Below are 45692 nucleotides of genomic sequence, written 5' to 3'. Positions count from 1 at the left end.
TCAGGCCTGCAAGTCGGCTTCGTGATTCGAAACCATCCGGTAGCCCAGAGTGAGCACCGGATTAAATAGATGTCCCCTACAGGGCAGCATTATTCGTTTGGCTATTTCACAGAGTAGTAGAAAATTTATCTAACTATTTGTTAAATAATCATTTTTTAGCAGTGAATCGTGGCTGGATTTTTTCTTTTCAAAAAAATGAAAGTCGGATTCCTGTTGATCTATGCAATAGCGGACATAATCTGCCGTGCTATAGTCGCCCAATTCTAACCCTTATTATTGCTGGAAAATCTATGCGACGTATCACTCGTGAGGATTGCCCGCCGGATACCCTTCATCGTCTTCTGGCTGGTGTAACTTTTTACAAAGAACTGATCAGTACCGATCAAACGCAATTCGAACTGCTGATGTCTCAGACCCAATTCGGTTTTGCCGAACAGGGAGAACTCATTCTGCACAAGGATGCCCCTGCCAATATTCTTTATTTTCTCTTGCGTGGCGAGCTGGAAGTGATGGCAGATGACAACAGTGAGACCATCAATATTATCAGCGCAGGGGAATTGCTTGGCGTAATGGCCATGGTGCTCGATGATCGTCGTTCGGCTTCGTTACGTGTTAAAACCCGCAATGCCATCCTCGCCGGTGTCGACTATGAGCATTTTCGTGATATTACCGATTTCTCGACGTTTTCCCTCGCCACCAAGCTGAGTTTTTTCCGCATGCTCACGGCGAATATCCGCTGGAACATCGAGAAAAACCGTTTTGCCAATCCATCCCACCCGCTGGTATCCCGGCTGCGTACCATCCCACTGTTCTCTGGCTCACGAGATACACCGGAAGAACTGGAAGCACTGCATGTACAGGCCCACGTACTGGCGGAATTGTTATGTGACTGGAATGCCACTCCGGCCGATACAACCCCGGCCACTTAAGTCCGCGCCCAAGAGGAAATGACTTGGATGTTGTTTCCACAGACTGACACCCGCCCGCACGACACTTTCTCGCCATCTTACCCCGCAGCCCTTCAAAAGTGACGACTTTGTACGCCTGAAGGCTTGATTTTCGTACGATTATCAACACCAAAGTATTGCAATGTTCGTTAATTAACTACTATTTCACGAATGTTTTCTGCTCTAGAATAGCCGCCTTACTATTTTATTGGAGATGGATACTTCTTCCCTCTCAATACGGCTACCGTGATGTCTGGTGAACGAAGTCTTTCATCGATTCGGAGCCCGCATGACAGATATACTGCAATACCTGCTGATAGGCTTGGCCGTTCTTGGCCTGCTATCCGTTGTCCTCGAAGAAATCATCCATATCAACAAAGCACAATCGGTGCTCTTCTTTGGCGCTCTTGCCTGGGTCTTGCTGTTTGTATTCAGTAGCAGCAACCCTGATCCCGCCGAGCATCAGCGTGTGATTGATGGTCTGGAAGAAAATATTGGCGAAATCGCCAGCCTCTGGCTGTTTTTGTTGGCCGCCATGACTTTTGTGGTGTATCTGAACAAAAAAGGCATGATCGAAAGCCTGATTTACAAGGTACTGCCCAGCCAGATATCCGAACGCAAATTGTTATTTCTGACTGGCCTGTTCTCGTTTGTGTTTTCTTCGTTAGCCGATAACATCACCGCCACCCTGATTTCCATCGCCCTGATTCTGTCGCTGAACCTGCCGACCCCCAAAACCCTGCGTTTTGCCACTCTGGTGGTATTCGCCGTCAACTCTGGCGGGGTCGCCATGATTACCGGTGATGTCACCACCCTGATGATTTTCCTTGAAGGCAAGGTCTCGATCACCAACCTGCTGTTGCTGTCGATGCCCTCGCTGCTGGCTGTTTTGTTACTCGCCACCATACTGTCCGCTCCACTCACCGATACTGCCATCATTCAGCACAAGACCCATGTCCTGCAAAGGGTCGACTCCGCCATTGCGATTATTTTCCTGTTTACCATTCTCTCCACCATTGCCGGTAATGTGCTGTTTGATATTCCGCCGGTACTGAGCTTTCTGACGGGTCTGGCAGTGATGTTTCTGGTAGCGCATCTGTACGGTGAAGATACGGTCAATGATCCGATTCTGGATTACGTTCGCCAGATCGAATTCGATACCTTGTTGTTTTTCCTTGGCATTCTGTTGCTGGTCGGCGCGTTGAAAGAGATCCACGCCCTCGATACCTTCGTCAAGCTGTACGAGCACCTGCCCGCCTGGTCGGCCAACTACCTGATGGGGTTGTTGTCATCCTTGATTGATAACGTGCCATTAACCGCCGCCTTGCTGAAAGCCGACGTCAGCATGAACCTGGCCGAATGGCTGTCGTTAACTTACGCCGTGGGTGTGGGTGGTTCGTTGCTGATCATTGGTTCGGCGGCCGGGATTGTCGCCATGAGCAAAATTGAAGCACTGACATTCGGTACTTACCTGCGCTATAGCCTGGCATTGCTGCTGGCTTATAGCGTGGGTTATATCGCCGTATTGGGGTTGGGAATGGCTATTTCCTGAGCCGGTAGATACCGCTGGATTTATGCTTGCCGGGGAGGCTTTGCCTCCCTGTGTTTTCGCCTATCGCCTATCGCCAATTTCCTTCTGCCTGCTCCAGCTTGTTGGCCTGCTCCAGCGTGTTATTGGCGGGCAGCGTTCAAGGTAAACGAAAACGTAACTCAACTTCAGCGCCGGTAATATTTTCCCGCATTGGTTTGGTCTCCGCCTCTTCCGATTCATCCCAGTACAGTTTGCCCGACATATCCAGCACCGATGCAGGTTGCTGTGTATTAAATACATTGGGCAGCAGCGCCGGGTTGGTACTGAAATTGTACGGCTCTTGTTCAAGGCTATCGGGTAATCGCAGGTTTAATGGCGGGTTTTCTGACTGCAGCATATCCTCTTCCAGCGCTTGTTGCTGCTCGGTCGGTGGTTGCCACTCCGCCACATTTTCCTGGATTTTGACAGCGGTATTCTTGTTCTTTGGTTGTTCCAGAGACGGTTCCCGAGACTGTACCGGCGATGGTTTTGAGGTGGTTTCCTGCTGCTTCGGGTCTGCTGCTGCGGAGGACACCGCCTTGATGGCGTTATGATCCGCTGACTGGCTCGCGCCGGTCTGGTCATGTCTCTGATCCGTATTCGCGGACGAATCAGACTCGGTCAGCGGGTCAGTGCCCGCTATCGCTGCCGAAGGCAAGGTTGCAGTCGCACCCACACCGGCCTCATCTGCACCGGCCTCATCTGCACCGGCCTCATCTGCACCGGCCTCATCTGCACCGGCCTCATCTGCACCGGCCTGAATAGCAGGTATCTGTTGGCCAGTCAGAGATAACGACGGCTCCACCGAATTTATTCCCAAGTGCTCACGTATTTCAGGGAAAAATGTCGGCCAATGTGGCTCCCTAACCTGCCAATATCCTGCGACCGCTACACCTGTGATCAATATCACCAATCCTGTGGTCAGACCTTGTTGCATGTATCCTCGTTGTTTCTGTCTATGTTGGCTGCCAGCGATCCGTCCGCTGACTTGACGCTACACGTCAACCCAACCGGCTCTCTGGCCAGCAGGTCATCGGGCAGACCGTCGAACGACGTTAAGGGGTAGAGTCTGGAAATAACCACCGGTTCCGCCGCTAGTCGCCGGAGCACAGCACTCCAGACTGCCATAGCAGCGTACAGCCACCCTGGTCAGCGTCCGCTGCCACTGCCTGGTCGCAGGCAACTCCCACCACCGCCACCAGCGTTTTCTGCTGCAGTAACAGCGGCCAATGCGGCCGTAACCAAGGGGGAATACCGGCTTCTTGCCAGAGTTGTTTCAATGATTTGGAAGGACGCCCTGGCGGTCGTAATCTTGGCGTGTTCGACCCCTGAGTATGCGCCTGAAACGATACCTGAATCTGTAACAGATTCGTCAACTGATACTCCCCTGGCCTGATAATGCCCGCAGGTGTAGCACGATTGGCCTCTGCCAGCACCAGCTCACCAACCGACCAGAACAACAAGCGGGTGGTCGTCACCGGCACACCCGGATCGGTTAATACCAGGGTAGTGGCCGGGGTTATGGGCCAGTCACGCTCAGTCTGTACCAGATGCAAACGTCCCCGGAAGCGCCGCACCTGCACATCTCCCAGTTCTATCAGCACCTGTGCATCGGCAGCGGCATATAACGCCTGTTTGACCAGCGAACCCAGCCGGGCTTCACTGGCGACATCAACACCGGCTTGCTGTAACCAGGCAAACAGTAATGGCTCGTGTAATACCGCCGCTTGCCCTTGCCAGGCCTGAATATCCAGACAGGGGCCGACACTGCCGGGCCATTGATCGGCAGCCACACATTCCGCCAGTACTGGTGCCAACAGATGGTCAAAGGCGGATTTATCCGCTGCCAGACGCCGTACCGTACGCTTGAGTGAGTGCTCACGGCCAGGAAACCGCTGCGACAATTGCGGTAACAGATGTTGCCGCCACCAGTTCCGTTCCAGCCGGGTATCCTGATTGGAGGGGTCTTCTATCCAGTTGAGTTGGTGTGTCTGGGCGTACTGACGCAATTGTTGCCGGGAGCAAGCCAGTAACGGCCGTAACAACCGGGGAGCATGGCCTTTGCCGTCTGACGACAAATAGCGCACTTGAGGCATCCCCAGGCCGCCCAAGCCACTGCCCCGGGTCAGGCGGCTGAACAGGGTTTCGACCTGATCGTCAGCATGGTGCCCTAACAGCAGCCAGTCGTGCTCTTGGCAATAATGCTGAAAAACCTCGTAACGCGCTTGCCGGGCCGCCTGTTCAAGGCCGTCTTGACGACCTCCTAACGTGACCCGTTCAACCACCAGTGGTATTCCCAGTTGCTGACACTGTTGCTGGCAAAAATCGACCCACTCATCGGCTTCGGCCATCAAGCCGTGGTGAACATGGATGGCGTGTAATCCGGCGCATAACGAAGCGCCACCTTGCTGTTGCCACCAATGCGCCAACAAATGCAGCAACACACATGAATCCATACCACCACTGAATCCGACCCAGATCCGACCGGCTGGCGTTATCCGCCGGGCCAGAACTTCTGCCAGTGACGTTGCCAGTAACCCGGACTCCACCTCAGGGGTGCTTGCCATCACTACGCTCTCCCCGTCATCGTGCTGCTGTCGACATCAGGCTAGCCGAACACCAGTTCGACCGCTTGCTCACCAAATTCATAGCGTAGTTGCAGCAGCTGTTCATCGGTTGGGTTAACCCGCCATTCTTCGCCGAGGCGAATATCACAACGGGCGGTCTCGTTACGATAGTCCAGCACCACCGGGCAGCCTCCTTCCAACGGCTGTAATAACTGCCCAAGTGACCGGCAAAAGGTATCATCCAATTGTTCACCATTCATGTGAATACGGATTGATTGGGCGAAATTCAAACGGGCCTGGGTGATTTCCATGGCGGAACGACCAATGGCTTTCAAACCACCAGAATACGAGTCGTTGCTGATCTGGGCTTCCACAATCAGCACCTTGTCTTTGGCAACCACTTCCCGTACCTGTTCATAAACATCTGAAAACAGCGCCACTTCCATCCGGCCAGAGCGATCATCCAGGGTGACAAAACACATGTTTTCACCGCGCTTGTTTTTCATCAAACGCATATCCACCACCAACCCGGCCAGTTTCTGCGGTTTTTTGCTGTCTTGCAGGTTGGCCAGTTTGGCAGGAGCCAGCTGCCGCACTTCCGCTTCGTATTCATCGAACGGGTGTCCTGTTACAAACAGGCCAAGGGTATCTTTTTCACCTTGCAGACGTTCTTTTAGCGTCCAGTCTCGCAGCTTGCGGAAACGTTCGTACGGATCGGCACCCACCGCTTCTTCGGCCTGTACCTCACCAAACAGATCCATCATGCCGGCGGCTTCGTTGGCAGCAGTCTGACCGGCGCTTTTCATCGCGTCCTCGATACTGGCCATCAGCACTGCCCGGGGGGCAGCAACCGGCAGGGCATCAAATGCGCCACAACGAACCAGGGCTTCGAGTACTCGTTTGTTGAGTTTTTTACCGTCTACACGCTGACAAAAATCAAACAGGTCCTGGAAGGGTTGACCGGCTTCGCGGGCGGCAATAATGGCCTCAATCGGCCCTTCACCTACGCCTTTCACGGCTCCCAATCCGTATACAATCGCACCGTCATCGTTAACGGTAAAACCGAAGTGTGACTGGTTCACATCGGGCAAGACCAGCTCCAGCCCCATTTCCCGACACTCTTCAAAGAAGATCACGACCTTGTCGGTGTTCTGCATGTCGGAGGTTAATACCGCCGCCATAAAAGGTGCCGGATAATGCTGTTTCAGCCACAATGTCTGGTACGACACCACAGCATAGGCGGCCGAGTGGGATTTGTTAAAACCGTAACCGGCAAACTTCTCCACCAGGTCAAAAATTTTCATCGCCAGATCAGGATCGACTCCGGTATCAATGGCACCGCTGCGGAAAATATCCCGCTGCTTGGCCATTTCTTCCGGTTTTTTCTTACCCATTGCCCGTCGCAGCATATCCGCGCCACCGAGGGTGTAGCCGGCCAGTACCTGGGCGATTTGCATCACCTGTTCCTGATAAACAATAACGCCGTAGGTGGGTTCGAGGACTTCTTTCAGGCTTTCGTGTTCAAAATCCGGGTGCGGATATGCCACCTTGGCACGGCCGTGTTTCCGGTTGATAAAGTCGTCCACCATGCCGGATTCCAGCGGGCCGGGACGAAACAGTGCCACCAGGGCGATCATGTCTTCAATGTTGTCAGGCTGCAGGCGGCGGATCAGGTCTTTCATGCCTCGGGATTCGAGCTGGAACACCGCAGTGGTCTGGGCTTTTTTAAGCAGGGTGTACGACGCTTCATCATCAAGCGGAATATGCTCAATCTCGACCGAGGGCAGATTTTCCTTGGCGCGCTTGCTGTTAATGGTTTTCAGCGCCCAATCGATAATGGTCAGGGTACGCAAACCCAAAAAGTCGAATTTCACCAGGCCGGCTTCTTCAACGTCATTCTTGTCGAACTGGGTCACCAGACCACTGCCGTCCGGCTCACAGGCGGTGGCGGAAAAGTCGGTCAGTTTGGTCGGCGCGATCACTACACCACCAGCGTGTTTACCGGTCTGGCGGGCGATACCTTCGAGCTTGAGCGCCATTTCCCAGATTTCCTGGGCTTCTTCGTCTTCTTCCAGAAATTCTTTTAGCGGAGCTTCGGCGTCGAGGGCTTTTTCCAGTGTCATACCAGGATCACCCGGAATCAGCTTCGACAAGCGATCGGCCAGACCAAATGGCTTGCCCTGGGCGCGGGCAACGTCACGTACCACCGCACGGGCGGCCATGGTGCCGAAGGTAACGATCTGGGAAACCGCCTGACGGCCGTAAGTGTCCGCCACGTAGGCGATCACTTTTTCGCGGTCTTCCATACAGAAGTCGATATCGAAGTCGGGCATCGATACCCGCTCCGGGTTCAGGAAGCGTTCGAACAGCAGGTCGTATTCCAGTGGGTCAAGGTCGGTAATTTTCTGGGCATAGGCCACCAGCGAACCGGCACCGGAACCCCGGCCAGGCCCGACGGGAATATCGTGCTGTTTGGCCCACTGAATAAAGTCCATCACGATCAGGAAGTAACCGGGGAATCCCATCTGGATAATAATATCCAGCTCGAAGATCAGCCGTTCATCATAGGGTTTACGCTTCTCACGGTATTCTTCGGAGTCTTTCGGAATACCGGCCAGAATCACCTCCAGACGTTCTTCCAGACCCACTTCGGATATCTTGCGGAAAAAATCCGCTTCACTCATACCTTCGGGGATCGGGTAATCCGGCAGGAAATATTTGCCCAGCAGGACTTCAACCGAACAACGCTTGGCAATTTCGACGGTGTTCTGGATTGCCGTCGGGGCATCCTGAAACAACTGGATCATTTCTTCAGCACTACGGAAATATTGCTGATTGCTGTATTCCCGGGGCCGGCGCTTGTCATCCAGCGCATAACCCTGGCCAATCGAGACCCGGGTTTCATGCGCTTCGTAATCGTCGGCGTAAATAAACCGCACATCGTTGGTGGCCACCACCGGCAACCGCAATTTGCCCGCCAGTACCAGGCTGGCTTTCACCAGCGCTTCATCACCGGTGCGGCCGGTACGCTGGATCTCGAGATAAAAACGATCACCAAAAACCCGCTGATATTCCAGCGCCAGTGCCTCGGCATCTTCCAGTTTGCCTTTTAATACCCGCTGGCCAATATCGCCTTCCCGAGCACCGGACAGCAGGATCAGGCCGTCGTTTTTTTCGATCAGCCATTCCCGCTTGACCACCGCCTTGTCGTGATACTGGTTCAGGTAGGCCTGGGAAATCAGCTCACGCAGACCAAGATACCCTGCCGGAGTCATACACAATGCCGTTACCCGAAACGGCGCATAGCTGTCTTCCGGGTTCTCAAGCCATAAATCGGCTCCCAGAATCGGCTTGATACCTTGACCCAGACAGCCTTTGTAGAACTTCACCAGCGCATACATATTGCTCTGATCGGTCAGGGCCACAGCAGGCATATCAGCCGCCACGGTGGCACCAATCAGCTTTTTCACCCGCACTGTACTGTCGTAGAGAGAATATTCAGAATGAACACGCAGGTGAACAAAAGCAGCAGGAGACGACATAACAAAGGCCTGTAGTAATACGTAATGATGCGCAGTAGTGCGTCGTGATAATGGATAATCGAACACGGGCAGGGAGTTTACCGCAGATCACACCATCGGATGCTGCAGTGGGCGGGATTCCTGCTCAGCCTTGCTTACGAACAGGACAAGGCTACCCGGACAGGAACCACTCCTCAGACAAGATAGCGACTCAAGGCGGCTACCGTGATGCCACTGACAATCGCCGGTAACGGTTTTTTGACCAGCAGCATAACGCCTGCGGTGGTTATCAAGGCCAGCCGGGCACCACTATCACCGTTAATCACCATCGGCGTCAGCAAGGCGACCAGCACAGAACCAGACATGGCCTGAATAAATTGTTTGACCCGGTAATTGATGGGTACAAACGCCATTACATAAACGCCACCCCAGCGAGTGGCCAATGTCACCAGCGCCATCACCAGCACCACCAGCAAAGCCCCGCCTCCGGCGGTTTCAATGTCCACTATCTTGCTCTCCACCCCAAACAGTACCCACGATGCCGCCTGCCAGGGCACCAACAATCACATGGCTGTTATCGGGTAAGTACCAATATGCCAGCGATGATGAAGCCGCAGCCACCACCCAGATAAACAACATGCGCACATCTTTTTCACCACCCACAATCAGGGCAAGGAAAAAACACCCCATCACCATATCCAGCCCAAAACTCTTGGGATCATTAATGGCATTACCAAAATGCATCCCCAGCCAGGTACCCAGTACCCAAAAGAGCCACAGGGCAATCCCTCCCCCAAACAGCAGGCCCAGACCGGGTTTGCCGCGACTGAACTCCTGCATCGACATGGCCCAATTGGCATCGGAGGCCACCAGCATCATGCCGTAACGTTTTAACGGAGGCTGGTGCCGTAACCAGGGATACAAGGTTGCTCCCATCAACAAATGCCGGGCATTAATGGCAAATACGGTGATGATCATCGTCAGCAGCGGTATCTGTGCGCCCCACAATTCCAACGCTGCAAACTGGGCGGCTCCGGCAAACACCAGGGCACTCATCATCATAATGGTTGAGTCATGCAGACCGGTCTGTGCCGCAGCCAGGCCAAAAGCCACGCCAAAGGCAGTGACCAGCACAGAAATCGGTGCCAGTTGCTTGAAGCCAGACCAGACCAGCGGTCTGCTGACATGGTGTAATTCGGTATGACGATGGGTCATTATCTAATCCTCTTGCGGCACAGGGTTATCGACACAGCGGCTATCACTCACAAAAACGGGCAATGGATAACAGTGAAGCCCACTCAAACAGAACGCCTGTGGCGGGTACAGACACACAACAACTCTTTTTGACCCGGACAGTAGCGGCAGGCAGAACAAGCGCCTACAGTGATCAAGGTAATACTTGCCAGCTATCTCCCGGCGCACATTCTGGCGGCAACTGCCATGGCCCGATACTGAGCCGGTGTAGTGCCAGTACAGGGTTCCGGAAACGGCCAAACATGCGTTTGATCTGGTGATAGCGACCTTCGGTCAGCGTGACCTGTACTTGCCGCTCAGCCATGATTTCCAGCAATGCCGGACGGGTGGTGATATTTTCATAAGGGAAATACATGCCGGCCGCAAACGCAGCAATACACTCCGTACTGACCGGGTGCGCCAGCGTGACACGATACACTTTGGCGACCTTGTGCTCCGGGGACATCAGCCGCCGCGACCAGTCACTGTCGTTGGTCAACAACAGCAATCCACTGGAAGCCCGATCCAGACGCCCGACAATATGCAACTGCTGCAGTTGTTCTGTCGCCAGCGGGCAACCTGGATGCTGGCACAACTGGTCGATCACGGTTGTATGTTCGTCATCGCGGGTCGCACTGACCACGCCTGCCGGCTTGTTCATCCCCAGATACACCGGCTGCTGCTGTTGCAGCACCGCAGCGTCCAGGGTTATCCGATGAAAAGGCCCAATCGGCTGGTTAATATCCCGCGCGACCACCCCGTCAACCGTGATACGTTGTTGCGCCAGCAGCAAACGTACATCACGACGTGAATACGTTGAATGCTGGGCAATAAACCGATCCAGGCGATAGCGACAACTGGCCATACACGCGTCGAAGCTCCGATGACGAAAAAGCCGGTCATGATAACAGTCGACCAGCGCAAATTGCAGCGACAATCACTCCTTCCTGCCGTTATCAGGACTGGATTCGCAACACGTTGACCAGTACGCTTTGCCGTCTCTGCTTGCAGTACGGGAAATACCATGTTTCGACACGGATGTTTTGCCCTGTCACTCCGCCGCCGATTCTGGTGCGGTGCCAAAAGCCATTGGCGATGCCGCTTGCTGCTGCCAGTCATCTGCGCCGGATTGCTGTCCTGCCCTCTGCTGCACGCAGGCGGTATCAACTGGCAAGGCGGGCTGACCTGGCAATACGCCCGCCTTTCGCTGGAAGAGAGTCACCGCCACTACCAACTCGACAATCATGGCCCTGCCGTTTCGGCAACAGCAACCTGGAATGAGCAATGGTTTATCGCTGGCAGCATGGATCGCCAGCAAGCCACCGATAACGGCCTGAATTACCAGAACCGGGGTGGATCAGTCTCTCTGGGCTATTTGTTTCAGGACGGCTGGCTACGGCTGGAAGGCTCTCGTTTCTACGAGGATTACGACGTTCAGTTCGGTGTGTTGGAGGATCGCCATACTGTGCGCCAAAGCCATAACGATCGCTCCCTGTCCGCTGCTGCCAGCCGGGATTTCTGGCTTGCTGACCAGTGGCTGCTTGGCAGCCATGTCCAACTGGGGCACACCCTGAGTCACTCGGAACGCCGGGAATCGGTCGCCATCGTGGTGCCCGGCTCAAGGGAGAGCGGGCGTCGTGTCATCAGCCTCCAGGCCGACGATACCCAGACAGGTGTTGATCTGGGTACGGGGCTGAGCCTGACCTGGTTACTGGAAGAACAACAGAGCCAGCGCTTGTGGGCTCCCGGCGTCGCGCTGGATTACCAACGTATCTTGAGTGGCGATCTGTTAACGCCCCCCGCCAGCGGCGGCCTCGCCTATCGCTGGCAGCAAACTGGCGCTCGGACAACAACCGTCAGGCAGCAATGGGCCAGTGCCAGTGTGTTTGTTGCCTTGCTGAATACGCACTGGCAACTCACCAGCCAGCTGGTCATGCCTTTGCAGACACCACACGACCAGCAGATTTCAATCGGTCTCGACTGGTTTTGGTAACCGTTAATAACGTTTTAAACGCAGTTGTTGCCGTATGGCATTACGCTGTTGTGGCGACAAGCTCTGAAAGCGCTGACGCAGTCGCAGCCGCTGCTCCGGCGTCGCCTGTTGATAGTTATGCAAGGCATCGAGAATTTGCTGGCGCTGCTCAGGGCTCATATCGCGCAAGGTGTGCAACCGATCCCGTAATATCTGTCGCTGACTTTCTGGCAAACTCTGCCAGCGGCTGAAGCGCTCACTGACGGCCTGCCGTTCACTGTCAGTCATCGACTGCCAGCGTTCAACCCCACGCAACAACGCTTGCTGCCGCTCGTCATCCAGACTGTCCCAACGCTCGGATATCCCCTCCAGTAACTGCTGGGTGCTGTCGGGCAAGCTTTGCCATTCCTGTGCCTGCACGGGTTTTGATAACAGTACCCATCCGCTCAACAGCGCCATCAGCATGAGTATTGTCAGACTGATTCGCCGCGGCCACTGCAGTAATACCTGGGGATGCTCACTCTTCATTGTCCACCTCCGACCGCGTCCCGGTTGGCTCGGTTGTGCCTGGAAAACCTGTGCTTGCTTGTGGCACAGGCGCCGGGCTGCTGACCTCGGTATCTTGCGGGGTCAGAGGCGACGCCCCCAGCAGCATCATCGGATCAATCCACTCGTCATCAATCTCGACCTGATCGGCCAGATAGAGCAACAGTCCAATATCTGGCGTACTGTCCGGCTCACGTTTCGGCGCACCCTCCGGTTCTGCCTGAACAGGCACCAACGGCAGCATCCAGCCCGCAGAAGATGACAGGGTTATTAGTGCCGCCATCTTAACCGGCCTTATCCAGGACTGGGGGATTGGCATTCGGTAACTCGCTTAGCCAATAGGCAAATTCCAATTGCTGCAGTATATCCCATTCATCGTCATCAAGCGCCGCCAACGCCATCATGTCATCCAGTTGCTGCTGTGCCTCGACCTGTGCCTCGACTTGTGCCAGAGCGACAGTATCATGGCCCGAAGGATGGGTGCCTGCTGGCGCCCCCTTCCCGCCTTGTATCAACCAGATCACACTGGCCAGTATCAAGCAGGCCGTCACTCCCACTGGCAATAGCGGCCTGGAGTACCAGGTAGCGGACGTGGAAGTTCGACGTGTATCGGTGTCAGCCATGGCTTGCCCGAAAGCAGCCGCCCGTCGTTGTGCCAGTTGATCGGTCAGGGATTCTGGCAACGCCTCTGCCTGCTCATCCAGCAGTGCCAGAAGCTGTTGCTCTGTTACGGTTACCGTCTCCGGTCCAGCCCTTGAGGTTTTATCCGCAGATTTCGTTATCATGATACTCAGCCCATCTCATTCAATTTTTGCCGTGCTCTGGACAAATGGGTTTTGACACTGCCCTCGGAAATATTCAGCGCATCTGCCGTCTCCCGTACGCTTAGCCCTTCCCAACAGCGTAACAAGAAACACTGCTGTTGCTGGAAAGGCAGGGTCTCAATGGCGTTGATCAGCGCTTGCTGTTGACGACTGCTGGCCAGGGCCTGATCCGGCTCGTCGCGGTAATCACCCAGATAGCCATCCATACCATCGGCACTGCCAGTGTCTGGAACATCCGTCTGACTGCCCGACCAGAACATCCAGCGGCGCTGCTTCCGTTGCTGACGCAAGCTGTCGGCGAGACAGTGCTGCAAGATGCGGAAAAACAGCGGCCGCCATTCCGCTTCCTCCCGGTCGCGATAGTGGCTGATCAGCCGGGTCATCGCTTCCTGCACTACATCCAGAGCATCTTCATCATTGGCAGCAGCAAGCCGCACCATCCGAAAGGCCCGACGCTCAACCGAGATCAGGAAATCATTCAACCTGGCGGTCATACCATGTCTGTCTCCAAGCCAGTCACCTCCGCTTCCTTTTCTGTCTTTCAGCCTTGTTTTACTGGGTGTAATCCGTAGTAGAGAAGGCTTTCAGCCAGTGTCATCTCCGACATGGAGGTAAAGCGGGTGTCGTGGCTACGGCGCTCGGTCACTGCTCCGTTCAGGGTGAATCCATGGCCGCTGCGGGCGCTAACCATACCGCTCACCACATCGCCACCGCGCCAGACGACGCTGGCACCGGTCAATATTTCTGTTGCGGTAAACGTACCGGTGTTATCAAGACTGCCGTAGCTCACAATCGGTGTCGCGTTATCCAGTGCCATAATCAAGGCCAGGCCGCCACTGCCGGTATAGGGAACCCCATCAATGTCATAACGCGTTGTTTCTGTCACAGCCACCACCAGATCGCCAAATTCGCCGCTGCGGTGCCGCATGGGGCGAATCGCCAGGGTAATCTCTGCAGTGTCAGTATCGGAATGGATCAACTGGCCACGAACACGATGCTCCTTGTCCGTATCGTCGCTGGCAACAACCATCAGGAAAGGTTCGACTTCAACAACAGCGGGATCACAGGAAAGTACTTCGTTGGAAGCCGCCAGATCCAGATCCAGTGTCAGAGCTGCCACGCTGTTACGGCCAACATTCAGTGCTCCCTCGCCAAAATCAACGGATACTTCCAGGGTACTGATGGTTTCGCCATGGGAATCTACCGCTGTCGCGTTATAAGACACACCAGTACGGTCCTGAACGACAATATCAGCGTCAGCATAATCAAGATTGACCAATACGCTACGGTAATAGCCAGCCGGTATGGACGCGACCATCAGCAGCTCACTTAACTGCTGATACTGAACAAAATCCACTGCCGTGGCGGCAGGAAGAACATCCACCTCGGTGCCATCGTCACGAACCAGAGTGATACCCAGTACCTCAACCTGATAAGTCAGAAAATCTTCTTCTGCATCGGTCAAGGCAATTTGAACCGTGCCGGTTTCACCAGCTGCCGAAGCGCTGGCGCTATCATCCCCCACACCACCGCAACCTGCCATCAGGCTGGCTGCAATTACCAGCCACCATGCCGTTGCTTTCATAGGCCACTCCTGAAACTGACACCTGCTTGCTGTTGGCATATCGCTATTATGTTGTTTCACGTATTCATATAACGGAGCAGGTTCGTTTCGGTTGACACAACAAAAAAACAAATCGAGAAAAACAGGGCAACAGGACAACCGCTTCCAACGGCGCGCCGCAAACAAGCGGGAGCCGTGTCAGTGTATCGGCCAGCAAGGCAGGCTCATGACCCGCATGTCCGTCATGGCAGCAAAGCCGCCCGGACGATTAAAGCAACGGATGACGCACTTCGATGGTGATGTGCTGTAATTGAGGATAATCGGCCAGATGCTGACGAATCCGGCTGGCGATCTCGTTCTCACTACTGGCTACCGACAACACCAACGCATAATGATCTGCCGATATTTTCCAGATATGGATATCGCGAATTTCTGCTCCAGCGGTCAGTATCCGGTCGATAATCTGTTGCCGGATTGGCGCTTCAATACTGCCATCCAGCAGAATGCGACTGGTATCTTTCAACAACCCCAAAGCCCATACCGAAATAATCGTCGCTCCCACTATACCCATCAGCGCATCCAGCCATAACCAGCCCAGCATCATGGCTGCCGTCAGGGCCACGATCGCCAGGATTGAGGTCAGGGCATCGGCCAGGACGTGCATATAGGCTGCCCGCAAATTATGGTCTTGCTCGTGATGCTCGTGATGCTCGTGATGCTCGTGATGCTCGTGATGCTCGTGATGCTCGTGATGCTCGTGATGATCGTGATGATCGTGATGTTCGTGATGTTCGTGATGTTCGCGATGTTCGTGATGTTCGTGATGTTCGTGATGTTCGTGATGTTCGTGATGTTCGTGATGTTCGTGGTGATTATGATGATGGGAGTGATGGTCTTTCAATAACCAGGCACTGGCCAAATTCACCAGCAAGCCAATGACTGCAACCGCAATCGACTCCGAAAAGCCGATTTCATGAGGCATAAACAAACGCTGAACCGATTCCAGCACCATCATCAGAGCCACCACACCCAGCGCAACCGCACTGGCAAATCCCCCCAATACCGACACCTTGCCGGTACCAAAACTGAAATCCGCATCCATCGCATGACGTCGAGCATAGCGGTAAGCAAACAGCGTGATGGTAAACGCCGCCACGTGCGTTCCCATATGCCAGCCATCCGCAAGCAACGCCATTGAGCCATATGCAGTACCGACAATAATTTCGGCCACCATGGTGAATAACGTCAACCACAGTACCCAAAGCGTGCGGGTTTCCCCGGATTGTCGATCCGCAATAAGGGTTGGCTGGTAACACAAACAATGATTGGATGAAGGCATAAGTCTGACTATTGGCTAATAAAAAAAAGAGTATAAATACCGGGGCATCACAGGCGCATGGATGGATTACGCTGATAATACAGCGGGCCTATCCATCGACTAACCCTACCTGTTGGCTCTACCTGTTCGCGCTATCTATTGGCCTATCGAGCAACAGCGTTGATCGACACGACCAGACACACACAAGGTGCCGCAGAATAACGCTCACACCGCAAAAAATCTGCCCTGATTTACTCAACAACAACAGAGAAGCAGTGACAGATGGTAACACTATTGGCAGACTCCACGGATCTTCAACGGATGCCTATCATGAGCCGACGCCCCCCTATCCAGCCCGCCCTGAGCATCGCTGGACACACGATCGAACCAGGTACTACCTGCCAATTGAACCTGCCATTGGGAAGCCTGTATACCAGCACCGATGTCACCATGCCGGTGTACGTTCGTCGCAGCAACAAGCCAGGGCCGACATTGTTTATCAGCGCAGCGATTCATGGCGATGAACTCAACGGGGTAGAAATCATCAATCGCCTGATTCACGGCTCCCGATTACGCAACCTGCGTGGCACCCTGATTGCGGTACCTATCGTCAACGCCTTCGGGGTTATCAACCAGAGCCGCTATTTGCCCGATCGCCGGGATCTCAACCGCTCGTTCCCAGGCTCCAGCCGTGGCACTCTGGCAGCTCGTATGGCCCATATGTTCCTTAACGAAGTGGTGGCCAAATGTGATTACGGTATCGACCTGCATACCGGTGCCATTCATCGCTCCAACCTGCCCCAGATTCGCGCTAACCTGGACGATGATACCACCCGGGAAATGGCGCTGGCCTTTGGTGTTCCGGTACTGCTGAATGCCAACCTGCGTGATGGCTCGTTACGGGAGTCAGCCAACGAAATGGGGGTCAAGATCTTGCTCTACGAAGCAGGGGAAGCCTTACGCTACGATGAACTCTGCATTCGGGCTGGTGAGCGGGGAATTCTGCGGGTAATGCGCCATCTCGGCATGCTGCCGGCCAGCCGTCAGAAAAAATTTCCGATTGAACCCCTGATTGCCCGTAACAGCGGCTGGATGCGAGCCACCGACAGCGGCTTTGTGCGTAATCTCAAGCACCTCGGCGACAAGGTCGAAAAAGACGACATCATGGCTATTATCTGCGATCCCTTTGGTACCCAGCTCGATAAGGTTATCGCCCACAAGGACGGCATTATTATTGGCTGTCAGAACATCCCGCTGGTCCATGAAGGAGATGCCATGTTTAACGTTGCTTATTTTTCCGCGCCGGACGATGTCATCGAAAGCATTGAAAACATGCACGACAGCCTGCTGCCAGACGACATTCTGCTGCAAAACTGACCCATAACCCCAATCAGACCCGTATTCCTCAACAGCGGCAGGTAATACGGGTCAAACAGCTGGAGTGACAGGCCGAATGCTTAAAATCCTTCTCGTAATTCTTGCGGTAGTAGGCTATGCCTATCTCAATCGTATAGTGATGGGCTTTATCGAAGATCAGGGGCACAAAAGAAAAGTCAGTCTGAGTCGCGTGTTTTATTTGCAAAAAGCGCTGCAGATCGCCCTGTTCACCTGCTTGCTACTGGTAATCGGGCTGGTGGTCGGGTTTGGCTATACCGAGCTGACGTTTGTACTGTCATCGGCGGTCGCCTTGCTTGGCGTTGCCCTGTTCGCACAATGGTCAGTGCTCAGTAACGTAACCGCCAGTGTGATTATCTTTTTCTTCTTTCCTTATCGTCCAGGCGACCGTATCCGCATTCTGGAAGAAGATTGCCCGGAAGCCGTGATTGAAGAAATCACTCTGTTTCATTTGCTCTTGCGTACCGACGATGGCTACGAATTGAGTATTCCAAACACCATGGTGTTTCAAAAGGCAGTGATCATGTCACAACGAGGGGAACGCTGGCTCTCGATTCGTCCAGCAGAAGACAAGCCACACAGTGCGGTCTTTCGGGAAGTTATTTCCGATCACCCTGACCACCAGCCAGTACCAACCGACCAGGACCAGCCCAGACAGTAACACGGCTTGCAGGCTTATCAGAGACAGAAATTATTCAGAACGGGGATGATTTCGCCGAGTAGCCGACGTCAGGCAGGTTGACCCTTCTTTTCCACCCTGCAATTCACCGAATAGCAGGCACAAAAAAACGGGCACCAGACCCGTTCTTTTATGTACTACTTAATTCACATCAGCGAATCAGATAGCAACGATGTTTTCAGCTTGTGGACCTTTCTGGCCAGGCTTAACAGTGAATTCAACACGTTGGCCTTCAGCCAAAGTTTTGAAGCCAGTGCTAGCAATAGCGCTGAAGTGAGCAAAAACGTCTGGGCCATTTTCTTGTTCAATAAAACCAAAGCCTTTTGCTTCGTTGAACCATTTTACTACGCCAGTTGTCTTAGACATTTTAATATTCCTGTATAAATAGAAGATAAGGCAGTGCGATTAATTCGCAAGCCAATCGCTGGAACTCAATTGGTGCTTATCTACTACAAACGAGGGAATATAAACTACTACTTCGAAGGGTACTAATAAATAAGGGCAATGCTTTCAAGCTGTGAACAAGTATACGCACAAATAGCTCCATGGCAACCATTATTTACCCTGCCGGAAAGTACCGACTCTCTCAACGTCTTCGACCTGCTTCACACCACCCCCAAAACAGCAGGCAACCACTTTTGCCGCAGAGCCAAACCCGCCACCAATCCGACTCAACCCGACCGATGGTATTCGGAACACCGCCCATCCTTGGCCTTATTCTCCACTCAGCTACTCTACAAAGAGAGCAAACAGCCTGTTTATCAACACAAACACTGCATTTTCATCCGTGTTGTAACAATAATTGATCAAGCTAGGGAACCAATAAAGAACTTGGTGCATACTAGACTCACAGTACCCAAATCACGTTAAACTTCAGGATAAAGCCCTATCAGGGCCGCTGCGTTTGCAGTGTGTATTCCAGAACCAGTTTAATAAGCTAAACTAGGCCGGAAACGCCTTTAAAATGCGGATTTTCGTATTCAGAAGCGCTTCTTGGGCTTTATATTGGGCATGCCGGCGACACCATGGTTGGCCTGTACCAGACAGCATGGTGTCGATTGACGATTCCTTACACGTTAGCCTGTCGACTCAAACATCTTACGCAACGGAGCACAACTAGATGAACAAAAAAAACTACCTTCTTTCAGCACTGACACTGGCCGTCATGGCTGGCTGCGCTAGCCAGCCATCCAGCGACACGGCGTCTGCTACGCTGGAAGATTTTCCGGAATACCAAAGCCTGAAAGAATCCCGTGACGAACTGGAGCAGGAGAACGCCAAGTTAAAGGCTGAAGTAGAAGAAACCAAGGCGATGGCCGCCGGACAGGTAGAGGACTCCCAATCCATGGAGTCCATGTCAATGACGCCAACGGCTGACTCTGTCATGCCACCCAATGCCGTACCTGGCCACTGTTACGCCCGTCTGGTTATTCCTGAAGAATACGAAACCCAGATGCAACAGGTCATGGTATCTCCTGAGTTGTCCAAACTTGAGGTAGAACCAGCCAAGTACGAAATGGTGTCTGAAGAAGTTCTGGTCAGCGAAGAGTGGGAAGAGCTGGTCGTTGTACCCGCCACCTACAAAACGGTTACTGAAGAGGTTCTGGTCAAGGAAGCATCAACCAAACTGGTTAAGCTGCCAGCAGAATACGAAACCGTCGAAGAAAAAATTGTTATCCGTCCAGCCTACTCCACCTGGAAAAAAGGTAACGGCCCGATTGAGAAAATTGACGAAGCCACTGGCGAAATCATGTGTCTGGTCGAAGTGCCAGAAGAATCAAAAATCGTGACCAAAACCATTCTGGTAAAACCGGAACGTACCGAAGAAGTCGTTATCCCTGCTGAATACAAAACAGTTGAAAAACAAGTTGTTGATGTACCAGCACACACCACCAGCATCATTCACCCAGCTGTCTACGAAACTGTAGAAATTGAAAAAATGGTAGAAGCACCAAAAGAAATTGCTGAAACCATTCCTGCGGTTTATGAAGAAATTCCACAAACCGTCAAAGTCAAAGACGCACAACTGGAATGGCGTGAAATCCTCTGTGAAACCAACACCACAGAAGATGTTGTTGCTGAACTGCAACGTGCCCTGGAAGAGAAAGACTACAACCCAGGCCCTATCGATGGTGTTTACGGCTGGCAAACCATGAATGCAGTGACTCGTTTCCAAAAAGACAACGATCTGCCTTCTGGTCAACTGACCATTCAAACACTGCGTCTGCTGGGCGTTGCAAGCTGGGAATAATCCACTTGCCGGTGTAGCCATTCAATTGGTGTAACCACAAAAAAGGGCTGGCCATTTATTTGGCCAGCCCTTTTTTATTGGTGTTATAAAAGCCTGATGGCTTGGTCGCTCTTACATATTCGGATAATTCGGCCCACCACTGCCTTCCGGTGTTATCCAATTGATATTCTGGGCCGGATCTTTAATATCACAGGTTTTACAGTGCAAACAGTTCTGACCGCTGATTTGCAGCTGGTTTTTACCATCCGTTTCAATCACTTCATACACCCCGGCCGGGCAATAACGTTGTGCCGGTTCTGCGTATTTCGGCCAGTTCGAAGCCATTGGCACACTGGCATCTTTCAAGGTCAGGTGGCATGGCTGGTTTTCTTCATGGAAGGTATTCGACAAAAACACCGAGGTCAGCTTGTCGAAACTGAGTACGCCATCCGGTTTCGGATATTCGATCTTGACGCACTCGGTGACGGGTTTCATTTGAGCATAATCAAGGTGATTGTCATGCAAGGTGAAAGGCAGCTTGCCGTTGAAGATATTCTGGTCGATAAAGTTGAAAGCACCGCCAATCAAAGTACCAAACTTGTGTAACGCCGGGCCGAAATTCCGGGTAGCGTACAGTTCTTCGTACACCCAGGAAGCCTCAAACCGCTCCGCATACCCCTGGAGATCCTTGCCGCCTTCGTCACCAGCAGCAACAGCGGCAAATATTTCCTCAGCCGCCAGCATGCCGGTTTTCATCGCCGTATGAACCCCCTTGATCTTGGCCGCATTCAGGGTGCCTGCATTACAGCCACTCAACAAACCGCCAGGGAAATGCATTTTTGGCAGGGCATTCAAGCCGCCCTTGGCAATGGCACGGGCGCCGTAAGAAACCCGTTTTCCGCCTTCCAGATAGTTCGCCAATACCGGGTGATGTTTGAGCGTCTGGAATTCATCATAGGGATTCAACCAGGGATTGCTGTAATTCAGATCCACGATCAGGCCAACCACTACTTGCTGGTTTTCTGCATGGTAGAGGAAGAAACCACCACCGGTACCGTCTTTACCGGCTCCGGTTAATGGCCAGCCCGCACCGTGGATCACCAGACCGGGTTGATGTTTGTCGGCCGGAATATCCCACAATTCTTTCAAGCCGATGCCATAGTGTTGGGCATCAACGTCTTTATCCAGTTCAAATCGTTGATATAACTCTTTACCCAGGCTACCCCGGCAACCTTCCGCAAAAATAGTGTATTTACCCAACAAATCCATACCGGGCGTATACATGCCGTCTTTCGGCTGACCTTGGGCATTCACCCCCATATCACCTGTTGATATTCCCGCAACCGACCCGTCATCGTTATACACAATGCCAGCCGCGGCAAAACCGGGATAGATTTCCACCCCCAGCGCTTCTGCTTGCTGGCCCAGCCAGCGACACAGGTTACCCAGGCTAACAACGTAATTGGTTGTGCTGCCCAGATGCGCATTGTGCATGGTTTTAGGGATCATCATACCGGGTAGCTTCACCGCTTTTTGCGGGTCTTTGAGCAAATACAGCTCGTCTTCGACTACCGGAGTATTCAAGGGTGCACCGAGTGCTTGCCAGTCCGGTAGCAGCTCATCCAGAGCACGGGTTTCTATCACCGCGCCGGAAAGAATATGCGCCCCGACTTCAGAGCCTTTTTCGACCACACAAATGGTCAGTTCCTGACCCTGCTCCTGCGCCAGTTGGGCCAGTCGTATCGAGGCACTGAGGCCAGATGGACCTGCGCCGACAATGACGACATCGTAGGCCATGGATTCACGTTGGGTCATAGCTATCTCTCACGGTTCACAGCAGCATTCAGGATGCTCGTTATTATTGATTCAGGACAAACATTGGATTATCCATAAAAAGACCTCTGACCAACCCGAGTTGGCCAGAGGAAAGCCGATAACCAAAAGCGCGTTACCGGCGAATTGTCGGAACAGGGTGAGCCCGACAATCCATGCTCATATCACCTTTGCTTCAAGCGATATATCCAGCCCCGGTCGATTTTGCATGTTCCGGGGTTGTTAAGGCAGAGCCGTTATCAGGGGCCTAGAACTGGTCGTTGGTCAGTCCCATGATGCTTTCGCTACCGGCCAGCAAGGCAGAAGCATGCGCCTGATGACGTGGCACCATGTGCTCGCAGAAGAAACGGGCAGTCACCAGCTTGGCTTGCAGGAATTCAGGATCTCCCTGACCTGCATCCAGCATGGCTTTGGCTTTTTCTGCACTTCTCGCCATCAGCCAGCCACCAGTGACATAACCCATTTGCATCATGAAGTTGACCGCAGCACTGCCCAGCAAATGAGCATCAGAGCGCGCATTGGCCAGAATAAAATCACGGCTTTGCTTGGCGGTTGCCAACGCCGCGTCAAGCTGATCCAGAGCACTGTCTGGCAATACCGCGGCAGCCCGGGCAGACGCTGCAGTCGCCTCCATTTCGGTCAACAGGCCGGTCAGTACTTCACCGCCGTTGGACAGGGTTTTACGGCCAATCAGATCCAGTGCCTGAATCGCTGTGGTGCCTTCATAAATCGGCAGAATCCGGGCATCACGATAGTGCTGGGCTGCACCGGCTTCTTCGATAAAGCCCGCTCCACCGTGAATCTGTACTGCTAGGGAAGTCAGCTCCACAGAGAGTTCGGTACACCAGCCTTTGACAATCGGGGTATACAGCTCGGCACGAGCCATATGTGCCGCGGCGTCATCACCACCCACCAGACGGGTGCGATCCAGCTCGGCCGATGCCATCAAGGCCAGTGCCCGCATCGCTTCCGTGGTGCTCTTGATGGTCATCAACATGCGACGGATATCCGGGTGCTCGATAATGGCAATACGGCTGCCGTCTCGCAGCGTGCCCTGGATACGGTCCTTGGAGTACTGGAGCGCCAGCTGATAAGCCCGTTCCGATACCGACAGTCCTTGTACACCCACACCCTGACGGGCATCGTTCATCATGGTGAACATGTACTTCAGGCCCTGGTGCGGTTCGCCGACCAGATAACCCAATGAGTTTTCAAATTCCATCACACAGGTCGGGCTGCCATGGATACCCAGCTTGTGTTCCAGCGACAGAGCGCTGGCAGTATTCAGTTCGGCAGTGGTTTGGCCGTTTTCATCCAGCAGGAATTTCGGAACGATAAACAGCGAGATACCTTTCACACCAGCCGGTGCATCTGGCAGACGAGCCAGCACCAGGTGAATGATGTTCTCGGTCATCTGGTGATCACCCCAGGTGATAAAGATCTTGGTACCACTGACGCGATAGGCATCGCCATCCGCAACGGCACGGGACTTGATCGCCGCCAGGTCAGACCCCGCATCAGGTTCGGTCAGGTTCATGGTGCCAGTCCACTCACCGGAAATCAGCTTCGGCAAGTAGGTGTTTTTCATCTCGTCGCTGCCGTGGTGCGACAGTGCTTCGATTGCCCCCTGGCTCAACAGTGGACACAGGGCAAATGCCATATTGGCAGAATGCCAGATTTCATTAACCGCGGTGCTCAGCACCTTCGGCAGACCCTGACCACCAAATTCTTCCGGTGCATTCAGCGATAACCAGCCACCTTCTGTCATCTGCGCATAGGCTTCCTTGAAGCCCGGTGTCTGATGAACACCTTGCGCGTCGATACTGGCCCCTTTTTCATCACCTTCACGGTTTAAGGGTGCCAGTACACCGGCACCCAGCTTGCCAGCTTCTTCGACTACCGTGTTGGCCAACTCCATGTTGATGCCTTCCAGGCCAGCGTCTTCACACAGAGAGTCAAAACCAACCAGTTGGTCCAGTACAAATTCTGCGTCACGGTAAGGATGCTGATAATCACTCATAAATTGATTTCCTTGTTAGCCGTACCGCTCGCCCGTTCAGCGAGCGGCATTGGTATTAATAAAATGGGTGTTGATACATAAAGCGTTTAATAAAAGGTGTTGCCATTGGCAACCATGGCCTTGATGCCATCAGTCAACTCGTACAACGGACCACATTCCGCATGGGTCTCAACCTGGGCAGCAAATACTGCGGCACCCAGGTTGTCGATATAGCGTAATGCACCACCCCGGAAACGTGGAAAACCCAGTCCCAGAATCAGGCCCATATCGGCTTCCGTTGCTGAAGCGACGATGCTTTCTTCCAGACACCGTGCGGTTTCCAGACACATCGGTATCATCATACGCTCGATAATTTCAGCATCCGTGATCTCAGTGCTACGAGTGACGCGTTGAGACAAAATCGTGGCCACTTTTTCAGAACGACGCTTGTAACGCTTGCCATGTTCATCCGTGCCGTATTCATAAAAACCGACACCATTCTTCTGACCCAGAGCGCCCTGCTCCAATAAGGTTTCGATAATCGGGCGATCGTCGTGACCCATACGCTCAGGAAAGCCGTCTTCCAGTACCTTGTCGGCATGCACCATGGTATCCAGACCAATCACATCGGCCAGATAGGCCGGACCCATTGGCCAGCCAAACTGCTCCATTACCTGGTCGATCCGCTCAAAATCCACCCCGTCCATCAGCAGCCGGTTAAAGCCGTTGAAATAGGGGAACAACACCCGATTCACCAGGAATCCGGGGCAGTCGTTTACCACAATCGGGGTTTTGCCCATTGAAGCGGCAAAGGCTACGGTCGTCGCGATTGTGTCATCGCTGGTCTGGCTGCCCCGAATCACTTCCACCAACTTCATGGCATGCACTGGATTAAAGAAGTGCATGCCGCAGAATTTATCCGGACGCTGCAGACTCTCGGCCAGTAAATCGATAGAAATCGTTGACGTATTCGTGGCGACAATGGTGTTCTCGGAAACCTTGTGCTCAACCTCAGCCAGCACAGCCCGTTTGACATCAACCCGCTCCACAACAGCCTCAACAACATAGTCGACGTCGGTAAAACCTTCATAAGTGAGTGTTGGGTGAATAGCTGCCAGGATGGCTTCTTTACCGGCCTCGGTCATGCGTCCTTTGCTGATACTGCGATCCAGAATGCTACCCGCATGACTGATACCCAGATCCAGCGCTTCCTGGTTAATGTCTTTCATCAGCATCGGCGTACCATTCAGGGCCGCTTGATAACCGATACCGCCACCCATGATCCCGGCGCCCAGAACGGCGGCCCTGCCGACCGGATGGGCCTGCTTGGCCCAGCGTTTGGTTTCGCGCTTGAGGTATTGATCATTAAGAAACAGTCCAACCAGGTTTTTGGCTTCCACACCACTGGCCAGCTCACCAAAGACCTGGGCTTCCATCGCCTGTGCCTTGTAGAAATCTTCGGTCATGGCTGCGGTGATGGTCGCCAAAATTGCAGGAGCAGCAGGATAACGAGGGTCCAGCTTTTTACCCAGCGTCTGCTGCAGGTTTGCCATGGCAGCAGCCGTCTCGGCGTTGTTTTCCAATGCTTCCTGTTTGCGATGACGATTAGCCAGATAATCACGCTCGCCGGCGATGGCTTCTTGCAGCAAGGCACGAGCGCTGTCGAGCAATTGATCGCCATCAACAACGCTATCCAACGCACCCTGTTGCTGTGCCTGTGCTGCTTTTACCGGTTTGCCCGACAGAATCCAGCCCAGTGCCGCTTCGGCACCCACCAGGCGACTCAATCGCACCGTACCGCCCCAGCCAGGGCAAATACCCAGAGTGACTTCCGGGAATCCAAGTCTGGCGCTGGTGTCAGCAATGCGGAAATCGGCCGACAATGCCAGCTCCATTCCGCCACCCAATGCCATGCCATTAACGGCGGCGACTGTTGGGTAAGGCAGTTTTTCAATTGTATTAAACAGCCCATGAACCTTGCCGGCCCAACGGGAAATATCAGCAGCCGACAGACCGAATAACTCAGTAAACTCGGTAATGTCCGCTCCTAGCACAAAGGCCGGCTTGGCACTGCGGATTAACAATCCCTGTACATTCGCCTGGGTACCCAGCGCCGCCAGCGCCTGACCCAGTTCATCCTGAAGATGGGCGTTCAACACGTTAACAGAGGCTTCATGGGTATCCAAAACCAGCTCGGCGATTCCCGAGTCGGTCAATGTCAGCGTTACCGATTGTCCAGCATACATAGTGAGCTCCTTTTCTGTGATGGCTGAGAGTCAATGTGAACAACGACATTACTCTCAAAAACCGAACCATGGTGAAATCTGTGGTGTTAATACCCCAAACCTTGAGGCAACACCGCCTTTGAATAATGTTTCTATTATTGCGAGGAAAGGTGGTGCCAATATTGTTTAACGGCTCATTTTTGTACCATGAGACAGCACCGCCAATCTTGATTCAATCCTGTATTAGTCGCGCGCAAACAGTGCCGCAATACCCTGGCCACCTCCGATGCACAAACTCACCATGGCGTATCGACCACCGATGCGTTCCAGTTCGTACAGGGCTTTGACGGTAATGATGGCACCTGTGGCGCCAATAGGATGGCCAAGTGCAATACCACTGCCATTCGGGTTCAGACGTTCCTGTGGCAGCTTCAGTTCACGAGCCACTGCCAACGACTGCGCGGCAAAGGCTTCGTTGACTTCGTAGACATCAATATCGTTGGCGCTCAAGCCCTGGCGTTCCAGAATCTGGCGCATCACCGGTACCGGGCCAATGCCCATGATTTTGGGATCAACCCCATGGACGGCGTAATCCACCAGTCGCCCAAGCACCGGGACACCTCGAGCCGTTGCCGCTTCACGCTCCATCAATACCAATGCCGCGGCGCCATCGTTAAGGCCAGACGCATTACCGGCCGTCACCGTGCCATCTTTCTTGAATACCGGGCGCAATTTCTCCATATCCGCCACACTGCAATCCATGCGGACATGTTCATCTTGTTTGAATTCTTTCGGACCTTTGCGCGACTTCAGTTCAATCGGCAAGATCTGGCTTTCGAAATAACCGTTTTCAATGGCGTTCTGGGCACGCTGATGACCCTGAGCGGCATAAGCGTCCTGATCAGCACGGGAAATATGGTATTGCTCAGCCACGTTTTCAGCGGTCACGCCCATATGAATATGATTAAACGGACAGGTTAACGCCGACACCATCGGGTCAATCATGGCACCATCTCCCATACGCTGGCCAAACCGGGCCGTCGGCAGATGATAAGGAGCACGGCTCATCGATTCTGCACCACCGGCAATAACCGTTTCTGCCAAGCCCAGTTGCACTTGCTGCGCCGCACTGATCACCGCCTGCAAGCCGCTGCCGCACAAGCGGTTCAGCGTCAGTGCCGGGGCTGACTCACGTACACCACCATTCACGGCAGCCACCCGAGCGATATACATATCACGAGGTTCGGAGTGGATCACATTACCAAACACCACCTGATCCACATCATCCCCGCTGATACCGGCGCGCTTGATGGCTTCGGCGACCATTGCAGTTGCCATATCACACACGGGCGTCTCTTTCAGACTGCCACCATACGTACCAATTGCAGCGCGAACGCCACTGACCACAACCACTTCTTTCATTATTATTCTCCTTAATTTGACGATGATCATCGCTGCCAGACAACAAAGGCGGATGATGCGCTGACCAGACACCACATTAGCCAATAGCAGCCTTGGCAGCCCATTGCCACACCAGCCGAATTCTTAACATTTTCGGACATCAGCGTTATGCTCTGGGCTAAGCAACCACTATGGCCCTCTTTCTGTGACGCCACTATGACGTTTGAACATCGTTCTATTTCCATGCACTACGCCCGCACCATTGCGACTGCTGCTCGCCGCCATGGACTGAACGACCGGCAACTGTTGGTCGATGCCGGACTCGATCCGGCACTGGTGAGTGCCGCCCACAGCCACCGCATGACGTCGGAACAATTTGCGGCCCTGTTGCTGGGTTACTGGCGTAGCGCCAACGATGAGTTTTTGGGTCAGACCCGCAACCCTGGCAAACACGGCACCTTTGCCTTGATGGCCAAGCAGGCCGTCAACGCCCGCAACCTGCGCGGCGTCTATCGTCATATCAGCCGCTTTTACGATCTGTTTACCGAGGAGTTCCAGCTCACGCTGGGTGAAGAAGGTGATGAAGCCTGGTTTGAAATGACGCTGACGCATCCGCAGCTGGATACAGATCATCTGTTTACCGAGTTTTTTCTGCTGCTTTGGCACCGCTTTCCCGGCTGGTTGATTGGTCGCTTGATTCCACTGGTGCGGGTTCAGGTCAATTATCCTCGCCCTGCCCATGGCCGGGAATACCGCCTGATTTTCCCATCGGATGTGATGTTCGAACAGCCCAGAATTGCGCTGGTTTTCGACCGCCAGTTGCTCAATGAACCCCTGGTACAAACGGAAGACACCCTGCGCCATCATCTCGAAAACGCTCCACTGGTGTGGGTCACACGGCCGAATTTTTTCCCGCATTACACGCGCAAGGTCAGTAATTACCTGCACCATTGCCTGCAAACCCGGCACACGCTCAATCAGGTCAGTATGGAAACCGCTGCAACTGAGCTGCACGTCACCAGCCGCACCTTGAGACGCAAGCTGACCCAGGAAAAAACCTCCTTTCAGGCACTCAAGGACAAGGTTCGGCAGGACCTCGCCATCCAGTTACTGAATCAGCCGGAACTCACCATCAGCCAGATATCCCAACGTCTGGGCTTCTCCGACCCTGCCGCATTCAGCCGGTCATTCAAGCGCTGGCTGGATATTCCACCGAAGGAATACCGCAAAAGCTGACGCGACTTGTATGCCTTGGGGAACCCTGGAGGCAGAGGAAGTATTGTCCGGTTTACACAGCCTTGTAGTGGCAAGTGCCAATATAAAGGAAAGGCGTGAACGCAACGCAGACTCAAAACAGGCAGAAATAAAACAGGCAGAGATAAAACAGGCAGAGATAAAACAGGCAGAGATAAAACAGGCAGAGATAAAACAGGCAGAGATAAAACAGGCAGAGCGGGATACCCTGCCGGGCAGATAAAAGCTCGAAACTCCCTCATGACCTGAAAGGAGTGGTAACAGGTCATAAGGGAAAGCCGCTGGCTACTACAACAGCTTCCGGAGTCGGGGAATGTTCTCTCCAGAATCGCAGCCTGTCAGCGACACCAGGCTGCCTGTCACCTCCTTGTGACACAAGATAAAACGGGCGTTAGCCTGCGACTTCATCCACATCCACAGCACCATCCTTGGCCCACTGGCGCAATTTGAATTTTTGCACCTTACCGGTTGAAGTACGGGGCAATGCAGCAAAAATTACTTTTCTTGGTGCTTTGAAGTGCGCCATGTTCTGACGACAGTAAGCAATGATTTCGTCCTCATCGACCTTGACACCGTCCGCCAGCGTGACAAACGCACAAGGGATTTCACCCCATTTTTCATCCGGTTTGGCCACGACCGCCGCATCTTCAATATCGGGATGGCGGAACAGGGTTTCTTCCACCTCGATGGAAGAGATATTTTCGCCACCGGAGATAATAATATCCTTGGAGCGATCCTTGATCTCAATATAACCATCTTCGTGCCAGACAGCCAAATCACCAGAATGGAACCAGCCGCCTTCAAAGGATTCATCCGTTGTGCTCGGGTTTTTCAGGTAGCCCTTCATCACCACATTGCCGCGCAGGAAAATTTCACCGATGGTTTCGCCATCTTTTTCAACCGGTTGCAAGGTTTCCGGATCGGCGACCATCATGCCTTCCTGCATCGGCACCTGTACGCCCTGACGGGCTTTCAGACGGGCGCGTTCAGCAACGCTCAGATCCTGCCATTCGTCTTTCCAGCAACAGACCACACAAGGGCCGTAGGTTTCCGTCAGGCCATAAACGTGCGTGACATCGAAGTTGATCGCTTCCATTTTTTCCAGCACGGATGGTGGTGGTGGCGCACCGGCGGTCATCACCTTGACGCTGTGATCCAGACCGGCACGCAGGGATTCATCCACGTTGGCAATCAGGTTCAGCACGATGGGCGCACCGCACATATGATCCACTTTTTCTGCCACGATCAGTTTGACAATATCGTCACCGCGCACATGGCGCAGGCAAACGCTGGCACCACCAATCGCAGCCATGGTCCAGGGGAAACACCAGCCGTTGCAATGGAACATCGGCAAGGTCCACAAGTACGTTGCATCAGCCGTCATACCCCAGGACAAGGCGTTGGAAGCAGCATTCAGATACGCACCCCGGTGGTGATACACCACCCCTTTAGGGTCGCCGGTTGTGCCCGAAGTGTAGTTCAGTGTAATGGCATCCCATTCATTCGCCGGGCCACTCCAGCTGTCATTTTCGTCACCTTCGGCCAACAGTTGCTCGTAATCAAGCGAACCCAGCAGCTCGCCACCGTCAAAGGACGGATCATCGATATCGACCACAATCGGTGGTCTGGCCAACATATGCAGGGCTTTTTTGACCACCGCTGACATTTCGCGATCAACAATCAGCAGCTTGGTCTCGGCATGTTGCAGAATAAACGCCACGATCGGTGCATCCAGACGCGTATTGATGGAATTCAGTATCGCACCACACATTGGCACGCCAAAATGCGCCTCAAAATGTTCCGGTAAATTCGGTGCCATAATCGACACCGTATCACCCTTGCCAATTCCTCGTTTGCGCAAAGCACTGGCCAGCTGCACACAACGGCGATAGGTTTCATCCCAGTTACGGCGCACATCCCCATGAATCACTGCCGGTCGCTGCGGATAGACCAGCGCTGCCCGTTGCAGATATGACAGCGGACTGAGCGCCTGATAGTTGGCAGCTGCCGCGTCGAGGTGTTGGTCATAGATATTGTCAGTCATCGTATTTGCCTGCTGCTTTATGTTTGTTCCCATTTCAGTACACCGGATCGATCTTGCCAAACCGATGCACCACCTCTACAGAGGTTCCTATTTGCCAACTCTGCTGGCGCTGAAGTTCCGTGCCATCACGCGCTGGAACTCGCCCACCACGCCACGACGAAACGACAAAACACACATAACAAAGATGGCTCCCATTATGATATGGATATAATTGCCCAGTTCACCACCGGAAAACAGTGTACTAATGGCGATCACGATCGCCGCTCCCACTACCGGGCCAAACAGGGTTCCCATTCCTCCCAGCAGCGTCATCAGCACCACTTCACCCGACATGTGCCAATGCGCATCAGTCAGACTTTCCAGCTCGAAGACCAGTGCCTTGGTCGACCCCGCCATGCCAGCCAGCGCAGCCGAAATCACAAAAGCCAATAACTTGTAATTCCCGACGCTGTAGCCCAACGATACCGCCCGCGGTTCGTTTTCACGAATCGCTTTTAATACCTGGCCAAAAGGAGAATGCACCGTGCGATACACCACAAAGAAGCCAAGCAGGAATACCGCCAGCACAAAATAATACATATTGAGGTTGTCGTTGAGATCGATCAGACCAAACAGCTCACCACGGGGAATCCCCTGCATGCCGTTTTCTCCGCCGGTAAAATCTGCCTGCAGATAGAAGAAAAACACCAGTTGGGCCAACGCCAACGTCACCATGGCAAAGTAGATCCCTTCGCGTTTCACCGACAGTTTGCCGAATACAAAACCCAGTATTGCTGAGGCCAGCGTGCCCACCAGCACACCCAGTTCCGGCGTCAGGCCAAAGTGCGTCATGGCATAGCCGGTGATATAACCACCGGTCGCCAGGAACGCTGCATGGCCAAACGACAACATACCAACAAACCCCAACATCAGGTTGAACGCACAGGCAAACAGTGCGAAACAAAGAAATTTCATCAGGAATACAGGGTACACCACCAGCGGAGCCAGCAAGCCAACGGAGATCAATCCCAGTATCAAAATCAGAGTCAAACCTCGTTGACGAGGTTGCGTTACTGCATTCATTTGGATTTGCGTCGTCATATCAGGCCTCTTTTCCGAACAGGCCGGAAGGTTTCACCAGCAACACCAGCACCATGACCATAAAGATCACTGTGGTGGATGCCTCGGGGTAAAAGTATTTGGTCAGTCCTTCGATAATGCCCATCATCAAGCCGGTCAGAATGGCACCACCGATCGATCCCATGCCGCCAATCACCACAATGGCGAACACCACAATCAGGATATTGGCACCCATATCCGGGCTGACGGAATACACGGGTGCCGCCAGCACTCCGGCCAGGCCAGCCAGGCCAACACCAAAGCCAAAGGTCAGGGTAATCATCAGCGGCACGTTGACACCAAACGCCTGCAGCAATGCCGGATTTTCTGTACCGGCTCGCAAATAGGCCCCCAGGCGGGTTTTTTCAATCACCCACCAGCTCGCCGCACAAACCAGCAGCGACACCAGAATGATCCAGGCGCGATACACCGGCAAATACATAAAACCGAGGTTATAACCGCCCTTGAGGGCATCCGGTATCGGATAGGATTGCCCGGAAGAACCGAACAAATGGCTGAACGTACCTTGCAGAATCAGGGCAATCCCGAAGGTCAGCAACAAGCTGTACAGATGATCCTGCCCGGCAATGGGGCGCACCAGCCAGCGCTCGATCAGCATACCAATAGCCGCTACGGCCAGGGGCACCAACACCAGCGCCAGCCAGTAATTCACACCCAGATGATGCAACGCCAGCCAGGCCAGAAAAGCCCCCAGCATATACAGCGCCCCCTGGGCAAAATTGATAATACGCAGCAGGCCAAAAATAATGGCCAGCCCCAGCGCCAGCAGCGCATAAAACGAGCCGTTGATCAGGCCCACCAGCAGCTGCCCCAGCAGGGCAAACAGATTGATTCCCATAAAGGTAACCATAAGGTCTTCCTCTAATGCGATGACGCCAGCCACCGCGTTCTTGTTCTTGTATCGGGTGTGAGTCCAGTCACCCCGGCGGCGCATAACCGCCGGGCCGCTGTCCTGTACAACCTGTGTCTTACCTGAACACGGACAGGCTTACTTGAAGTTGCATTCCGGCTTCATGGCACCAAAGGCCTGATCCCCCGGAATCACGTGCTCAATCTCGTACAGGTCGTTGGGGTTGCTACGCTCGCTGCCTTTTTTCACCCGCACCTGGTACATGTCGTACACCATGCGGCCATCGGCACGCAGCGCGGCGTTGCGCGCAAACATGTCGTCCGGTTTCTCGGCTTTCATTTGCGCCATCACCGCCTTGCCATCATCCGTGCCCGTGGCTTTGATCGCCTTGAGGTAATGCAAGGTAGAGGAGTAGGCACCGGCATGCGCCATGGTCGGAATGGCACCGGTACGATCAACAAAGCGTTTGGCCCAGGCACGGCTGGCATCATCACGATCCCAGTAGAACCCTGTGGTCAGACGCATATCGCCAATAATGTCGGCATCAATGGCTTTGGTATCCGATGCAAACACCAGCAATCCCACCATGGTCGCTTGCTGGTTAAGACCAAATTCTGCCGCCCCCTTGAGTGAGTTGACAAAGTCTTTGCCAGCGTTGGCCAGAGCGACCACATCGGCACCGGACGACATCGCCTGCAATACAAAAGAGGAATAATCCGTCGTTCCCAGCGGTGCCCGGGCAGAGCCCACCACGGTACCGCCATTACTTTCAATAATGCCGGTGGCAACACCTTCTAACGCATGTCCAAAGGCATAATCAGCCGTAATGAAAAACCATTTTTTCTTGCCGCTATCCATCAGCGGCTTCACCGTACCCCTGGCCAGAGCCACAACGTCATAGGTCCAGTGAGCGTTAAACGGCGAGCAGGTTTTGGTGGTAAAGGTATTGGAACCGGCACCGGAAATCAGAATCGGCTTTTCATTCACGTTGGCCACCTGTGCCACTGCGCCCACAACAGATGAAGCCACCAGCCCATTGATCGCATCAACGCCTTCGCTTTCGATCCATTCACGGGCTTTGGCAGATCCCAGATCCGGCTTGTTCTGATCGTCCGCCGACACCACTTCGATTGGCTTGCCGAGGACGCTACCGCCAAAATCCTCCACTGCCATATTGACAGCATCAACGCAGTGGCGGCCGCACAAATCGCCGTACGTACCACTCATGTCGGCCAGTACCCCGATCTTCACCTTGTTATCAGACAGCCCGGTAGCCGCCTGTGCAGACAGCGCTGCAACCGACATCAAGGCCGCCACAGAACAGTGCAGTGCCAGCTTGAAACCCGCCTTCGGTGTATTGGTATTCCGTTTCATTTGAACCTCTTTTATTGTTATTAATGGTTATTTGTTTTAATGGCTTGCGTATCAAACGCCCAGCAGGGCATTCAGTTGATCCTGCTTTTCGTGCAGTTGGTGTTGTTGGATTTCTTCGACGATATGGCCGTGTTCCATCACGTAATGACGGTCGGCAATCGGTGCCGCAAAATGGAAGTTCTGCTCAACCAGCAGAATGGTCAGGCCACGCTGTTTCAGCTGCATCAGCACCTCGGCCAGACGCTGCACAATCACCGGGGCCAGCCCTTCTGTGATTTCATCCAGCAGCAGAATATTGGCACCACTGCGCATGATTCTGGCCAGCGCCAGCATTTGCTGTTCACCCCCCGACAAGCGGGTTCCCTGACTGTAGCGACGCTCCGCCAGATTGGGGAACATGGCGTAGATTTCTTCCAGCGGTACGCCATCCGAACGCACGTCCGGTGGCAACATCAGGTTTTCTTCCACATTCAGACTGGAGAAGATGCCCCGCTCTTCCGGGCAAAACCCCAACCCCAGCCAGGCGATCTGGTGGGCTGGCATCGTGATGGTTTCCTGGCCATTGATCACCACACTGCCGGTGCGGCGACCCACCATATTCATAATGGATCGCAGCGTGGTCGAACGACCTGCGCCGTTGCGGCCCAGCAGAGTGACCAGCTCGCCCTGATTCACATACAGGTCAACCCCGTGGAGAATGTGTGATTCTCCGTAAAACGCATGCAGGTCGCTGACCCGGATTTTTTCATCACCGATTCGATGAGGCTGGCCATTGGAATCATTCTTTGGCTGGCTCGATGTTGGAGTGCTCAATGTATCCGTCATGCCGCCGTCTCCTTGTCTGCTGCCACACCCAGATACGCCTCACGAACCCGAGGATCGTCTGACACCGTGGCATAATCGCCTTCGGTCAGTACCGCTCCACGCTGCAAGACCGTGATCCGGTCAGCCAGCTGCGAGACCACTTTCAGGTTGTGCTCGACCATCAGAATGGTGCGATTATCTGCCACCGAACGGATCAGATTGGCGGTGCGCTCGACATCTTCCTGCCCCATGCCTTGTGTGGGTTCATCCAGCAGCAACATCTCCGGATCGAGGGCCAGCGTGGTGGCAATTTCCAGGGCGCGCTTGCGGCCATAAGACAAATCCACCGTCACCACCCGCGCAAAATCCTGTAATCCCACAGACTCCAGTAACTGCTCTGCCCGTTCGTTCAAGCGGTCCAATACCGACTCCGGTTTCCAGAAATGAAAGCTGTTGCCTTCCCGTTGCTGCAACGCAACCCGGACATTTTCCAGCACCGTCAAATTGGGGAATACCGCCGAAATCTGGAAGGAGCGCACCAGCCCCTGACGGGCAATGGCTGACGACTCAATCGCAGTAATATCACGGCCGTTAAACAGGATGGTGCCGGAGGTGGGGCTCAGATATTTGGTGAGCAGGTTGAATACCGTGGTTTTACCGGCTCCATTAGGGCCAATCAGGGCATGGATATGACCGCGCTGAATATTCAGGCTAACGTCATCCACGGCGGTAAAACCTTTGAATTCTTTCGTCAGGTGGTGCGTCTCGAGAATATAATTATTGTTCATTTCTCGTATCCGATGAGGTTGAAATCTGCTTGTCAGCCGGGTTATATCACCCTGGCCAAGGGCATATTCAACGAATGTCTAATTGGCAAATATTATTTTTATAACCCGGGAATTTATAACCAGCCCCGGTGTTCAACAACCAAACTAGACGCACATCGTGTCGTGAATTTTTCTCAAATGTATCCAAATGTTTCACGGCGACATTTTTCATAAAAAATAACCCACCCGGGACAGGACATATTCTTCATAAGCGCCGTTTATCCCTTATTGATCATTGACGGCTTGTGCCGCTCTCTGCATCAATAGAGGCTTTTGCCACGGTTATCTTTTTTTATGTCCTCCTCCACGGTTCATGCCACCTCCCAGCCGGTGATCAAGGCGCACAAGGCCCGCCTGGCGCGTCAGCTGTCGCTGATCATTCGTGGCATTCTGCTTGTGGTGTTTGTTTTTGTGTATTTCTATACCGTTCCGACAATCAAACAGCAGGTATTTGAAATAGAGCGTAATTCATCACGATTGGCACTGAATAACGTATTTGAAATTGCCGACCAGATGTATACCGGTGTCGAAGAATATCGGCAGCAGGCGCTGGACAACCACAAAGAACAACTGACGCTGGTCGTTGATTTGGCCGAGAATTTTTTACAATCCCATTTCCAGGAAGCCGCCAAACAAGGTATCCCGCTGGAACAGGCGCGACAAACAGCCTTTGCTTATCTGCGTGATTTTACCTTTGGCAATCAGGATTATATCTGGGTGGTGGATCATGATATCCAGGTTTTATCCCACCCGGATGAACGCTTTCAATACGATGGCGAGCAGCAGGAAGATGATACCCCTCAAAACATTCTGACCCGGGTTGTCAGGCAAGCCATGCACGACGGCGAAGGCTATTACTATTATAAATGGTCCCGTATTGCCGGTGATGACGAGCTCGACAAGGTATCGTTTGTCCGGGACTACCCCGAATGGGGGTTTGTGATTGGCTCCGGGGTTTACCTCAACGATATCGAAATCGAAGTGCGCCAGCGTCGCCAGCAAGCCCTGATGGAGCTGCGCAATGCATTACAAGAAATCAAGGTCGCCAAAACCGGCTATATGTACGTCTTTGATTCCAACGGCCATATGCTGATTCACCCCAACGACAACCTCGATGGCGTTACCTTCACCACCCTGCAAAACCCGCTCAGCCAGCAACCGATCTATCAGGAACTGATGGCGGTGGCCGACACCGGCAACGAGTTGACCTATCGCTGGGACAAACCCGACGACCCCGACAACTACGCCTACGACAAGCTCTCGCTGGTGCGCTACATCGAAGGGTTCGACTGGTATATCTGCTCCTCAGTTTACCTCGACGAGCTGCAAAGCAGTGCTGATTTGCTCAGCGCGCGCATCATGATTCTGGCGGGCCTGACCATGTTGGCCACCCTGCTGATCTCCAATTTTCTGGTCAACCGCATTACCCGCCCTCTGGAACAGCTCGCCAGCACCGCACTCAACGTGCAACGTGGCGACTTGTCGGCCCGCACCGGAATTCAGCGCGATGATGAAGTCGGTATCCTCGCTTCCAGTATCGATGCCATGGTGCAACGGCTGCGACACAATATCGAAACCCTCGACGCCCAGGTCAAACAGCGCACCGAAGAACTGCTCGCCACCAACGCCCGGGTGCAGCGTATGAGCGCCGTTGGTCAACTGTCCGGCGGGCTGGCCCACGACTTCAACAATCTGTTGTCGATCATTGTTGGCAACCTGATCGTCGCCCGAGAGCATTACAGCGCCAGCAACCCGGAGCTGGACAAACTGCTCAGCCCGGCCGAACGCGCCGCCCGCCGGGGAGCCGATATCACCCATCGCCTGCTTGCCTTCTCGCGCCGCCAGCCGTTACAGCCAGAAACCGTCTCGATCAATGCCATGATGACCGAGGTGCTGGAGCTGCTGCACAGCGCCTTCAGCGGCCCCTACCGATTACACTACCGGCCACAACAACCGCCTCTGCAAGCCTGGATCAACGTCGACCCCGGCCACCTTGAAAACGCACTGGTCAATCTTGGCCTCAATGCCCGCGATGCCATGCACGATGGCGGCACCCTGACCTACAGCTGGAAACTGCGCGATATCCGCCAACCCATCGAACAGCAGTTCGACGAGATCGTGGCCCCCGGACGTTATATTGAAATCGGCGTCGCCGACACCGGCACCGGTTTCAGCCAGTCTGCTCTCGAACAGGCGTTCGAACCCTTTTTCAGCACCAAGGAAGGCAGCAACAATTCCGGACTGGGGTTATCGATGGTCTATGGTTTCGTCAAGCAGTCATTCGGGTATATTCAACTGCACAACCGCCCCCAGGGCGGTGCCATGATACGCCTGTTACTGCCCGCCAGTGACGCACCGGCCAACCCGGAGCTGAACGATAACGACAGTGACAACAGGCCCAAACTGTCTCCAGGAGGACTGTATTTGCTGGTTGAAGACAACCCCGACGTCCGGGCCGTCATTCGCAAACAACTGATCGACCTCGGCCAACACGTGGTTGAAGCCGCCGACGGTAACGAAGCCCAGACCTTGCTGGACGACCTGCTGGCTAGCGGTGCCGATCCACTGACCGGAATGGTTAGCGACATCATGATTCCCGGCACCATGAATGGCCGCAAACTGGCCGCAACGTTACGCCGCCGCGCCCCTGAAGCCGTCATCCTGCTGGTCAGTGGTTACACCGATGATCCGGCCCAACAAGACCAGGGCCACGATGCCATTGACCAGCAAGACCCCATGCTGGTGCTATTACGCAAACCGTTTGACCGCCAACAACTGGGGCAAGCGCTGGAACGTGCCAGCACCCGCATCCGTCTACATCGTCAACACAGGAGTTTACCGTGAGCCAACAGGCGCTGATTTACCTCGTCGAGGATGACGCCGACATCACCGAACTGGTCAGAGGCGAACTGAACCGCTATGGCCACCAGGTACGCTGCTTTCGCACCGGAGCCCAGCTCACCAATGCGCTGCGCCAGCAACCACCTCGGGTGTGTATTGTTGACCTCGGCTTGCCAGACATCGATGGCCTGGAGCTGGTACGCCACCTCACCACCCGTGAAGACGTCGGCGTCATCATTATCTCCGGCCGCGACAGCCTGCCCGACCGGGTACTGGGGCTGGAACTGGGTGCCGACGATTACATCAGCAAACCCTTTGACCCCCGCGAACTGGTCGCCCGTACCAACAGCATCGTCCGGCGACTGGAAAAAAACGCCCGCCTGCAAACCAGCACCTTCGGCCCCGACAAGGACTCGCCCTCCGTTGCCTGTTTTGCCAACTGGCAGCTGGATTGCGCCACCCTGACCTTACGAAAGGACAACGGCACAGAATTTGTCCTCAGCGCCGGAGAAATGGACCTGCTGGTGCGCCTGCTGAAATACCCACGCCAGATTCTCAGCCGTGACCAACTGCTCAAACACCACGACGAAGCTTTCGACCGCAGCATCGACGTGCGTATGTCGCGCATCCGCAAAAAGATTGAAGACGATCCCAAATCCCCACGTCTGATCAAAACCATTTACGGCATGGGCTATATGCTCACCAGCGATGTGCAATGGCAAAACGGAGTCCACGGTGGGAACTAAAGCGTTCATGCCAGCGACCCTAGGATAACAACACCAGCACAGACAGTCCCTGCGCTGGCGCTCCGCATGTACAGCTTGCCTTTCTTCTCTTTCCGCTATAATTTAACTAATCAACTGATCAGCTATATGGATAATGGCCATGTCCAGGCGCGGACGACCTATCGACCCCGAAAAACAGCAACGAACCCGGCTGGCGTTAAAAAATGCCGCTCGTGTCTTGCTGGAAAATCGTTCTTATCACTCACTGACAATCCGCGATATTGCCACTCAGGCCGACACTCAGTCGGCTATGGTGAGTTATTATTTTGGTGGTAAGGATGGCTTGTTCCGCGCGCTGATCGACGACAGCAGTGTTATGCGCCAAGAACAAGTAGATACCCTGATTGGCACGTTACCGGCCGATCCGGCTGCAGCCTTGCATCATCTGGTCTCTGGTCTGCTCGAGCTGATGTGCCTGGAGCCATGGCTGATCCGACTGGTTCAGGACGATATTTTTAATCAGGATTCGCAACTGCGAGAGCACTTCATGCAGCACATACCCATGAAGCTGGGCGCCAACCTGAAACAGCTGCTGGCACAGCTGCAACAGCAGGGTCTGCTGCGAGCGGATCTGGATATCGCCTGGGCAACCACCAACCTGATCAGCCTGATCATCTTCCCGATTGTGGCAGAACCGGTATTCAGCCAGACGACCGGCGTCGATCGCCAGACCCTGCATTCAGCGAGCTGGAAAGACCATATCTCCCGCTTGCTGCTGTCCGGTTTTGCCACTGACGCCACCCAACTTCCGGCCAGCCAACCGGACTCACCATCCTGTTCCAGCCCGGTATCACTGTGAGGATCTGCCCATGCCATCGATCTGGTTAAAGCGTCCATTTATACTGCCCATCATGGCGCTATCGGGAGTCGCTGCGCTGGTGATTGGCGCACAACTGAAACAGCCACCGCAGCAGGACAGCCACCAACGGCCCGGTGTCGCCGCTCACGTGATGGTGGCACATGCCGCTCCCATAATCCCTCGGGTAGTCGGCCATGGCGTGGTACACCCCACGGTACAATTATCTCTGGTTGCAGAGGTCGCCGGGCGGATTGTCTGGCGCCATCCTCAATTGGATCATGGCGCGCTGCTGGATGCCGGTACCGAACTGTTACGGCTGGACGCTACCGACTACCAGCTGGCGGCCCGTCAGGCACAAGCCAATATTGCCTCGGCAAACGCCCAGATCGCACAACTGGAAATCAACGCCAGCAGCCTGCAGCACAGCCAGACATTAATGGAGCAGCGCCTGGCATCAACACGCAAGGAGCTGTTGCGCAAACAGGCCTTGTTGCAACAGGGTGCATTGCCTCAATCCCAGCTGGATGCGGAACAGCGCGCCGTCTTGCAAGCAGAGCAGGAGCTGGTCTCGTTACAGCAACAACTGGCTATTTTGCCCGCCCAGCGTGATGTGCTTCTGGCGCAACAACAGATTGCCAGCAGCCAGGCCCAGCAACAGCAACGCAATATCGATCGTACAACACTGGTGTTGCCAGTCGCCGCCCGGATTGCCAATACCGCACCGGAAGTCGGACAGTTTGCAGCCGTTGGCCAACCCTTGATCGAGGCCCAGGGCATCGATTCGGTAGACATTGAGGCCCGCTTTACGCTCAGTCAGCTGCGACCATTTATGCAGACTCTGGCCCGGCAAGCGGAAAACCACCCCGAACCACTTGCTGCAGGAACCGACCCAGCCTCCGTATCAACACCGGCATCTGTACCGGCATCAACACCGACAACCCAGGCCATCAACCGGTTAATTACTCTGGGGCAGCTGTCGGCACAAGTCGAATTGCCGATACTGGATGACAGCGGTACGCCACAAGTCTGGCAAGGTCAGGTGGTGACGTTTCGGGAAGGTATCGACCCACAAACCCGTACACTGGCCATTCTGGTACGTATCCCCAACCCATATCGCGATGTAGTGCCCGGGCAGCGGCCGCCCTTGATTACCGGATTAAACGCCCGTGTCACGCTGCAGGCCCACGAGGTCGAAGCGATTGCCATTCCCTCTACCGCTATCCATGCCTTCAGTAATGAACAAGGCAGTGACAACAGCACCGTGGTGTATCTGCTGGATGATCAGCAGCGCCTGCAGGTTCAAGCCGTCACGCCGCTGATGAGCATGGCGAACCAGACGCTGCTGGCCGCTGATGCCTTGCCGCCACACTGTCAGGTAATTTTGTCCGATGTGGTACCAGCGGTGGCAGGGACCTTGATTACTCCGGTGGCCACAGGCGCGGCAGAGGGACACTGAATCATGGCGACACCTTCCTCTTCCGGCAGCCAAACAGCCAATATCAGCACAGCCAACACCTCCAGGTCGGTCAATTCACTGACCGGATTTTTTGCGCATCACCCAACCGCAGCCAACCTGCTGATGGCCGGTTTTCTGATTCTGGGGTTAATCAGTCTGCCGCAATTACAACGCCAGACGTTTCCCGATACCCAGGCCTACGAAATCCGCGTCACAGTGCCATATCCGGGGGCGACTCCGGACGACGTTGAGTCCGGTATCTGCCTCCCGTTAGAGGACGCCATGGACAGCATTGCCTACGCTGAAGAAATCCGTTGCGATGCTCGCGATAACGTCGGCCAAATGACGTTAAAAATGCAAAGTCAGGGAGATTTTGACGATTTTCTTGATGATATTCGCGCTGCGGTTGACGGGATCAGCAATTTCCCGGACGACGCTGAAACCGCCACCATTCTGGAATTGGGCCGGACATCTCCCGTCGTCACCGTAGCGCTGAGCGCCGACTTGCCCACCACTCAACTCAAGGATCTGGCCAAACAGATTCAAAGCCGAATGCAGCAAGACGCGGCGATTCCACTGGTCACCCTGGAGGGTTTCAGCGAACGCCAGCTACGCGTCAGTATTCGCACCGACACCTTGCGCCGTTACCAGCTCAGTCTGGACCAGCTGGCCGCAATCCTGCAAAAACAGAATCTCGATCTCCCCCTCGGGACCTTTGTTGCCCAGCCCACTGCCAGCACAGACTCGGCAAACCATTATGCGCGGGAATACAGCTTGCGCCTCAACGACCAGCAAACCGACGTTCAGGCACTGGGCAATCTGGTTATCATCAGTAACCCGGATGGGGCTGAAATCCGTCTGCACGATCTGGCGACCATCACCGACACCTTTGAAGACAACGATCATCAAGTGATTTTTGATGGCCAGCGGGCGGCTCTGTTGCGAGTCGCCAAAAACAGTACCGATGACAGCCTGCGGGTGCTCGACGCCGTCGAAGCCTTTATCGACCGTGAAACCCCCTACTTGCCTGCTGGCAGCCACTTTGTGCTAACCCAGAACTTCACCGATATTGTCAAGGACCGGCTGTCGATGCTGATCAACAATGCCTGGCAAGGGTTACTGCTGGTTTTTCTGACGCTGATGCTGTTTTTTGGTTTCCGCTATACCTTCTGGGTAGTGATGGGCCTGCCGGTAAGTTTTCTCGCCAGTTTTTTTCTGATGCTGCAGTTTGGCATATCAATCAATATGATGAGCATGGTGGCGTTATTGCTGGCGCTGGGCATTCTGATGGACGATGCCATCGTTATTGCCGAAAGCATCGCCGAGCAACGCCAGCGTGGTCTGTCGCCACTGGATGCCGTTGTAACCGGCACCCGGCGCGTCGCCCGAGGCGTCTTGTCATCCTTCCTGACCACCGTCATGGTGTTTGGTGCACTGATAGGACTCGAAGGCCAACTGGGACAGGTATTTCGCGTTGTGCCCATTGTGCTGATTGTGGTGCTCAGCATCAGCCTGATTGAAGCCTTCCTGATTTTGCCACATCACCTGCGTCATACCATGGAACATGAAGCCGGCTCAGGCAGTGGTGCCCAGGGTAACTTTCAAAAACAGGTTAACCGCCGCTTTGAACAGTGGAAACACGCACTTGGCTCACAACTCGAAATCGCCATTCGTTACCGTTACCTGACGGTTGGTATCACCATCGCCGTATTTTTGCTGTGCATCAGCATGCTGGTATCCGGCGTCCTCAAGTTTAATGCCCTGCCAGAAATGGACGGCGATGTACTTGAAGCCCGTGTGATTCTTGCCGCCGGGACACCGCTAGCCCAGACAATGGCAACCATGACAGAAGTGGAAGCAGCATTGCAGCGAGCGGTGCACACACTGGACCAGCAAGAATCATCAACTCTGATACGCCACACTAACATCCGTTATAGCCAAAATGCCGATGCCTTTGAACAAGGCCCGCATCTGGCTACACTCTCAGTGGATTTACTCACCGCCGAAGCTCGCCATACCAGTCTGGATACCCTCACTGAACACTGGCAAGCCGAGTTGCCGGCCCTGCCGCAACAAGTAACCCTGTCGATCACCGAACCGGCTCTTGGCCCGGCTGGGCGCGCCATCGAACTTCGTCTCAGCGGGGTTGACCGCAACAGCCTGCAGCAGGCTTCACGGCAATTGCAGTACTGGCTGGCCCAGTATCACGGCGTCTTTAATGTGTTTGATGACTCACGACCGGGCAAGCCGGAGCTTATGATCCAGCTGAAACCCGAAGCCAGAGCCCTGGGGCTGGACGGGCACACCATTGCCAGCCAGTTGCGCACAGCCTACTCCGGCCTGGAGGTCACCTCCCTGTATCGCGGTGGCGATGAGCTGCAGGTCGTTGTGCAACTGGATAACCGCCACGACACCCTGGCCGACCTGGCGGACTACCCGCTGGTCAACCCCGCCACTGGGCAGATTATTCCCCTCGCCAGCGTAGCGACACTCAGCCAGCAACGGCATATCTCCCGTATTCACCGCATCAACCACCAGCCGACCATCACCCTGTTTGCATCACTCAACAAGCTCAAGGCCAATACCGGTGAAGTCGTGAACGATACCTTGCAGCACATGCTGCCTCAGCTGCAGGCAGAATATCCCGGCCTGCAGCTGTCTGTTCAGGGTGAGCTGCAACGCAGTGCTGTTACCCAGGACTCCCTCAAAACAGGATTATTGCTGGGACTGTGCGGCGTTTTTATTCTGTTGAGTCTGCAGTTTCGCAGCTATATCGAACCTCTGATCGTGATGGTCTCGATTCCCATGGCGCTGATTGGTGTCATCATCGGGCACCTGCTGATGGGGCATGACCTGTCGATGCCAAGTATGGTGGGGTTTGTCTCACTGGCGGGGATTGTGGTGAACAACGCCATTTTACTGGTCGAATTTGTCAAGCAACACGTCCGGGACGGCATGGATCTGCACGCCGCCGCCCGACAAGCCAGTCAGGATCGGTTACGCGCCATTCTGCTAACCACCAGCACCACCGTTGCCGGAACACTGCCACTGTTGTTCGAAACCAGCCTGCAGGCCCAGGTACTGATTCCACTGATTATCAGTGTGACTTTCGGCTTGCTGATTGCCACCTTTCTGGTGCTGGTGCTTTTACCCTGTCTGTATACGATTCTGGAGGATATACGGACTCGCTAGAAACCCATTCAGGGTATACGCCTCGAAGACAGTCAGCCGCTATAAATGCTTATTCATTCTCATTCTGGATAGGCTCAACCACCCTGACCGCGCCGCCACTCTGATTGGTCAAAGCCATTACAAACGCCTCCCGGTCACTATCGGCGACCAGCAGTGCCATACAGACCCGAGCCTGAAAGTCGCAATGCTCAATGGTCGTGCTGTATTGATCCAGCAAATGCCTGACAACGGCTTCCATTGGGTAGTCGTATTCCAGCGTCAGGCGGGTTTGCGGTACCCGTTGCTCAGTTGCCAGTGCTTCCAGCCCCTGCAACACGGCCTCTGAATAAGCCCGCTGCAGCCCACCGGTACCCAGCTTGATGCCGCCAAAATACCGCACGACAGCAACAACAATTTCTCCCAGGCCACTGTGTTGCAAGACTTTCAGCATTGGACGGCCAGCGGTACCGCTCGGCTCACCGTCATCGCTCATCGACATCACGGTGGTATCCGGTGCTCCGGCGATATAGGCCCAACACACATG

At 54.1% G+C, this 45692-nt stretch carries 37 protein-coding genes (1 of these 37 running past the window's edge); 13 read left to right on the top strand and 24 right to left on the bottom strand.

From position 1 onward, the window contains the following. Positions 1-290 precede the first annotated feature (290 nt). Positions 291-929 (top strand): cyclic nucleotide-binding domain-containing protein, encoded by a 639-nt coding sequence (locus tag Q4551_RS03935; protein WP_303431902.1) that lies wholly within the window; start codon positions 291-293, stop codon positions 927-929. 307 nt (positions 930-1236) lie between these two features. Further along, positions 1237-2499 carry a sodium:proton antiporter NhaD gene (gene nhaD, locus Q4551_RS03930; RefSeq protein WP_303431901.1) on the top strand — a complete coding sequence of 421 codons (1263 nt, stop codon included), beginning with the start codon at positions 1237-1239 and terminating at the stop codon, positions 2497-2499. A gap of 136 nt (positions 2500-2635) precedes the next feature. Here the strand turns inward: nhaD and Q4551_RS03925 are convergent, their stop codons facing one another. From Q4551_RS03925 to Q4551_RS03900, 6 genes are all read right to left on the bottom strand, one after another. Continuing rightward, positions 2636-3322 carry a hypothetical protein gene (locus Q4551_RS03925; protein WP_303431900.1) on the bottom strand — a complete coding sequence of 229 codons (687 nt, stop codon included), beginning with the start codon at positions 3320-3322 and terminating at the stop codon, positions 2636-2638. Between the two features lie 289 nt (positions 3323-3611). Continuing rightward, the gene (gene tilS, locus Q4551_RS03920; RefSeq protein ID WP_303431899.1) at positions 3612-5084 is read right to left on the bottom strand and encodes a tRNA lysidine(34) synthetase TilS; all 1473 of its coding nucleotides are present in this window, start codon (positions 5082-5084) and stop codon (positions 3612-3614) included. A gap of 41 nt (positions 5085-5125) precedes the next feature. Next, on the bottom strand, positions 5126-8626 hold the full coding sequence (gene dnaE / locus Q4551_RS03915; RefSeq protein WP_303431898.1) for a DNA polymerase III subunit alpha: 3501 nt from the start codon (positions 8624-8626) through the stop codon (positions 5126-5128). Between the two features lie 173 nt (positions 8627-8799). Beyond that, positions 8800-9111, bottom strand: coding sequence for an AzlD family protein (locus Q4551_RS03910; protein ID WP_303431897.1), 312 nt, complete (start codon positions 9109-9111; stop codon positions 8800-8802). Then, entirely contained in the window at positions 9101-9820 is a 720-nt protein-coding gene (locus Q4551_RS03905) for an AzlC family ABC transporter permease (RefSeq protein ID WP_303431896.1), read from the bottom strand. The genes Q4551_RS03910 and Q4551_RS03905 overlap by 11 nt, the downstream gene beginning before the upstream one ends. Positions 9821-9992: 172 nt before the next feature. Next, positions 9993-10775, bottom strand: coding sequence for a pseudouridine synthase (locus Q4551_RS03900; protein ID WP_303431895.1), 783 nt, complete (start codon positions 10773-10775; stop codon positions 9993-9995). 87 nt (positions 10776-10862) lie between these two features. Here Q4551_RS03900 and Q4551_RS03895 point away from each other — a divergent pair, with 87 nt between their 5' ends. Next, entirely contained in the window at positions 10863-11831 is a 969-nt protein-coding gene (locus tag Q4551_RS03895; RefSeq protein ID WP_303431894.1) for a hypothetical protein, read from the top strand. Positions 11832-11834: 3 nt separating this feature from the next. Here Q4551_RS03895 and Q4551_RS03890 read toward each other — a convergent pair whose 3' ends face one another. The 6 genes from Q4551_RS03890 to Q4551_RS03865 all read right to left on the bottom strand — a co-directional run bounded on the left by Q4551_RS03890 (position 11835) and on the right by Q4551_RS03865 (position 16083). Continuing rightward, positions 11835-12338 carry a DUF3106 domain-containing protein gene (locus Q4551_RS03890; protein ID WP_303431893.1) on the bottom strand — a complete coding sequence of 168 codons (504 nt, stop codon included), beginning with the start codon at positions 12336-12338 and terminating at the stop codon, positions 11835-11837. Next, a complete protein-coding gene (locus Q4551_RS03885) occupies positions 12328-12639 on the bottom strand; it encodes a hypothetical protein (protein WP_303431892.1) in 312 nt (103 codons plus the stop codon). The genes Q4551_RS03890 and Q4551_RS03885 overlap by 11 nt, the downstream gene beginning before the upstream one ends. A gap of 1 nt (position 12640) precedes the next feature. Next, positions 12641-13141, bottom strand: coding sequence for a hypothetical protein (locus Q4551_RS03880; RefSeq protein ID WP_303431891.1), 501 nt, complete (start codon positions 13139-13141; stop codon positions 12641-12643). A gap of 5 nt (positions 13142-13146) precedes the next feature. Further along, on the bottom strand, positions 13147-13674 hold the full coding sequence (locus Q4551_RS03875; RefSeq protein WP_303431890.1) for an RNA polymerase sigma factor: 528 nt from the start codon (positions 13672-13674) through the stop codon (positions 13147-13149). A gap of 47 nt (positions 13675-13721) precedes the next feature. Beyond that, positions 13722-14765 (bottom strand): DUF4382 domain-containing protein, encoded by a 1044-nt coding sequence (locus Q4551_RS03870; protein ID WP_303431889.1) that lies wholly within the window; start codon positions 14763-14765, stop codon positions 13722-13724. 247 nt (positions 14766-15012) lie between these two features. After that, entirely contained in the window at positions 15013-16083 is a 1071-nt protein-coding gene (locus Q4551_RS03865; RefSeq protein WP_303431888.1) for a cation diffusion facilitator family transporter, read from the bottom strand. A 309-nt stretch (positions 16084-16392) separates the two neighbouring features. Between Q4551_RS03865 and Q4551_RS03860 the strand changes: the two genes are divergently transcribed. Both Q4551_RS03860 and Q4551_RS03855 read left to right on the top strand, forming a co-directional pair. After that, positions 16393-17439, top strand: a complete 1047-nt coding sequence (locus tag Q4551_RS03860; RefSeq protein ID WP_303431887.1) for a succinylglutamate desuccinylase/aspartoacylase family protein — start codon at positions 16393-16395, stop codon at positions 17437-17439. Between the two features lie 76 nt (positions 17440-17515). Continuing rightward, positions 17516-18118 (top strand): mechanosensitive ion channel family protein, encoded by a 603-nt coding sequence (locus tag Q4551_RS03855; RefSeq protein WP_303431886.1) that lies wholly within the window; start codon positions 17516-17518, stop codon positions 18116-18118. A gap of 177 nt (positions 18119-18295) precedes the next feature. Here Q4551_RS03855 and Q4551_RS03850 read toward each other — a convergent pair whose 3' ends face one another. Next, positions 18296-18502, bottom strand: coding sequence for a cold-shock protein (locus tag Q4551_RS03850; protein WP_303431885.1), 207 nt, complete (start codon positions 18500-18502; stop codon positions 18296-18298). Between the two features lie 754 nt (positions 18503-19256). On the opposite strand from Q4551_RS03850, the gene Q4551_RS03845 reads away from it, so the two are divergent. Beyond that, positions 19257-20387 carry a peptidoglycan-binding domain-containing protein gene (locus tag Q4551_RS03845; protein ID WP_303431884.1) on the top strand — a complete coding sequence of 377 codons (1131 nt, stop codon included), beginning with the start codon at positions 19257-19259 and terminating at the stop codon, positions 20385-20387. 111 nt (positions 20388-20498) lie between these two features. On the opposite strand, the gene Q4551_RS03840 is transcribed toward Q4551_RS03845, so the two are convergent. The 4 genes from Q4551_RS03840 to bktB all read right to left on the bottom strand — a co-directional run bounded on the left by Q4551_RS03840 (position 20499) and on the right by bktB (position 27845). Then, complete coding sequence (locus Q4551_RS03840) at positions 20499-22181, bottom strand: electron transfer flavoprotein-ubiquinone oxidoreductase (RefSeq protein ID WP_303431883.1); 1683 nt, start codon at positions 22179-22181, stop codon at positions 20499-20501. Positions 22182-22446: 265 nt separating this feature from the next. Next, positions 22447-24219, bottom strand: a complete 1773-nt coding sequence (locus Q4551_RS03835) for an acyl-CoA dehydrogenase (RefSeq protein WP_303431882.1) — start codon at positions 24217-24219, stop codon at positions 22447-22449. Positions 24220-24305: 86 nt separating this feature from the next. Beyond that, positions 24306-26444 carry a fatty acid oxidation complex subunit alpha FadB gene (fadB, locus tag Q4551_RS03830; protein WP_303431881.1) on the bottom strand — a complete coding sequence of 713 codons (2139 nt, stop codon included), beginning with the start codon at positions 26442-26444 and terminating at the stop codon, positions 24306-24308. A gap of 222 nt (positions 26445-26666) precedes the next feature. Next, on the bottom strand, positions 26667-27845 hold the full coding sequence (gene bktB / locus Q4551_RS03825) for a beta-ketothiolase BktB (RefSeq protein WP_368501362.1): 1179 nt from the start codon (positions 27843-27845) through the stop codon (positions 26667-26669). A 195-nt stretch (positions 27846-28040) separates the two neighbouring features. On the opposite strand from bktB, the gene Q4551_RS03820 reads away from it, so the two are divergent. Further along, positions 28041-29060 (top strand): AraC family transcriptional regulator, encoded by a 1020-nt coding sequence (locus tag Q4551_RS03820; RefSeq protein WP_303431880.1) that lies wholly within the window; start codon positions 28041-28043, stop codon positions 29058-29060. A 10-nt stretch (positions 29061-29070) separates the two neighbouring features. After that, entirely contained in the window at positions 29071-29301 is a 231-nt protein-coding gene (locus Q4551_RS03815; RefSeq protein ID WP_303431879.1) for a hypothetical protein, read from the top strand. A 168-nt stretch (positions 29302-29469) separates the two neighbouring features. On the opposite strand, the gene Q4551_RS03810 is transcribed toward Q4551_RS03815, so the two are convergent. The 6 genes from Q4551_RS03810 to Q4551_RS03785 all read right to left on the bottom strand — a co-directional run bounded on the left by Q4551_RS03810 (position 29470) and on the right by Q4551_RS03785 (position 36057). Then, on the bottom strand, positions 29470-31122 hold the full coding sequence (locus tag Q4551_RS03810) for an acyl-CoA synthetase (RefSeq protein WP_303431878.1): 1653 nt from the start codon (positions 31120-31122) through the stop codon (positions 29470-29472). 87 nt (positions 31123-31209) lie between these two features. Beyond that, a complete protein-coding gene (locus Q4551_RS03805) occupies positions 31210-32184 on the bottom strand; it encodes a branched-chain amino acid ABC transporter permease (RefSeq protein ID WP_303431911.1) in 975 nt (324 codons plus the stop codon). A 19-nt stretch (positions 32185-32203) separates the two neighbouring features. Beyond that, complete coding sequence (locus Q4551_RS03800) at positions 32204-33091, bottom strand: branched-chain amino acid ABC transporter permease (protein WP_303431877.1); 888 nt, start codon at positions 33089-33091, stop codon at positions 32204-32206. A gap of 138 nt (positions 33092-33229) precedes the next feature. Further along, positions 33230-34465 carry an ABC transporter substrate-binding protein gene (locus Q4551_RS03795; protein WP_303431876.1) on the bottom strand — a complete coding sequence of 412 codons (1236 nt, stop codon included), beginning with the start codon at positions 34463-34465 and terminating at the stop codon, positions 33230-33232. Positions 34466-34516: 51 nt separating this feature from the next. Continuing rightward, positions 34517-35290, bottom strand: a complete 774-nt coding sequence (locus Q4551_RS03790) for an ABC transporter ATP-binding protein (protein WP_368501361.1) — start codon at positions 35288-35290, stop codon at positions 34517-34519. After that, complete coding sequence (locus tag Q4551_RS03785) at positions 35287-36057, bottom strand: ABC transporter ATP-binding protein (protein WP_303431875.1); 771 nt, start codon at positions 36055-36057, stop codon at positions 35287-35289. Before Q4551_RS03785 ends, Q4551_RS03790 begins: the two co-directional genes overlap by 4 nt. Positions 36058-36390: 333 nt before the next feature. On the opposite strand from Q4551_RS03785, the gene Q4551_RS03780 reads away from it, so the two are divergent. The 5 genes from Q4551_RS03780 to Q4551_RS03760 all read left to right on the top strand — a co-directional run bounded on the left by Q4551_RS03780 (position 36391) and on the right by Q4551_RS03760 (position 45169). Continuing rightward, positions 36391-38940: a cache domain-containing protein gene (locus Q4551_RS03780; RefSeq protein WP_303431874.1), complete on the top strand. Its 2550-nt coding sequence runs from the start codon at positions 36391-36393 to the stop codon at positions 38938-38940. Beyond that, on the top strand, positions 38937-39683 hold the full coding sequence (locus Q4551_RS03775; protein ID WP_303431873.1) for a response regulator transcription factor: 747 nt from the start codon (positions 38937-38939) through the stop codon (positions 39681-39683). Before Q4551_RS03780 ends, Q4551_RS03775 begins: the two co-directional genes overlap by 4 nt. A 139-nt stretch (positions 39684-39822) precedes the next feature. Then, the gene (locus tag Q4551_RS03770) at positions 39823-40521 is read left to right on the top strand and encodes a TetR/AcrR family transcriptional regulator (RefSeq protein ID WP_303431872.1); all 699 of its coding nucleotides are present in this window, start codon (positions 39823-39825) and stop codon (positions 40519-40521) included. Between the two features lie 10 nt (positions 40522-40531). Next, entirely contained in the window at positions 40532-41977 is a 1446-nt protein-coding gene (locus Q4551_RS03765) for an efflux RND transporter periplasmic adaptor subunit (protein ID WP_303431871.1), read from the top strand. Between the two features lie 3 nt (positions 41978-41980). Then, positions 41981-45169, top strand: a complete 3189-nt coding sequence (locus tag Q4551_RS03760) for an efflux RND transporter permease subunit (protein WP_303431870.1) — start codon at positions 41981-41983, stop codon at positions 45167-45169. Between the two features lie 49 nt (positions 45170-45218). Here Q4551_RS03760 and Q4551_RS03755 read toward each other — a convergent pair whose 3' ends face one another. Next, on the bottom strand, positions 45219-45692 hold the 3' portion of the coding sequence (locus Q4551_RS03755) for a YigZ family protein (RefSeq protein WP_303431869.1). The gene runs 159 nt beyond the window's last position; the window shows 474 of its 633 coding nt (coding positions 160-633); its start codon lies off the right edge, out of view — the gene reads right to left on this strand; it ends in the stop codon at positions 45219-45221.

This window comes from Oceanobacter sp. 5_MG-2023 (assembly GCF_030548165.1).
In the GTDB taxonomy this organism is placed as follows: Bacteria; Pseudomonadota; Gammaproteobacteria; order Pseudomonadales; family Oceanobacteraceae; genus Oceanobacter.
This window is presented reverse-complemented; position numbering and strand designations above follow the sequence as displayed.

What these genes read in the sequence shown, in the direction of transcription:
- Q4551_RS03790 (WP_368501361.1), bottom strand. Translation starts at nt 35,290, where the DNA reads ATGACGGATACATTGAGCACTCCAACATCGAGCCAGCCAAAGAATGAT.
- Q4551_RS03805 (WP_303431911.1), bottom strand. Translation starts at nt 32,184, where the DNA reads ATGAATGCAGTAACGCAACCTCGTCAACGAGGTTTGACTCTGATTTTG.
- Q4551_RS03835 (WP_303431882.1), bottom strand. Translation starts at nt 24,219, where the DNA reads ATGAGTGATTATCAGCATCCTTACCGTGACGCAGAATTTGTACTGGAC.
- Q4551_RS03865 (WP_303431888.1), bottom strand. Translation starts at nt 16,083, where the DNA reads ATGCCTTCATCCAATCATTGTTTGTGTTACCAGCCAACCCTTATTGCG.
- Q4551_RS03880 (WP_303431891.1), bottom strand. Translation starts at nt 13,141, where the DNA reads ATGATAACGAAATCTGCGGATAAAACCTCAAGGGCTGGACCGGAGACG.
- Q4551_RS03890 (WP_303431893.1), bottom strand. Translation starts at nt 12,338, where the DNA reads ATGAAGAGTGAGCATCCCCAGGTATTACTGCAGTGGCCGCGGCGAATC.
- Q4551_RS03800 (WP_303431877.1), bottom strand. Translation starts at nt 33,091, where the DNA reads ATGGTTACCTTTATGGGAATCAATCTGTTTGCCCTGCTGGGGCAGCTG.
- Q4551_RS03845 (WP_303431884.1), top strand. Translation starts at nt 19,257, where the DNA reads ATGAACAAAAAAAACTACCTTCTTTCAGCACTGACACTGGCCGTCATG.
- Q4551_RS03815 (WP_303431879.1), top strand. Translation starts at nt 29,071, where the DNA reads ATGCCTTGGGGAACCCTGGAGGCAGAGGAAGTATTGTCCGGTTTACAC.
- bktB (WP_368501362.1), bottom strand. Translation starts at nt 27,845, where the DNA reads ATGAAAGAAGTGGTTGTGGTCAGTGGCGTTCGCGCTGCAATTGGTACG.
- tilS (WP_303431899.1), bottom strand. Translation starts at nt 5,084, where the DNA reads ATGGCAAGCACCCCTGAGGTGGAGTCCGGGTTACTGGCAACGTCACTG.
- Q4551_RS03875 (WP_303431890.1), bottom strand. Translation starts at nt 13,674, where the DNA reads ATGACCGCCAGGTTGAATGATTTCCTGATCTCGGTTGAGCGTCGGGCC.
- Q4551_RS03895 (WP_303431894.1), top strand. Translation starts at nt 10,863, where the DNA reads ATGTTTCGACACGGATGTTTTGCCCTGTCACTCCGCCGCCGATTCTGG.
- Q4551_RS03760 (WP_303431870.1), top strand. Translation starts at nt 41,981, where the DNA reads ATGGCGACACCTTCCTCTTCCGGCAGCCAAACAGCCAATATCAGCACA.
- fadB (WP_303431881.1), bottom strand. Translation starts at nt 26,444, where the DNA reads ATGTATGCTGGACAATCGGTAACGCTGACATTGACCGACTCGGGAATC.
- nhaD (WP_303431901.1), top strand. Translation starts at nt 1,237, where the DNA reads ATGACAGATATACTGCAATACCTGCTGATAGGCTTGGCCGTTCTTGGC.
- Q4551_RS03820 (WP_303431880.1), top strand. Translation starts at nt 28,041, where the DNA reads ATGACGTTTGAACATCGTTCTATTTCCATGCACTACGCCCGCACCATT.
- Q4551_RS03860 (WP_303431887.1), top strand. Translation starts at nt 16,393, where the DNA reads ATGAGCCGACGCCCCCCTATCCAGCCCGCCCTGAGCATCGCTGGACAC.
- Q4551_RS03795 (WP_303431876.1), bottom strand. Translation starts at nt 34,465, where the DNA reads ATGAAACGGAATACCAATACACCGAAGGCGGGTTTCAAGCTGGCACTG.
- Q4551_RS03885 (WP_303431892.1), bottom strand. Translation starts at nt 12,639, where the DNA reads ATGGCGGCACTAATAACCCTGTCATCTTCTGCGGGCTGGATGCTGCCG.
- Q4551_RS03840 (WP_303431883.1), bottom strand. Translation starts at nt 22,181, where the DNA reads ATGACCCAACGTGAATCCATGGCCTACGATGTCGTCATTGTCGGCGCA.
- Q4551_RS03785 (WP_303431875.1), bottom strand. Translation starts at nt 36,057, where the DNA reads ATGAACAATAATTATATTCTCGAGACGCACCACCTGACGAAAGAATTC.
- Q4551_RS03765 (WP_303431871.1), top strand. Translation starts at nt 40,532, where the DNA reads ATGCCATCGATCTGGTTAAAGCGTCCATTTATACTGCCCATCATGGCG.
- Q4551_RS03770 (WP_303431872.1), top strand. Translation starts at nt 39,823, where the DNA reads ATGTCCAGGCGCGGACGACCTATCGACCCCGAAAAACAGCAACGAACC.
- Q4551_RS03810 (WP_303431878.1), bottom strand. Translation starts at nt 31,122, where the DNA reads ATGACTGACAATATCTATGACCAACACCTCGACGCGGCAGCTGCCAAC.
- Q4551_RS03905 (WP_303431896.1), bottom strand. Translation starts at nt 9,820, where the DNA reads ATGACCCATCGTCATACCGAATTACACCATGTCAGCAGACCGCTGGTC.
- Q4551_RS03850 (WP_303431885.1), bottom strand. Translation starts at nt 18,502, where the DNA reads ATGTCTAAGACAACTGGCGTAGTAAAATGGTTCAACGAAGCAAAAGGC.
- dnaE (WP_303431898.1), bottom strand. Translation starts at nt 8,626, where the DNA reads ATGTCGTCTCCTGCTGCTTTTGTTCACCTGCGTGTTCATTCTGAATAT.
- Q4551_RS03780 (WP_303431874.1), top strand. Translation starts at nt 36,391, where the DNA reads ATGTCCTCCTCCACGGTTCATGCCACCTCCCAGCCGGTGATCAAGGCG.
- Q4551_RS03870 (WP_303431889.1), bottom strand. Translation starts at nt 14,765, where the DNA reads ATGAAAGCAACGGCATGGTGGCTGGTAATTGCAGCCAGCCTGATGGCA.
- Q4551_RS03935 (WP_303431902.1), top strand. Translation starts at nt 291, where the DNA reads ATGCGACGTATCACTCGTGAGGATTGCCCGCCGGATACCCTTCATCGT.
- Q4551_RS03855 (WP_303431886.1), top strand. Translation starts at nt 17,516, where the DNA reads ATGCTTAAAATCCTTCTCGTAATTCTTGCGGTAGTAGGCTATGCCTAT.